The sequence below is a fragment of the Flagellimonas algicida genome (assembly GCF_049629585.1).
Classification (GTDB): Bacteria; Bacteroidota; Bacteroidia; order Flavobacteriales; family Flavobacteriaceae; genus Flagellimonas.
Genome location: NZ_JBMYIX010000001.1, coordinates 980,417 through 1,038,087, shown reverse-complemented (window position 1 = coordinate 1,038,087; position 57,671 = coordinate 980,417). Strand labels below are relative to the sequence as shown.

Sequence of the window (57,671 nt, the reverse complement as noted above, 5' to 3'; positions counted from 1 at the left end):
GTGATTTGGGCAGAGGTCTTTTGTTTTCCCAAGTCGCCAAAATCGATGATCATTTTATAGGCCGGGTTTCTGACTTCCTCAAATATTTCAGCACTAATGATGGTGCCGACCACCATCTGTACTTTTTGAAAATCTTCCCAGCTAAGGTTTCGGTCGGGTTCAATATCCACGGACATATGCTTTTTTATGCAAGGTACAATCTCCATTTCCAATGGGCCAAAACCCATAATGGGTTTAACTCCATATTATCACTTTCCCAATAGGTTTTTCAATATGGGGATTTCAAAGCGATGTTGCCAAGCCAAGAAACAGCAAATGGCAAAAGTGATCAGGGCCAAAATAAAAAGGGTACCTCCATCATTCTGGACTTCAATACCAAGCAGGGTAAGGTGAGAAAAAATGGCCCCTCCAAGGATTCCCATGCCCAATACCGCCCCAAGCCCAGTGGTTCTTGACACTAACAAAAGAATGGCCGTTACCAGTTCCAATACCCCGATTCCTATCCGCCCAACCGGTTCCAGACCCAAGGTCTCAAAAATATATACCGATTCTGGGGCGGCGGTGAACTTAAAGTATAGGGTCTGCAATAAAATTACCGAGGCAATGATTTTCAATAATAGATGGATGATGGATGTACGGGTCATGATGGTGCTGTTTTAATAATGGTACCATCTAGGTCGTAAAAGTGTGACGTAGTTAACGTTAAAAGTTGTATTGGCCATAATTTTATACAATGGGTTATTTTTGTATGAGAATCAGCATGGGACATTCCCATCGCAATCGAGAAATGATAGATGGAATTACTGGAGCATTTAAAGTGGCGTTATGCCACCAAAACATTCGATCCCACCCAAGAAGTATCCGAAGAGGATATGGAAAAGCTGAAAGAGGCGATACAGTTATCGGTCTCGTCCTATGGACTACAGTTGTATAAAGTATTGGTGATTTCAAACCAGAGGCTCAAGGAGGAATTGAAAGCGGCCTCATGGAACCAAGACCAGATTACGGATGCCTCCCATCTTTTTGTGTTCTGCAACTATACAGAGCGAAAGGATGAAGACGTGGACACCTATATCCAATCCATTTCACAAATACAGGGCACCCCCGTGGACAAATTGGAGGGATATGGGAACTTGATCAAACGTAGTTTGGTGGAAATGGATGAACCCACTTGGATTTCATGGTCCGAAAAACAGACCTATCTGGCCATGTCCACGCTTTTGATGGCCTGTGCCGAGTTGCGGATTGATGCTTGCCCCATGGAAGGCTATGAGGTGCAAAAGTACAATGCAATCCTAGGGCTGGACGAACAAGGGTTGAATGCAAGCGTGATAGTTCCCGTGGGCTATCGCTCCAAAGAAGACCATACCCAGTTTAGAAAAAAGGTGCGCAAGCCGCTTGAAGAGCTCTTTGAGATTTTGTGAAGGGTAAAGAGTTAAAAAAAGCCCCTATCTAAGGGGCTTTTCACGTCATTAAGCGGAGGAAGAGGGATTCGAACCCCCGGAGGTGTGACCCTCAACAGTTTTCAAGACTGCCGCATTCGACCACTCTGCCATTCCTCCTAAGCGGGTGCAAATATATAAAGCTTTTTTGGTTCTGTAAAAGTTTATAAACTTTAATTTTTTACACCAATGAATCCCATTTTAAGGGAGTACTTTTGTGTACATGATGGAATGGTACCACTATGTGCTTTTGGTTGCGGTTGGTTTTGCCGTGGGCTTCATCAATACCGTGGCGGGAGGTGGTTCCCTACTGTCCTTGCCCACCCTTATCTTTTTAGGGCTTCCCCCGGCCGTGGCAAACGGGACCAATAGGGTGGCCATCGTTATCCAAACGGCTTTGGCTACCGCGGGTTTCAAGAGTAAGGGGGTTTCTACCTTTCCATTCAATCTATATTTGGGTATTGCGGCCTTTTTAGGGGCTATTTTGGGAGCTTGGATTGCCATTGATATCAACGGCGAGACCTTTAACCGGATTTTGGCCATGGTCATGTTGGCCGTGGTGTTGATCATTGTTTTTAAGCCCAAAATGCGTTTGGAGGATATGGAAGAAAGGCTCACGGGCAAATACCTATGGTTGAGCCTCATTGTGTTCTTCTTTTTTGGGATCTATGGCGGATTCATCAATGCAGGTCTAGGTTTTTTAATGATATTTTTCATGCACTACGTAAACCGGATGAACCTCGTTCGGGTCAATGCCACCAAGGTGGCCGTGGTTTTTATATATATGCTGTCCGCCTTGGCCGTTTTTGCCCTTAATGATAAGGTGAATTGGAAATTGGGGCTTATTTTGGCCATTGGAAATGGCTCCGGGGCATGGGTGGCGAGCCGTTATTCTGTAAAAAAGGGAGACGGATTCATAAAGACTTTTTTAGTGGTTGTGGTCATTGCCATGGCCATTAAACTGTGGTTTGGTGATCAATTGATAGATTGGATTTGTTCCTCTGTCTTTGGGGATTTTTGTGATAAATAACTTATATAAAATAGTATGCCGGGTTTTGAACTTTTTGGAGATAAGGAACGGGAACAGGTACAGGATGTGCTGGATTCTGGGGTATTGATGCGTTATGGGTTCGATGGAATGCGTGACGGACATTGGAAGGCAAAGGAGTTGGAAACTGCCCTTTCCGCTAAAATGAAGTCCAAACACGTACACCTGTTGAGCAGTGGTACGGCCGCCCTTACGGTTGCGTTGGCCAGTGCCGGAATAGGGGCAGGGGATGAGGTAATTATGCCCACGTTCACCTTTGTGGCCAGTTTTGAATCTATTTTGGCGCTTGGCGCCATTCCTGTTTTGGTGGACATAGATGATACCTTGACGTTAGATTCTTCCGCAGTGGAAAAAGCCATAACGTCAAAAACCAAAGTGGTGATGCCCGTACATATGTGCGGCTCCATGGCCAATTTGGAAGCGTTACAACAGATTTGTGACCAACACGACCTTCTGCTTTTGGAAGATGCCTGCCAGGCCATTGGGGGAAGTTATAAAGGAAAACCTTTGGGCAGTATTGGGGATTTGGGCTGTTTTTCTTTTGATTACGTAAAAACCATCACCTGTGGTGAGGGAGGAGCCGTTATCACCAATAATGAAGCCTATTACCAAAATGCCCATAAATATTCCGACCACGGGCACGACCATATTGGAAATGATAGGGGGGCGGAAGCGCATCCTTTCTTGGGATACAACTTTCGGATTTCAGAATTGAACGCTGCCGTGGGACTGGCTCAACTGAATAGACTGGATGAATTTATCGCGCTACAGAAGAAAAATTATACCATTTTAAGGGAAGCGCTATCACAGGTTCCAGAGGTTACCTTTCGAACGGTGCCTGATGGGGGAGAGGAAAACTATTCATTCCTGAGTTTCTTTCTTCCTTCGGAAGCGATTGCCCAACAAGCCCACAAAACTTTGGGGGAAAACGGAGTTGATGCCTGCTTCTATTGGTACAACAACAACTGGCACTACTATAGAAAATGGGAACACCTCACCCAATTGGAATCATTGGGCAACCTGCCCCAAGAAGTCATTGAGGGCTTACCGGATTACTCCAAGGCCGATTTTTCCGCATCGGACCACTGGATAGGCAGGACCATTTCATGTCTGATTAAATTAAGTTGGACTGAAACTGAAGTCCGGGAAAGGGCTAAAAAAATGGTGGAAATCCTTGAAAAAGCCTGATAGGTCCAATTTTGTATTTGGGAAAAACCTAATACTTCACATACTCCACAATTTCCAAACCGTAACCTACCATTCCAACTCGGCGGGTCTGTGCGGAATTTGAAAGCAAGCGGATTTTGGAAATATTGAGGTCGTGTAATATTTGAGCACCAATCCCAAAATCTTTCGTGTCCATATCAATTTTGGGAGCTTTGAGGACACCCTCTGCCTGAAGTTTCTTCAATTCTGCCAAACGGCCCAATAAATTTTTGGATTGGTTCCCTTGATTGATGAAAATCATAGCGGCTTTGTCTTCAGCGTTCAAGGCATTGAACATTCGGTTCAAGGTCTCATCCGGATTGTTGGTCAAGGTGCCCAAAATATCATTGTTCACCAAAGTGGAATTGATACGGGTCAAGACCGGGTCACCGTGTTTCCAGCTCCCTCGGACCAAGGCAATATGTACTTGATCGTTGGTGGTCTGTTTGTAGGCGCGCAGACGGTATTCCCCAAATCGGGTTTGGATAGTGAAAGCTTCTTTGAGTTCAATCAGGCTATCATGCTCCATTCGGTAAGCGATCAAATCCTCGATGGAAACGATCTTAAGGTCAAATTTTTTCGCCACTTCCAAAAGTTGGGGCAAACGGGCCATGGTGCCATCCTCGTTCATGATTTCCACGATGACGCCAGCAGGCTCCAATCCCGCCAAGCGGGCAAAATCAATAGCGGCTTCGGTATGTCCTGTACGGCGTAGCACACCACCTTCCTTGGCAATGAGTGGAAAAATATGTCCCGGGCGGGCCAGTTCATGGGCCTTGGTGTTGGCATCGGTCAAGGCCAAGATGGTTTTGGCCCTATCCAAAGCGGAAATTCCCGTGGTGACCCCATTTCCCCTCAAATCCACAGAAACCGTAAAGGCAGTTTCCAAGGGGTCGGTATTGTGCGTCACCATTTTGTGGAGTCCCAAATCCTTGCACTTCCCTTCGGTAAGTGGGGCACAGATAAGCCCTCGGCCATGGGTGGCCATGAAATTCACTGTTTCAGGGGTAATCAGTTCGGCAGCGGCCACAAAATCGCCTTCATTCTCGCGGTTTTCATCATCCACCACAATAATGACCTTGCCTTGTCTGATGTCTTCAATGGCTTCCTCTATGGCGTGCAACTGTATTTTTTTCTCCTCGACCATTACTCTTCAGAATCTTTTCTTTTTCGTTTAAATATGCTTCTAATACGATCTATAATGTGTCCAAACCCAAACAGTCCTCTATCCGCAGTGGCCCTTTTGGTCAATGAAATACCCAAGGGCAGCATGATCAAGGTGGAAAGCCAGGCTCCGATCGCGGGGTGTATATTACCTTCCTTGGCGTAGTTTCCGGCGAATACCCCAATAAAATAATAGGTCAAAAATAAGACAATGGCAATCACCATGGGCAATCCCAGACCTCCTTTTCGGATAATGGCCCCTAAGGGTGCTCCTACAAAAAATAGAATAATGCACGAAAATGCCAAGGCGAACTTTTTATGCAAGGAAAGAATATGACTGTTGTAGAACTTGAACCGTTGCTGCAATTCATCTTTCTTGGAAACTACGGTGGTCAAGATACTGGTGACCGAATTTTTGGCATTGTTAACGATTTGTAACTGCTGCCAATCTTGGAACGATTCCAAAAGTTCGTCCACACTTTTGAGGGAATCTTTTGAAATTTTATTTACAGGAATCTGGGTCGCGGCTTGAATGGTGTCCCTAATAGCTGCTTTTGGAGGAAATGCCCCCATACGATTGACGATATTCTTGGAGAATGCCTCGACCTTTTCCAAATTGTTGGTTCCCAACGAGTCGATATCCTTGATCAAACGCCCCACATTCTTCATTTTGTCCGTGGTAATATTCCCGTCTTCCTCCAAATCTTGATTGTTCAGTTCCGATATATCTATGTTGATGGTATAGGTTTCAAAATGGGCCTTGGCGAAAGGTTGTTTTCTTTTTTCCTTGTTATCCTTTGGAACCAGCTCCTCGTAGTAATTGCCATCTTTCAGCACCAACTGGATAATGTCGGAATCCTCACTACTGATCAATTCCCCTCCTTTGGCCTTGATGACCGTGCTGTTTACATTTTGGTTGGTTTTTTTGTGGATGACCACATTGTCCAAAAACCGGTCTTGTTCCCCGTACTTGCGTTCCACTTTAATGTTCATGCCCTCACCGGTACCCTCAAAATCACTAAAAACCCCTTCGGTAATGGCTGCGGCTGGTTTTACCTTGGCAATGTTACGTCTAAGGTTGAATATTTTTTGTTCGGATTTTGGAATAACATTGTTGGCGAAGAAAAAGGTGACCACCCCTAGAAAAAGTACGAAAATGACCAAGCTTCGCATTCCTCGCTGTAGGGATATCCCTGAAGCTTTCATGGCAGCGAACTCATAGTTTTCCGCAAAGGTACCAAAGGTGAGGATGGACGACAGCAATACGGTTAAGGGCAATACCTTGTCCACCAAAGTGGGGATGAAATAAAAAATAAACTTCCCAATAATGACCATGCCTAGACCTTTTCCTGCCAAATCATCTATAAAAAGCCATATTCCCTGAAAGATGAATATGACGATCAAGATGACAAAGGAGCTAAAGAAGTTATAGAGAAACCTCGATAATATATACTGGTCTAGTATTTTCAATGGCTAGTTTCGTGTTATGTAATACCCTTTATCCTCGTATTTTTTCTCGTCAAAGGTAAATAGGGTACTTGAAAAAGGCTGGTTGGTTTTGAAAGAATTAACGGTTATAGTGGTTTTTGTGCCGTTGTTTCCCGTCTGGATAAGCTTGTAGATATGCTTGGTCTGTGTGTCAACGCCCAAGAGCACGGATTTGATCTCCGTATTGGAATCAATGGGGGTGAGCTTTACATATTGTATTTTCCTTCCGCCCACATTTTGCAATATGTCCCAAGCATAGTTGTGTCCGGTTTTGTAGAAGGTAAGCATTTTTGAAGGGCTCACATTGTCAGCATCTTGATCAACATCCTCAATGGTCACTTCCTCATTTTCGGGGACAATGGTGTATACCTTGTTGCCATCATATAATTGTTGGGCCCCAAAATAGTTCAGAAAGTATTTTTCGCCACTCAAGGAAACATTACCGTGTGTTTCCTGCTTTAAATTGGCCTCACTGTTCTCCAAGGTCGATGTAAAATCGATATAGATATTGTCATAGCTTTTCACCTTATTGTAGACTTCGTCCAAAAGTGCCTTGGCCTGTGATGAGCTCTGCCCATATGAGAATAGTGCAACGGTAAAAAGTCCGATAAAAAGAATGTGTTTTTTGATCATGGTATTATTTTGATTCGTTTTCTAAAAATTGTTCCAGGGAATACATGTCCGGAATCAAGACCTGACGGGCTTTGCTTCCTTCAAAAGGACCTACGATCCCGGCGGCTTCCAGTTGATCAATGATCCTACCGGCCCGGTTGTATCCCAATTTCAGTTTTCGCTGGATCAGGGAGGCGGAACCTTGTTGTGCCGTAACGATGACTTCGGCGGCTTCGCGGAACATGGCATCCCTTTCCGAAATATCATAATCAATACCCGTGCCAGAGTCTTCACCTACGTATTCTGGCAGTAAATGGGCCTCAGGGTAGGCGCGTTGCGAACCAATGTATTCGGTGATCTTGGACACTTCGGGCGTATCTACAAAGGCACATTGCAAACGGGTCACATCGTTCCCTTGGGTGTAGAGCATGTCCCCGCGGCCAATGAGTTGGTCGGCACCTTGGGCGTCCAGAATGGTCCGTGAATCTATCTTGGAGGTTACCCGGAACGCAATCCTTGCCGGGAAGTTGGCTTTTATAATGCCCGTGATCACGTTGACCGAAGGCCGTTGGGTGGCAATGATCAAATGAATTCCAATGGCACGGGCCAACTGTGCCAATCTGGCAATGGGGGTTTCCACTTCCTTGCCTGCGGTCATGATCAAATCTGCAAACTCATCGATCACCAAAATGATGTAGGGAAGGAATTTATGCCCATCGTTCGGATTTAATTTACGGGCCTTGAACTTGGCATTGTACTCTTTAATGTTCCGTACCATGGCTGCTTTTAACAGCTCATAGCGATTGTCCATCTCAATACAGAGCGAGTTCAGGGTATTGATCACCTTGGTGTTGTCCGTAATGATGGCTTCATCCGAATCCGGGAGCTTGGCCAAGAAATGCCTTTCAATTTTGTTGTAGAGGGTCAATTCCACCTTTTTGGGGTCGACCAAAATGAACTTGATTTCCGCCGGGTGTTTTTTATAGAGGAGCGAGGTGATCACCGCATTCAATCCTACGGATTTTCCTTGTCCGGTGGCACCCGCCATGAGCAGGTGGGGCATTTTGGCCAGATCCACAACAAAAGTCTCATTGCTAATGGTCTTTCCAAAGGCAATGGGAAGTTGCATTTCCGCTTTTTGAAACTTGTTGGACGCTATCACAGATCGCATGGAAACAATGGACGCGTTCTTGTTGGGCACCTCAATACCCACGGTTCCCTTGCCTGGAATGGGAGCAATGATCCGAATGCCCAATGCGGCGAGGGAAAGGGCGATATCGTCTTCCAGGTTTTTGATCTTGGAGATACGGATACCCGCTTCGGGGACAATCTCGTATAGGGTGACCGTAGGGCCTATGGTGGCCTTGATCTGTGCAATCCCGATTTTGTAATTCTTAAGGGTACTTACAATACGGTTTTTGTTTTCCTCCAGTTCCTCTTGGTTGATGGTAATGCCACCGGCTGCACCATGCGCCTCCAATAGTTCCAAAGGTGGGAACTTGTAGCTGCCGAGTTCCAGTTTAGGGTCGAATTCCCCAAAATCCTTGACCAATTTTTCGGCCTTGATGTCTTTTTCCTCTTTTTCTTCCTTGACTTTTTCAACCTCCAGACTGATGTCGGCCTCTTCCTCTTGGGGAAGGTTCACATCCAACCCGGCTTCATTCTGAAGGGGTGGGATATCTTTTTTATGGGTATAGGTGTCCACGGCAACGGGAACTTCCTCTTCCTCTTTCAGGTTCAGCTCAATAGGGAGCTCTTCCGTTTCTTGTTTTTTTGCAACAGGGGTTTCCGTTTGAAAATCGGACTTTATTTTTTGGCGTTGCGAACGGAAGAAATTGGCGACCCCTTCGGGCGTAAAATTGAAGAGTTGTACCAAGATGACCATCAGCATAAAAATCAAAATCAAGAACACCCCTATTTTTCCGGTGTAATCTTGGAGGAAATCGTTCATTTCAAAGCCAATAAGCCCACCCAACAAAGGTTGGCTGGAAGCAAAGAAGCCCAAGGCGATGGATACCCAGATAATACCGATAAAGCCCCAAATCCATTTGCCAATGAGGCCTTTTCCACTTAGTCCCAAAAACAGGTATAACCCAGTGACGGCCAGTAATAAGGGAAAGGCAAACGATGCAAGACCAAATCCTTGGTACATGAAAAAATGGCTCACACTGGCCCCGAACTTGTTCAGTAAGTTGCTGGCCTGGGCATTTCTGTGGGCAAATTCGGAGAGAATGCTCTGATCTTCCTGCCATGTAAAGTAATAGGACATGAACGAGAAGAAAAGTGCTATGCTGAGAACAATCAGCAAACTGCCCAAGATGATCTTGTTTTGCTTGGAAGGTCTAAAGGAGGCCTTCTTTTTGGCGGTTGTAGGTTTGGATTTTGATTTTGTCCTTTTCTTTGCCATTAATCCGTTTGCTATGGGGCTAATTTACAAATTTACGCTGCTATACCGGGTCTTGGATGTTCTTACATCAATTTGGGTATATAGATGATCAATCCAATAATACTGGCCATGATGGATACGATCATCACTGCACCCGCGGAAATATCTTTGATCAGACCAATTTTAGGGTCTTGATCAGGTTGTACATAGTCCGCCAGTTTTTCAATGGCCGTGTTCACTCCCTCTATGCCCATGACCAATCCAATGGCAAAGAGTTGAAGCATCCATTCCGTGGCCGATATTTCAAAATAGAATCCGGCTGCGGTCATTACCAAGGCAATAAAAAACTGTATTTTGATACTGGCCTCGGTACGCAAAAGCAAGAACATGCCTTTGAGCGCATAACCGATACTGCGAATTCTATTATTGAAAAAAGATTCCTTAGGCATCCATCAATGCTTCAAGCGCAGCTTTGTAATTGGGCTCTTCCACAGTTTCGGAAACTTGCTCGGAATAGATGACCTGTCCCTTTTCATTGAGCACCACCACGGAGCGTGACAAAAGCCCTTGCAATGGGCCATCGGTAAACTCTACTTTATAGGATTTTCCGAAGTTTCCATCCCTGAAATCGGATAGGGTCTCCACTTTGTCAATGCCTTCGGCACCGCAGAAACGGGTTTGGGCAAAGGGAAGGTCTTTGGAGATGCAAAGTATCTTGGTGTTGTCCAGTTCGGCCGCTTCTTGGTTGAATTGACGGACAGATTGGGCACAAGTGCCCGTATCTATACTTGGGAATATGTTCAAGACCACTTTCTGGCCTGCATAATCCGAAAGGGAAGCAGGGGAGAGGTCGTTCTTGGTCAGTTTGAATTCCGGGGCTTGGGAACCGTTCTCTGGAAGGTTTCCAAGGGTGTGTATTTCATTTCCTTTTAAGGTGACTGTAGCCATGTTTTTATATTTGGTTCAGCTCCAAAAGTACTTAAAAAAAACCTTCCCGTAATGCATTGCGGGAAGGTTCTTGACTATAAAATATAGTAAGGTTTATTTGTCGATGGAACTGAGCACCCGCGACATAAAGGCATTCATGGCCTCTTTCTTGGGAGTCCCCTTTTGTATCTCGTTGGACACTTCCAAGGCGCCATAGATATTGGAGATGATTTCTCCTATGGTGTCCAGTTCGTTGTCCTTTAACGTAGAGACCTCACAGATGCTTTCCAAGGTCTCTGCGGTTTCCAACAGATAATCCTCGTCATGCTCCTCAACAAAATTTACCAACTGTTTAATGATGGGCAACTTCATTGACCAAGGTTTTTAGTACATCATATTTGTTGGTCTGCACCTGATTTTTCAATGTCCCGTTGGAAAAAGCGGCAAAGGTGGGCAGGTTGTCCACATTGGCCATTTTCCGTGATTCCGGGAATTTTTCGGCATCAACCATCACAAAAGTGACATTTTGGTTAAGGGAAGCCTCTTTTTTAAACTTAGGCTTCATGATCCTGCAATTTCCACACCAGGATGCGGAGTATTGCACCACCACGGACTCGTTACTGGCAACAAGCTCGCTCAGGTTATCTTTTTCCAATTCTATGATCATGGCGCTTAGTTTACGTGGTTGGCCAAATATTCCGCTACTCCGTCACGGTTGGCGTTCATGGCTTCCTTGCCTTCTTCCCAGTTGGCAGGACATACCTCTCCTTTTTCCTGTACGTGGGCAAATGCATCCACCAAACGGATGAATTCCTTTACGTTTCTACCAAGAGGCATGTGGTTGATGCCTTCATGGAACACCGTACCTTCTTCGTCGATCAAATAGGTAGCCCTATAGGTTACATTGTCACCTTCCACAAGAACAGAGTCGGTCTCTTCGTTATAATCTTCATTTGTGATATCCAAAATGCCCAAAGCCTTGGCCAAGTTTCTGTTGCTATCGGCAACGATAGGATACGTTACCCCTTCAATCCCACCATTGTCCTTGGCAGTGTTCAACCAAGCAAAGTGTACTTCTGCAGTATCGCAAGATGCGCCAATCACCAAAGTGTTCCTTTTTTCAAATTCTGCCAAATGTTGTTGGAAAGCGTGTAGCTCCGTTGGACAAACAAAGGTGAAATCCTTTGGGTACCAGAAAAGCAAAATTTTCTTCCTTTCAGCCTTGGCTTTTTCTAAAATGTTGATTTTGAAAGTGTCACCCAATTCATCAATGGCATTTACTTCGATGTTTGGAAATTTTCTTCCGACTAATGTCATTCTTGTGTTTTTTATAAAGGTTATACTGCAAAATTAGCGCAGGGGAATGCCTTTCCCAAAGGAAAAAATCAGTATTTCCTATGGAAGGATAGCCGTGACTTATGGTGTAAAAAAAACGTTGGATTTTTGAAAAGCCAACAATTCCAAAGGGTGAAAAATCATAATTTGGCAAAGAAACGAAGCTCGTGAGGAAATGAGGCTGCAAATTTTTAAGCAGGGGTCTTTTCGGTCAACATTTTAATCTTGATTTTGAAGGCTGCGAACAACAAGGTCATGAACGGACTCAACCAATTAAATATGGCATAAACTCCATACTCCATAACACCAACGCCCAATACGCCGCTATGGTAGGCTCCGCAGGTGTTCCAAGGCACCAATACGGAGGTCACGGTTCCTGAATCTTCAAGGGACCTACTTAAGTTTTCCGGGGCCAGTCCCCGTTCTTCATAAGCTTTGGAAAACATTTTTCCGGGGACCACAATGGCCAGATATTGGTCCGATGCGGTTACATTGAGCGCCAAACAACTGCCCACGGTACTGGCAAAAAGCCCAAATGTGGTCTTGGCCATTTTCAATAAGGATTCGGTAATGCGCTCCAAGGCACCAATACCATCCATGATGCCGCCAAAGACCATGGCACAGACAATCAACCAAATGGTGTCCAGCATACCTGCCATTCCTCCCGAGGAGAATAGGTCGTTCAGTGCGGGGTCGTCCGTGGCAATGGAGGTGTCTACGGTGATCGCATTTAAAATGCCCTTGTATCCTGATTCAAAGGTGAGGTTTTCGCTACCGCTAATGGAGGTGACAATATCCGACTGAAAAATCAATGCGAAGGCGCCGCCCAATAAAGTTCCTATTAACAAGGCCAAAAGAGGAGGTGCTTTTTTAACAATCAAGAAAATCACCGCAACGGGGACCAAGAATAACCAACCATTGATATTAAAGGTACTTCCAATGGTCTCAAGAATAGCTCCTGTGTCAGCCACTCCTTCGGTTTCAACGGTAAAGCCCATAATAATGAACACCAATAAGGTTACGGTGATAGTGGGTACGGTGGTCAGTGCCATATACCGAATATGGGAGAACAATTCGCCGCCCGCCATGGCAGGGGCCAAGTTGGTAGTGTCACTCAAAGGGGACATTTTATCTCCGAAGTAAGCTCCTGAAAGTACCGCGCCAGCCGTCATTCCCAAAGAAATGCCCAAAGCTTCACCAATGCCCACCAAGGCAATACCCACCGTTGCGGCCGTGGTCCAGCTGCTTCCCGTGGCAATGGAAATAATGGCGCAAATAATTACGCAGGCTGCCAAAAATATGGTGGGATTCAATATTTGGAGGCCGTAATAGATCATGGCCGGAATAATACCACTGACCAACCAAGTCCCGGAAAGGGCGCCTACCATCAATAAAATGAGTAGGGCCCCGGTAGTGGAACGCACATTCTCGGCCACTTCGGCAATCATTTGTTTGTAGGATACTTTATTGAAAAACCCCACGATGGCCGCCATGGCACCACCCATAAGAAGGATAAACTGATTGGAACCGCTCAGGGCGTCATCACCAAAAACATAAACATTGTAGGCCAACATAGCTACCAGCGCAAAAACAGGAATCAAGGCTTCCCCAATGGTCAGCTGCTTATTTTCAACAATATGTTCATCCTGTCTGTACTTTGGCTTTTCCTCTTTGTTTGGCATGTGGTCTGAGTTTGTTAAGAGGTAATATTACGATTTTGAACCTTGTTCTCCAAACGGCTTTTTATCGTTTAATCCATAGCGGAATGGGACAGGGACAGAATCCCCAATTTTTCCATGCAGCTCTTCATGGCCAAATAGGTCTGGTGGATATTATTGTCCAATCCAATGGAAAAGCGGATAAGTCCTTGCGACAATCCCAGCGCTTCCTGCTCTTCCATGGGAATTTCCGAAGAGGTAGAACTGCCCGATGCGCTGAAAAGGGTCTTGTAGAAACCGAGGCTCACCGCCAAATAGCCCAATTTTTCGGTTTGCATGAGTTCCATCAAAGCATTGGCCCGATCTACGGAGCCTACGTCCAAGGTGAGCAGACCGCCAAAACCGTATTCCGGATTCATTTGGGATTTCATCAACTTGTGACCAGGGTGACTTTCCAATCCCGGATAGACCACTTTTAAACCATCCCTTTCAAATTCTTGTGCCAAGTAGAGGGCATTTTCACTGTGCTTTTTGATACGGATGTGCAGCGTACGCATATTTTTGAGGATGGATGCCGCCCGAAGACTGTCCAACGTGCTTCCCATGAGCATTCCCGCTCCGTTGTTCACATCTTTTAGGCTTAGGCAGAAATCACTTGACGCACAAACCGCCCCCGCTACGCAGTCACTGCTGCCATTGATGAACTTGGTAAGACTGTGGATGACAATGTCCGCACCCAATTGGGCCGCGTTAATGTTCAAAGGGGAGAAGGTATTGTCCACCACCAAAGGAATACCATGTTTCTTGGCCAATTTGGATAGGGCTGCGATGTCCGCTACTTCCAACAGGGGATTGCTGATGGCTTCGCAATAGATTATTTTGGTCTTTGGGGTGATGGATTGCTCCACCATGTCCAAGTCGGTGATATCTATAAAGGATGTGGAAATATTGAACTTCTTCACGAAGTTTTTCAAAAAGGCATAGGTGCCTCCGTAAATGGTCCTGCTGCAAACAATATGGTCATCCGTATCGCAAAGTTGAAAAACCACAGCGCTGATGGCGCCCATTCCACTAGCAAATACATTGGCCGATTCCGTGCCTTCCAGCTGGGCCATGGCCTCTCCCAAATACAGATTGGAAGGGGAGGAATGTCTGCTGTACAGATAGCAACCTTCAGTATTACCCTCAAAGGTGTCGAACATGGTCTTTGCGGAAAGAAAGGTATAGGTGGACGAGTCCGATATGGAGGGGTTCACCCCACCAAACTCACCAAAATATTGCAGGTCTTGAATGTGTTCCGATGCTTTGTAGTCCATTGTGTGATAATTTTAGGTGAAAGTATTCAACTAAAGACATAAAATCAATAATTTAATTTAAATTTAGATTTCCATTCTATATTTCATTTTTAATAAAGATTTATATTCTAATTTTGATGTAATATTTAATCAGATACAGAAAAAATATCAGCATGGAACTCGACCCAACAGATATAAAGCTGGTGTACTTGCTTCAGGAGGACTGCAAAAAAACCACAAAACAATACGCGGACAGCTTACAACTCTCCAAAACGGCGGTGTATGAGCGTATACGACGATTGGAGCGCAATGGGGTAATCACCCAATATGTGGCCTTGGTTGACAAGGAGAAAGTACGGCGCGATTTTATGGTGCTCTGCCAGATACGGTTGGTACAGCATACCAAGGAAAATGTATTGAAATTTGAACGGGAAATCCTTAAGTTGGAAGAAGTATCCGAATGCTTTCATGTAGGGGGCGACTATGACTATATTTTAAAGATCCATGTGGGGGATATGAAGAGTTATCGCGAATTCATGCTGACCAAGCTTACCACCATCAACAATATTGGGAATACGCAGAGTTCGTTCGTTATCAATGAGGTGAAAAACAGTCCGGCAGTCCATATTTAGCAAACTTTAACCTAAATCGGTGTTAAAAAAGTCCATTGGATAAAGGGGGATGCGTAATTTTTGGCGTATCAAAAAACGAACAACCATCAAAAGACTTCTTTTTCCGTCATGAAAACCCGTACCCGATTGTTTCTCACCGTGTTGGCCACGGTCATTGGAGGGCTGTGTTTAGTCCTGTACACCACACTTTCCCAAGATATTTTGTTTGAAGGCATGAGCTTTTGCTCGTCCTCCCCAATGGATTTGACACTGGGTACTTTGGCCATGTTCACCTCGGCCGTTCTCACAGGTTTCATTTCTTCATTGATAGTGGTCCGGGATAATTTTTGGCCCCATTTTTTCATCTCCCTCTTTATTGTTGGAAAATTATCCATGGTGGCGCTTTGTGGACAGTGGGGTGGACCTTTGTGGTTTGAGTCGGGCGTACACCTTTCTCTTTTGGGTGGACTTTGGTTGGGATGCTACGGCGCCGTTAAATTCCCATTGGCTCCAGTATAGTTGTTCCGCCAAGGGCGCACCCAACTTTTTTACTCGGATATGTTAAGGAAAAATGCATGGTCTATCGGAGAAACATTGTTATTTTTGTAGTTGATAATCGAACGAATAATTATCTCTAAGCATTTACTATGAATCAATATGATGTGGCCATTATTGGCTCTGGACCTGGAGGCTATGTAGCGGCAATCCGTTGTGCCCAATTGGGAATGAAAACTGCAATAATTGAAAAATATGCCACCCTGGGGGGAACCTGCCTAAATGTAGGTTGTATCCCATCCAAAGCCCTTTTGGATTCCTCGCATCATTACGAAGATGCCGTAAAACATTTTGAAGAGCACGGAATTGATATTCCTGGAGAGATAAAGGTAAACCTGGAGCAGATGATCGCCCGTAAACAGGGTGTTGTTGACCAGACCACCAAAGGAATCCAATTCTTGATGGATAAAAACAAGATTGATGTTTATGAAGGTTTGGGCAGTTTTAAGGATGCCACCCACATTAATATTGATAAAACCGATGGCAAAAAAGAGACCATCGAAGCAAAGCATACCATTATTGCCACAGGCTCCAAGCCATCTTCGCTGCCTTTCATCAAAATTGATAAAGAGCGAGTCATTACGTCAACAGAGGCATTGAAACTGAAAGAGGTGCCCAAGCATATGATCGTCATTGGAGGTGGGGTCATTGGACTGGAGCTGGGACAAGTGTACAAACGTCTTGGTGCCGAAGTGACCGTAGTGGAGTTCATGGACCGCATTATCCCCGGAATGGATGGGGCGCTTTCCAAAGAGTTGATGAAGGTGATGAAGAAGCAAAAGGTGAAGTTCAACTTATCCCACAAAGTAAAGTCGGTGGAGCGCAAAGGCGATGAGGTCATTGTGAAAGCCGATGATAAAAAAGGACAGGAGGTCACCTTCACGGGGGATTATTGCTTGGTCTGTGTGGGAAGAAGACCGTATACGGACGGATTGAATGTTGAAGCTGCTGGAGTGAAGTTGGATGACCGCGGTAGAGTGGAGGTGAACGACCACCTTCAGACCAATGTATCCAATATTTACGCTATTGGGGATGTGATTCGTGGTGCTATGTTGGCCCATAAGGCCGAAGAAGAAGGAACTTTGGTGGCGGAATTGTTGGCAGGTCAAAAACCACATATCGACTATAACCTGATTCCCGGAGTAGTATACACTTGGCCAGAAGTTGCCGCGGTGGGTAAAACCGAAGAACAGCTCAAGGAAGCTGGTGTGGAATATAAAGTGGGTCAATTCCCCATGCGTGCCTTGGGCCGTGCCCGTGCCAGTATGGATATTGATGGATTTGTAAAGATCTTGGCCGATAAAAAGACCGATGAGGTCCTTGGTGTGCACATGATCGGTGCCCGAAGTGCGGATTTGATCACTGAAGGGGTCACGGCCATGGAATTCAGGGCATCTGCCGAAGACATTGCCCGTATGAGCCATGCCCACCCAACCTTCGCAGAAGCCGTTAAGGAAGCTGCCTTGGCCGCCACGGACGACAGGGCCATACATGTTTAAAGTATAGTATTAGCCCTTGGCTGTATGAAATTTTGCCCAAAGGGTCATCGAGTTAAATCGCTGACGTTTTGGGCTTTTTTAGCCCCTAACGGTACGTAGAAATCTGCGCAATACCAATCGCGCACGGATGGAAAGTTCCCTCAACAGGGGAATTGAAGCTTCCTTTACCTCAATGGCTTGACGCTTTATGGAAGCCAAAGCCCAAGCAATCTGCGATTTTATCTCCGCTTCATGTCGGTTGTATTTCAAGGCCAAATAGGTACAGACCACCATAAAGAGAATGGCCCCGGGAATCACTATCTGTGGGGTTAGGGAGTGGTTAAAGAAGCGATAAAGCCCCAATCCGGTAAAACTACCGTAGAGAATAATAAAGTGGATTACATAAATGGACAATGTACTGGCGCCTATGTTCAAAATGGTACGGTTGGTCAAGAATTTCCGTAGGAGCATGAACACGGCAAAAACGATAAAGACATTCCCAAGCCTAATGAAGAGGTAGTTGTTCAAGGGAATCAATCCAAAAAACTCCCATCCCGTAAATGCATATAGGAATGCAAAGGCACTGGATGAATGATAGATCAACAAATACCCCACCACCGTTGCCAAAGGAATTCCCACCGTGTACAAGTGTTTAAAATTTTTGAATCGGGTGAAGAGTACCGAGATAAATCCACCCAAGGCGGTATAGCCCAACCAAGGGATTATCGTGAATACGGACCCATTGGCCTTGGTGAAATAGTTGGCCAAGGCATTGGGCAAAAAGGAAAACGACCACTGTTTGTATACCGGCTCAAAGAGGAACAACACCAGCGTGATGCCTAAGAGAAGTGTTGGGAAAAGATATGGTTTTCGCTTACTTGTGATGAGATAAATCCCTATCAAAACAAGAATGGAAAGGCCAATGCAGTGCAATACATCCACCAGATAGAAAGCGTTGTACACCTGTCCTTTGAAGAGCCCGAAAAGGTTCAAACGGAGTAAATAGCCAATCAATAAAAGCTGCAATCCACGACGAATACCTTTGGATACCCTAGGGTTTTCAAATCCTTTCTGCGGCACCCGAATCAGCAAATAGGTGAAAATAAATCCGGAAACCGTAAAGAAGACCGGCGCGGTGATGCCCCTAAAGTACAGCCAGATATTGAACGCAGCGTTTCCAGTATCCCTATAAATAGGGTCCATTAGCCCATCAATGAAATGCCCTTGGAGCATCATAAGGATGGCCCACGCCCGCATGGCATCAATAAAATACAATCTGTTGGTCTGTGCGTTCATTTGCTTTTGGCTACCCTATATACTTGTTTAGCAGCGGGTTTGGATGCTTTCCGGGGCAAAATTATACAAAATACTCGCATCTGTTCCCCAATTGGGGTATTTTAGCGAAACAATCAAACATTTCTTGTAATGGCTGAAATTTTGGCACTCGCCGGAAGCAATTCTTCAACTTCCATCAATTTTAAATTGGTTCAATATACCACTTCATTGGTACAAGACCATGATATTCAGGAACTCAACATGGCCCAGCATCCATTTCCCATGTTCAGTGAGGATCTTGAAAAACAAGAAGGATATCCCGATACCTTGGTAGACTTGAAAGATAAAATCCAAAAAGTGCAGGGGTTGGTCCTTTCCGTGAACGAGCATAATGGAAATCCTTCGGCCTATTTTAAGAATGTACTGGATTGGCTGTCCCGGATAGATCGTAAATTTTTGGAAGGCACAAAAGTTTTTCTCATGTCAACTTCGGGAGGTAAACGAGGGGGTATAGGTTCTTTGGGCATTACCGAAAATATGCTGCCTAGATTTGGTGCAGAGATTGTATCCACCTTCTCCCTGCCTTCGTTCCATGAGAATTTTAAGGATGGGAGTATTGCGGACAGCGATTTGAAAGAGAATCACCAAAAGGCTTTGCACACTTTTCTACAAACACTTCAATAGACATCCCTTGCGAAAGCGGCAAACCTATACCATCACCGATCCTTCCCTGGTCAAAGAAGCTTTGTTGGACTGGTCGGGCAATTATGAAAAGGTTGTTTGGCTGGACGATAATGGACATCGTAATGAATACCATTCCTATGATGCGGCGTTGGCCCTGTCGAGACAGACGGGTAAGTCAAAGATTATTGATTCACTCGGTGTATTGAAAAGTTCCATTGCGGAAATGCAGGATTGGCTGTTTGGATATTTTTCCTATGACCTTAAAAACGAACTAGAAGATCTACAATCCCATAATTATGATGGATTGGGTTTTCCTGACTTACATTTTTTTCAGCCTGAAAAGGTCATATTGCTCCAGGGGAAAGAGTTGACGTTTCTGTATTTGGAACATTGTGCCGAGGAGATGGAAAATGACGTTGGGGAACTCTTGTCCAATAAGGGATTGTCCGAACAAAGAAAGAGCCCTTCAATCCCCATTCGGATTAAAATGCGTATCCACAAGGATGCCTATTTTGAAAAGGCCAACCGTTTTTTGGAGCATATCCATCGTGGGGATATTTATGAGGCCAATTTCTGTCAAGAGTTTTATGCCGAAGACGGCGCTGTGGATCCTATGGAAACCTACAAGCGGCTGAATGCCATTTCCCAACCTCCTTTTGCATGTTTTATGCGATTGGATGAGAAATATCTACTGTGTGCCTCCCCGGAGCGCTATTTAAAAAAGATGGGGCAGACGGTTATTTCACAACCCATCAAAGGAACAGCTCCAAGAAGTCAAAACAAGGCGGAAGATGAAAGGTTGAAGCAACAACTTGCCCAAGATGAAAAGGAGCGGGCCGAGAACATCATGATCACGGATCTGGTACGCAATGACCTGTCTAAAAGCGCATTGAAGGGGAGTGTGGTGGTTCAGGAACTTTGCAAGGTATACCCTTACAAACAAGTGCACCAGATGATTTCCACGGTGATCGCTACCGTTCCAAAAGACAAAAACCCGGTAGAGCTTATTGAAGAGACCTTTCCCATGGGCAGCATGACAGGCGCTCCAAAGATTTCGGCCATGAAGATCATTGAGGAGTTGGAAGAGACCAAAAGAGGTCTGTACAGTGGTGCGGTAGGCTATTTTGATCCCAATGGGGATTTCGATTTTAACGTGGTGATCCGCAGTATCCTGTACAATGCCACAAACAAATATGTGTCCTATTCGGTAGGGAGTGCCATTACGGCAAAGTCGGACCCCGAAAAGGAATATCAGGAGTGTTTGCTAAAGGCCAAGGCCATGCGCAGCGTTTTGGAAACGGACTGATCTTTATTGCTATTTTTGTGGCATGCTGAAACAGTTCGCCGAACATATCAATTCCAATCTCCCTTTCCTAAAGGAAAAATCCCTTTTATTGGCTTGTAGTGGGGGAGTGGACAGTGTGGTATTGACCCACTTATGTGTCGCATCTGGGTTGAAGGTGACCTTGGCCCATTGCAACTTTCAATTAAGGGGGGATGAAAGCGATGGAGATGAGGCTTTTGTCCGGAATCTGGCCCAAAAATCAGGTGTTGGAGTGATGGTCAAATCTTTTGACACGGAGAAATATGCAGAAGCGCATAGAGGTTCCATTCAAATGGCGGCAAGGGAGTTGCGCTACCAATGGTTCAAGGAGCTTTTGGGCTCTACGGAATTTGATTTTGTACTGACAGCCCACCATGCCGACGACGATTTGGAGACTTTCTTGATCAATCTATCCCGTGGAACAGGTATTGAGGGGCTTTCAGGGATACCCATCCAGAATGAAAAAGTAATTCGACCCTTGTTGAATTTTTCAAGACAGGAAATTTTGTCCTATGCCAAGGACAATGCCTTGGAATGGCGGGAAGATAGTAGCAATTCGGAGAGCAAATACCTTCGCAATAAAATCCGGTTGGATATTGTACCCCAACTCAAAACATTGCATCCGACTTTTTTGGAAAACTTCAAGAGGACCCAATCCCATTTGGAGCAGACCCAAGCCTTGGTACGGCATCACGTGGAAGAAATCAGAAAAAAACTGTTTGAAAGTCAAGGGGATATCATTAAGATAAGCGTGGAGAAGTTGCAAGCACTGAAACCCACAGCCGGGTATCTATACGAACTCTTCCAAGGGTATGGCTTTACGGAATGGAATGATGTGGAAGGCTTGTTGCACGCCATGAGCGGCAAGCAAGTGTTGTCCAAAACCCATAGACTGGTAAAGGATCGTACCCATTTGATCTTGTCCCCAATCGAGACTGGATTGGAGGAAGTGTTTTGGGTTTCGGATGATGTCAAGGAACTGGAAATCCCCATCAACCTTAGTTTGCAAAACGTTAAAACGGTTGAAAATACGGGGCGAAATGTCATCTATTTGGATAAGGAAAAGTTAAACTTCCCGTTACAATTAAGGAATTGGGAAAAAGGCGACTATTTTTATCCCTACGGAATGAAAGGGAAGAAAAAGCTGTCCAAGTTCTTCAAGGATGAAAAAGTGGATGTCATTTCCAAGGAAAGGCAATGGTTGTTGTGTTCAGATGATGCCATTGTTTGGGTAGTGGGACGAAGGGCGGATGAACGGTTTAAGGTTGAGGATTCAACCCAAGAAATTTTAAAGATCACACTGGTTTCATGAAGTATTTTTTACTCGTATTTGGATTTCTATTCGCCAACCTACACATTGCTGCACAAACTGATGCTGACCCGGCTCTTTGGAGCTATGAAGTGAACAAACTATCGGATACGGAGTACGAGTTGGTCTTTAAGGGTGTCATCATGGACGGGTGGCACGTTTATTCCCAATACACCGCCGAAGGGGGATCACTACCCAGTGAATTTACCTTTGAGAAGGTCGGGGAGGACTATGAATTGATTGGCGAGACCACGGAAAGTGAGACCATCCAGGAATACAGTGATATTTTTGAAGTGGAGGAGACCTTTTTCAAGGAAGAGGCCATTTTCACACAAAAAATCAAACTGCTCAATCCAGAGGTACGGCAAATCACCGTGAATCTCTTTTACCAAATCTGCAAGGAAGTCTGCATCCCCAAAGATGCTTTTTTTCAGATTTCCTTGGACGGCAATGCGTTTGCCGAAACCCAAAAGGAGTTGGATGAACGCAGCTTGGCCTTGGGAGAATCCCTGCGATTGGATTTGAAGAACAAAGCACTGTTGAACCAAGGTGGTCTTGGGGGCTCCGAAGGGAAATCCAATCTATGGATGATTTTTGGTCTGGGCTTTTTGGGAGGGCTTATTGCCTTGCTTACGCCCTGTGTTTTTCCCATGATTCCATTGACGGTATCATTCTTCACCAAACAATCGCAGCAAAAGTCCAAAGGAGTGGCCAATGCGATTTTGTACGGATTTTTTATTGTCCTGATTTATTTCTTGTTGAGTTTGCCTTTCCATCTGTTCAGTTCGGTAGATTCACAAATACTGAACACCATTGCCACTAATATTTGGCTTAATGTAGCCTTCTTTGTCATTTTTGTGGTCTTTGCCTTTTCGTTCTTTGGATATTACGAACTCACCTTGCCCAGTTCTTGGGCCAACAAGATGGATTCCGCCTCATCTAAAGTAGGAGGGGGCTTGGGTATATTTTTTATGGCCTTGACCTTGGCCATTGTCTCCTTTTCATGTACCGGGCCTATTTTGGGCGGACTCTTGGGAAGTACCACCTTGGCCGAAGGCGATGTGGCCACCAATCTGACCATGGGTATGGTGGGATTTGGTCTGGCACTGGCGTTGCCCTTTGCCTTCTTTGCCCTTTTTCCCGCCTGGTTGAACTCCTTGCCCAAATCAGGCGGATGGATGACCACCGTAAAAGTGGTTTTGGGCTTCTTGGAACTGGCCTTGGCCTTTAAGTTCCTGTCCAATGCCGATTTGGTGGGGAACTGGGGTATCTTCAAAAGGGAAATCTTCTTGGGGATTTGGATTGTACTGTTTGTGCTGATGACGCTTTACCTTTTCGGACTGCTTCGCTTTCCGCATGACGGCCCCAAACAAAAGCTCTCCCCGACCCGAAAGTTTTTTGGCGTGATAGGATTGGTGTTTTCGGTGTATTTGGTATTGGGAATACTCAATGTGACCCCTTTGAAACTGTTGAGCGGATTCCCGCCCCCCGATTTTTATAGTGTGGTGGAAACCGAGAGCGATTGCCCATTGGGATTGGATTGCTTCAAGGATTTTGACGAAGGTGTTGCCTATGCCAAAGAGGTGAACAAACCTATTTTGCTCGATTTTACCGGTTGGGCCTGTGTCAATTGCAGGAAAATGGAAGAAAATGTCTGGAGTGACGCCAGCATTTATCCTTTGTTAAAGGAAGAATACGTACTCATATCCCTTTACGTGGATGACAGAAAGGAACTTCCAGATTCGGAAAAGTTTGATTTTCAGTATGATAGTGGTCGAATAAAGGCCATAGAGACCGTGGGGCAAAAGTGGGGCACGTTCCAGACCATCAACTTCAATGCGGCATCACAACCCTATTATGTACTGCTTTCCCCCAATTTGGAAATACTCAATGATGCAGTCCAATATGTTGATGTGGAGACTTATGAAAAATGGCTCAGGTCCGGTCTGGAAAAGCATCAACTTTCCATCAATAAATAACATTTATTTTCTGTTGATTTTTAATGCATTCAAGAAAATAAACTTACCTTAGAAAGCTAATCAACGTAACCAAAATTCCATGAAAAGGATAAAAAAGGTACTCTGGGCATTGGCAGCTTTGCTATTGCTCATTATGGTAGGAGCACTGATTTTTGTCAACACCCTTAAACCGGATTATTCAGGTGAAAAGACCTTGCCAGGATTGGAGAATAAGGTCAATGTCTTTTATGACACCTATGGGATTCCCCATATCTATGCCGAGAATGAAGTGGATGCAATCAAAGCCTTGGGATACGTACATGCCCAGGACCGGCTTTGGCAGATGGAATTGTTGCGTAGGGTGGCCAAAGGAAGACTTTCCGAGGTTTTTGGACCTGATTTGGTAAAGACGGACAAGTTCTTTCTCTCTTTGGGAATTGATGAGTATTCGGCCCAAACGGTAGCCAATCTCAACATGAAGAGTGACATGGTGGTACTTTCAAGAGCCTATCTGGATGGAATCAATGAGTTCATAAAAAAGGGACCGACGCCTGTAGAGTTTTACCTCACCGGATTGGAAAAGGAGCCTTTTGTTTTGGAAGATATTTATGATGCCGTGGGGTATATGGCCTTTAGTTTTGCCATGGCCCATAAAACGGATCCGTTGTTGAGTAGTTTACGCGATAAGTTGGGGGAGGAATATATGCGTGACTTGGCTATAGATTCCGATACTTCCACCGTATGGATTAAAAACTATCCCAAAATGTCCATGGATTCCTTGGGTACGGATATCACCAATAGTGTCACCCAAGCTTTGGAAAAGCTGCCCATACCCCAGTTTATTGGAAGTAACAGTTGGGTAATATCGCCCGAAAAAACAAAAAACGGCAAGGTTATCTTTGCCAATGACCCCCATATTGGCTTTGCACAGCCTTCGGTATGGTACGAGGCCCATGTGAGTACACCCAACTACGAAAAATATGGCTACCATTTGGCTGGTGTGCCATTCCCATTGTTGGCCCATGATCGAAACCTGGCCTATGGAATGACCATGTTTGAAAATGATGATATTGATTTCTATTACGAGGAAATGCATCCGTCCGATAGTACAAAATATAAAGTGGCATCAGGGTATAAGGACTTTGAATATGTAACCAAGACCATCAAAGTAAAAGATGGGGAAGATATATCCTTCACCTATAAAAAGACACACCACGGTCCGGTATTGAATGGTATTGCCGATCAAATTTCCCAAGAAACTCCAGTTTCTATGTCCTGGATCTACACTAAACCAAAAAATGAGGTCATGGATGCCTTACATGGCATTAGCCATGCGACCAATATGGAGGAATTTAAAAGTGCCCTTCCCAAAATACACGCCCCCGGACTCAATATTATGTATGGGGATGCCCAGGGCAATGTGGCTTGGTGGGCCACGGCCAGACTATACCAAATGCCGGATAGCCTGTCCACCAAATTTATTCTCAACGGAGCTTCGGGAAAAGAAGAGCCTTTGCGCTATTTGGATTTTGAAGAAAACCCAAGTGCCGTGAATCCACCTTGGCATTATGTGTATTCGGCCAACAATCAACCAGATTCCATTGCTGGGATGGTCTATCCGGGGTATTATTTGCCCGAGAATAGGGGCAAACGTATTGTGGAGCTCTTGGAGCCCAAAGATGATTGGGACAAGGAGTCCGCATCGGAAATGATTTTGGACGTAACCTCATCGGTCAATCCGTCTTTGATCACGGAACTCATTAAGATGTTCGATGTGACCACACTCACCAATGAACAGCTGGTACAGGTAGATTCGCTAAAAAATTGGAACGGACGTTATTCCTTGAACAGTACAAGTCCAACTTTATATCACCGATGTGAGTATTACACGGTAAAGAACACCATGGAGGATGAGATGGGAACTGAGTTGTTCAACAAGTTTTTGGCCACACACCTTTTTAAACGACAGATTGCGTGGGGGGCCAATATGGCCGAAGGCAAATGGTGGGACAATGTACATACCAAGGATGTGGTGGAAACCCGAAGGGACATTGTATTAAAATCTTTTGCTGATGCCTGGACCTCTTTGGTGGTGGATTTTGGCCCCGACCCTAGTCAATGGACGTGGGATAAGGTACATACCTTGGAACATCCGCACCCCATTGGACAGGTAGAATCGTTACGGAAATACTTCAATGTAGGGCCATTCCCTGTAGAGGGCAGCCGTGAGGTCATCAACAATATGGGATTCCCCTATGACAGTACAGGGCTTTATAAGGTCAACTCAGGACCTTCGACCCGACGCATCATAGACTTTTCAGATGTGGAGAACAGCATCAGTATATTGCCAACGGGACAATCTGGGAATCCGTTCAGCAAACATTACAAGGACCAAGCGGAGATGTATGTGAAAGGAAAGTTCCGTAAAATGATGATGAACCAACAAGAAATTGAAAATACGGCAGAATCCGTGCTTATTTTCAACAAGGAATAACCCAGAAAACCAATGCCCTTTCTCCCATCCGTTGGTTCTGGATGGGGTTACGTCAACTCAAAACCCGGTATCCGTCAAACGGGAGCATATGGTTGGTTAAAATCATTTACTTTTTGGGCTCATTTAAGAATAGTCCCAAATGCTCATAAAAGTTTACGGAAGTGCCGTTTTTGGTATAGAAGCCACCACCATCACAGTTGAAGTAAATATAGATAAAGGAGTGGGGTACCATCTCGTGGGCCTTCCAGACAATGCCATCAAGGAGAGTAATTACCGTATAGCCGCGGCACTGCAAAACATTGGCTATAAAATCCCCGGGAAGAAGATCACCATCAATATGGCTCCTGCCGATATGCGAAAAGAAGGGTCTGCCTATGACCTTACCTTGGCCTTGGGGATACTGGCGGCTTCCGATCAGATCAAGTCAAACGGAATTGAGCAGTACTTGATCATGGGCGAACTTTCATTGGATGGTGGCCTTCAACCGATCAAAGGGGCCCTTCCCATTGCCATAAAGGCTCAAGAGGAAGGGTATACAGGATTTATCCTTCCCAAAGAGAATGCCGCTGAAGCGGCCGTGGTAAGTGGATTGAAGGTATATGGAGTTGGGAACATCAAGGAGGTCATTGATCATTTTGATTCAGGAATTCCATTACAACCGACCCATGTGGATACCCAAAAGGAGTTTTATGAACGTCTGGACCAGCCTGAGTTCGATTTTTCGGATGTAAAGGGACAGGAAAGTATAAAACGATGCATGGAAATCGCTGCAGCAGGTGGGCACAATATCATTTTGATCGGACCACCAGGGGCAGGAAAGACCATGTTGGCCAAGCGGCTTCCTTCCATATTGCCACCCATGACCTTGAACGAAGCTTTGGAAACCACAAAGATCCACAGTGTAGTGGGTAAAGTGAGAAACCAAGGACTCATGGGCCGGAGACCGTTTAGAAGTCCGCACCATACCATTAGCAGTGCGGCCTTGGTGGGTGGTGGGAGTTACCCACAGCCCGGTGAAATTTCATTGGCACACAACGGAGTCCTGTTTTTGGATGAACTCCCTGAGTTTGAACGTAGGGTGTTGGAAGTAATGCGGCAACCCATGGAGGATAGGGAAGTGACTATTGCCAGGGCCCAATATACCGTGACCTACCCCAGTAGTTTTATGTTGGTGGCCAGTATGAACCCCAGTCCCGGAGGGTACTTTAACGACCCAGATGCCCCTGTGACCTCATCCCCAGCGGAGATGCAGCGGTATTTGGGTAGAATTTCCGGTCCTCTGTTGGATAGGATAGATATCCATATTGAAGTGACCCCGGTTCCTTTTGAGAAGTTGTCGGAAAATAGAAAAGGGGAAGATAGCATTACCGTTAGAAAACGGGTGATGGAAGCTAGAAAAATACAGAATGGGCGGTTTTTGGAAATAGGAAATCTGCATTATAATGCCCAAATGGGAACCAAGCAGATCGCAAAATTCTGTGTACTTGGGGACGCATCAAAAGAATTGCTAAAAAACGCCATGAAACGGTTGAACCTTTCAGCACGTGCCTACGATAGGATTTTAAAAGTGGCCCGGACCATTGCGGATTTGGACAATGCTGAAAGCATCCGGGAATCCCACATATCCGAAGCCATTCAATACAGAAGCTTGGACCGGGAAGGTTGGCTGGGTTGATTTATTTGATGAATAGATAGGGCCATAAGAACTTCATAATCAAAATGATAAAAAAAATAGAAAAAAGCGGTAAAAGTGTAAAAAATACGTTAAACCTTGTGCGTCAGTCGATTATTGAAAAAATTATACGATAATTTTGCGGCCGTTTTTAATTTAGTGTATTAGAATGCAATGTGTTGAATTGAATCCTGCAGGGAATTTTGACCCGTGGGAACAGGAGAAGATAGATGAGTTGCTGCATCAAGAAATAACACAATCGCTGAGTGATCGATTGGTGTTTGAAAATGAAAGTGTAAAACTATGGGAATTACGTCTCGCCCCAAGGGAACGTATTCCGTTTAGAAAACACAATACCAACTATGGTTGGGTATGTACCACAGGGGGATTGGCCTTGACCCGTTACGGGAACGGAAAGATAGACATGATAAAACTGGATGCCGGGGATACCGAATATTTTGAATACAGGGGAAAAAACTATGTGAACGATCTGGAAAACATAGGAGAGGACCCCATTGTAATCAATATTCTGGAATACAAAGAGACCAAACTGGACAACAAGTTGCAGTTCTGCAACTAAATGGCCCTGATATTTGCCTTCAATCCGGAGATGATTCCCAGGATATTATCTACGGTATCCGTTAGGTAGTATTTTACCGCCAAATGTGGAATTCTTACGGTGGTGAACCCATTTTTGAACGAATGCATGGCGTCCTCTAGATCATTGATGGCCTGTTCATGGGTGATCATGTTGTAGTCCTTGTCAATTTCAATATTGAGTTTTACCCGGGAGATGGCAATGTCCACGGATCGTTTGCCGTCCCACCATTCCAGCATGGGGTTGGCCCCAGCTTCTTTTAGTGCGTAAAAAAGTTGTATGGCTTCAAGGGGGGTGTCGTTGTTTAAAATAACCCTTTTAATGAGTTTGGTATGTCTTTCGCAGAGTTCAACACCTAGTGAATCAAAAGATTCCCTGTATTGTTCGTGTCCGATACTTCTGGCGCAATCCTTACATGTCATAAGTATTTGTTCGGTTTAGGTCTATGTATGATTTGGGATTATTATAACTTTCGCTTTTTCATTATCGTATAAATTGTCGATGTAAAACACCCCACTTTTAGACGAAATGCATTTTTTTGGATGAAATGCAACATTTCTCCAGATATCCTCTTATTTTGAAGACCAAGAAACCAATACGATCATGTTTAAAAAAATAGGTCCGGGCGTTTTGGTCGCGGCCGCATTTGTGGGACCAGGAACCATAGCCATGTGTACCTTGGCAGGGGTTCGGTTTGGCTATGCCCTTATCTGGGCTTTATTGGTCTCCATTCTGGCTACGATCGCACTTCAGGGAATGGCAGGAAGGATAGGAGTGGTGACGCAGTCCGGACTTGTGGATGTGGTAAAGGGGGAACTTAAAAACCCTTGGGCAAGAAAACTGGTTATTGTTGTGGTCTTGGGAGCTATTCTCATTGGCAACGCTGCCTATGAGGCAGGAAACATTGGTGGGGCTACCCTGGGATTGGAACAACTTTTTCCCCAACAACAGCTAATGCCATTTTATCCTTTATTGGTGGGTCTGTTCATTTTTGTGTTGCTCTGGTTCAGTAATTATAAGATTTTGGAGCGGATTTTTGTAGGCTTGGTCGCTCTCATGGGGGTATGTTTCGTAATCTGTGCCCTGTTGACCCAACCTTCTATTTCGGATATTTTGCAAGGTATGTTCGTTCCTAGCCTGCCCGAAGGCAGTTTGCTGACCGTTATTGCCTTGGTGGGGACCACTGTGGTGCCCTACAATCTTTTCCTCCATGCCTCTTTGGTAAAGGAAAAATGGAAATCCGATAAAGACTTGAAAGCAGTGAAGTGGGATACGGCCATCTCCATTGGGTTGGGTGGGCTGGTATCCTTGGCCATCTTGGTCACGGCTTCCGCAGCTCCTATAGATGATGTAAGCAACGTCTTGGATATGGCCAAGGGCTTGGAGCCCTTGTTCGGTAAGATGGCCGTACACCTTATGGGTGTTGGGCTTCTGGCAGCCGGGATTACTTCGGCCATAACCGCATCACTCGCTGCAGCATTTGTGGCCAGCAGTTGTTTTGGTTGGAGTGGGGGAATGCAGGATAAAAGGTTCAAAATGGTATGGGGCTTTGTACTCTTTTGTGGGGTATTCTTTTTGTCGTTCGATATACAGCTCATCCAGGTGATACAATTTGCACAAATGGCTAATGGGGTATTGCTTCCCATCATGGCAATTTTGCTGTTGTGGATCGTGAATCACAAATCGATTATGGGACCATACAAAAACACATGGATTCAAAATGCCATTGGAATTGCCATAGTGGCGTTCAGTATATTTTTAGGGGCAAAAAGTATTTTTAAAGTAATCGGATGGATGTGATGGGGCAGTGGGTTATAGATATCAATTGCGATGTGGGCGAGGGAGTGGGCAATGAAGCCTCACTTTTTCCGTATATAAGCTCCTGCAACATTGCCTGCGGAGGACATGCCGGAGATGTGGATACTATACGACGAATTGTAAAGTTGGCCAAACAGCATCATATTAAGGTAGGGGCGCATCCTTCCTACCCGGACAGGGCAAATTTTGGCAGGCAGGTCATGGATATTTCACCCCAAGAACTACAGGATAGTATCAAGGATCAGTTAAAAACCTTTATGAAGGTTTTGCAGGAAGAGCAGGTCAGCCTTCACCATATTAAGGCCCATGGGGCTTTGTACAATCAAACTGCCAAGGATGAAGCATTGGCGGAAATCTATTTGGATGCCCTTGTTCCATATGTAACGGAGACCTTGCTATATGTTCCATTTGGCTCTGAAATATCTAAAAAAGTCCAGCAAAGAGGTTTTGATGTTTGGTACGAGGCTTTTGCGGATAGAAACTATAACAATGATTTAAGTTTGGTCTCACGAAAACTGCCCAATGCCCTTATCCAGAACCCCGGGAAGGTCTTGCAACATGTAGTTTCCATAATAACCGAAGGAAAAGTTTTGGCCGTGACAGGGGAAAAGATTGGAATAGAGGCACAAACTTTATGCATACATGGCGATACGGCCTCCGCATTGGAAATATTGATGTATCTTTCGGAAGAATTGCCTAACCATCAGGTACGAGTACAGTAGTGAAAAGTTACCCCATCACCATTAAGCCCTTTGGAGAACGCGCTATTCTAGTGGAATGGCCCAACCAAGTGGAAGAGTCTATTTTAGCGGACATCCTTGATTTTATGGATGCTTTCAAGGAATTGGGGCTCCCTGGATGGGAAATGTCCGTCGCTTACAACTCCTTGACCATGGTTTGCAACCAAGAGCATTTGGACTTTGAGGCCATTAAAAAGCTTGTGTTGGACTGTCATTCAAGGCAAGCGACTACCAAAACCAAAAGAATCCAACATTTATGGCAAATACCGGTCTGTTATGATTTGGAATTCGGCATTGATTTGGAAGAAGCCTCGAAGACTTTGAATTTATCCCCTGACGAATTGATACAGGAGCATACGGCACATCAATATGTGGTGTATGGCATTGGGTTTTTACCAGGTTTTATGTATTTGGGAGGATTGCCTACGGGCTTGGAAATCCCAAGAAGGGCGGAACCCCGTCTACAAGTCGCTAAAGGCTCAGTAGGATTGGCGGGAAAACAAACCGGGGTGTATCCCCAAGATTCGCCGGGTGGCTGGAACATCATAGGGAATTGCCCTGTGGAACTGTTCAATCCAAAAGCAAAGGAACCCTGTTTTGTGAAGGTGGGCGATAAAATCCAGTTTCAAAAAATATCCAGGGCCGAGTATGACTTGCACAAGATCGAGGGAGAAGTGGGAATTTACAAACCAGAGAAAACCGTATTGAATGCTTAAAGTGTTGAAATCCGGTTTTTTTATGACCATACAGGACCTAGGTAGGTTCGGGCATAGGGATATAGGAGTGCCCATTTCCGGCGCCATGGATGTGGATTCGGTAAAAAAGGCCAATCTGTTGTTGGAAAATGACCCTAATGCAGCCGTTCTTGAGATTACCATGCAAGGGCCAACACTCCAATTTGAAGAGCCTACGGCCATTTGTCTTTCAGGGGCCCACATTTCCGCTACCTTGAACAATGTGCCCATTGAAAACTATCAGGTTGTGCAGATTTCCAAAGGGGACATTCTCTCTTATGGTAGGTTGGAAAATGGATTTAGAGGCTATTTGGCCATTAAGGATGGGTTCCAGACCCCTAAAGTTTTGGGCAGTCGGTCCCAATTTATTCCGGTCACCAAAAAGAAACATGTCAAGGATGGGGAGGAGATTCCATACAAAAAGACCGATTCTTATGCCCCAATTATTTCGGAGGTCAAGATAGAGGACCATTTTCTGGGTGAGGAACTGGAAGTGTTCAAGGGACCTGAATTTTCTCTTTTGTCCGACCAACAATTGGCCGCCATTTTTTCAAAACAGTTCATGGTCTCCAAAGAAAATAATCGAATGGCCTATCAGCTTAAGGAATTGATTCCGGGGCACGGACATTCCATGCTCACTTCGGGAACTTTGCCCGGGACCATACAATTTACGCCGGCCGGGCGTTTGATCATTTTAATGAAAGATGGACAGACCACAGGAGGATATCCGCGCATACTGCAACTATCGGAAGCTGCTATAAATACACTTGCCCAAAAGAAGTTGGGGGATACTTTGTCCTTTAAGCTCCTATAGTGGGATATACTATTTTGGATTTTTTTCTCGGATAGGTATTACCATAAAAGTATTTTTTTGTAACATTGGGGCATGAAAAGAAATATTCTAGTCAACGGTGTCGTCATTATTATTCCAAACATGGAATGATACAGACTTGCTGTTGATGAAAAGGGCCTGTATCAAGATTGATGCAGGCCCTTTTTCTTTTGCATTATAAAAATAAATGAATATTGGATTTTTTTAAGTATAAATAATTGATTTTTAGAGAGTTGTATTGATAATATTTCAAATGGACCTAGATAGCCCGAAACTGTTAAAAATATGGGGTTTTTTAAACATCTATCTTTGGATAACATAAAGAAATTCAACAAAATTCTCGATTCGAACGAAATTTGACAATGGAACTGAACAAGTTTAGTAAAAATGTGACCCAAGACCCAACCCTTCCTGCTGCACAAGCCATGTTGCACGCCATAGGGTTGACCGACGAAGATTTACAAAAACCACTTATAGGCATCGCAAGTACAGGCTACGAGGGAAACCCTTGTAACATGCACTTGAACGATTTGGCACTGGAAGTGAAAAAAGGGGTGCAGTCTACCAATATGGTCGGACTTATCTTCAATACCATAGGGGTCAGTGACGGTATCTCCAACGGAACCCCAGGGATGCGGTACTCCTTGCCTTCGCGGGACATTATTGCGGACTCTATGGAAACTGTGGTACAAGCCATGAGTTATGATGGTTTGGTGACCGTTGTGGGCTGTGACAAAAATATGCCCGGTGCCTTGATGGCGCAATTGCGTTTGAACAGACCTTCCATTTTGGTGTATGGGGGAACCATTGCCCCGGGATGTCACAACAATAGGAAATTGGACATCATTTCCGCATTTGAGGCCTATGGACAAAAAGTGGCAGGAACCATTGATGAAACCGAATATAAGGAAGTAATCCACAAAGCATGTCCGGGAGCCGGCGCGTGTGGAGGGATGTACACAGCCAACACCATGGCATCGGCCATTGAGGCCATGGGGATGTCCATGCCGTTCAACTCTTCAATCCCTGCGGTGAACCAAAGCAAAGGAGCCGACTGCGAAGCTGCGGGAGCCGCTTTGCTCAACCTGTTGCAAAATGACCTTAAGCCTAAGGATATCGTTACCAAAAAATCCTTGGAGAATGCGTTCCGATTGGTAACCGTTTTGGGTGGTTCTACCAATGCTGTATTGCATTTTATGGCCATTGCGCACGCTGCTGAGGTGGACTTTACTTTGGAAGACATTACAAGAATTAGCGAGACCACCCCGCTACTGGCGGATTTAAAGCCAAGTGGAAAATATCTTATGGAGGACCTTCATAAGGTTGGAGGTGTTCCAGCGGTACTAAAATATATGTTGAAGAAAGGAATGCTTCATGGCGATTGTGTCACCGTGACCGGAAAAACATTGGCCGAAAACCTTTTGGATGCGCCCGATTTGGAAGAAGGACAGGATATTATCAGGCCTCTGGACCAACCCATCAAAGAGACGGGGCATATCCGTATCCTTTATGGAAATTTGGCCTCGGAAGGTGCTGTGGCCAAGATTACAGGTAAAGAAGGATTGGAATTTACCGGAACAGCCCGAGTTTTCGATAGCGAAACTGCCGTTAACGAAGGAATTCACACCGGTAAGGTCCAAAAAGGAGATGTGGTGGTCATTCGATATGAAGGACCTAAGGGAGCTCCGGGTATGCCTGAAATGCTGAAGCCTACCTCGGCCATTATGGGCGCAGGCTTGGGCAAGGATGTTGCCTTGATCACCGATGGAAGGTTTTCCGGAGGGTCACATGGTTTTGTGGTAGGACACGTTTCCCCCGAAGCCCAAGTAGGTGGAGGTATCGCTTTGGTGAAAGATGGGGACGAAATCACCATCGATGCCGTGAACAATACCATCAACATCAATATTTCCGATGAAGAATTGGAGCAACGAAGAAAAGCATGGAAGCAACCTGAACTGAAAATAAAATCAGGTAGCCTGTACAAATACGCAAAAACGGTTTCATCTGCCTCGAAAGGATGTGTTACCGACTTATTTTAAAAAAACAAACACTAAATGCCCATAGAGGGAAGGATATGTATTTCCAAAATAAAGGCTTATGGAAACATTGAAAGCACAAAAAAAAGAGAATAAAAAGAGCGCCTCAATACGTATTACGGGTGCTGAGGCTATTATACATTGCTTGTTGGCCGAAGGAGTGGACCTTATTTACGGGTACCCTGGAGGAGCCATCATGCCTGTGTATGATGAATTGTATAAATTCCAGGATAAGCTTACCCACATCCTAACAAGGCATGAGCAAGGGGCTACCCACGCCGCGCAAGGGTATGCACGGGTAAGTGGAAAGGTTGGGGTGGCCATGGCAACATCGGGTCCTGGTGCCACCAATTTGGTGACCGGTATAGCCGATGCCCAAATAGATTCCACACCCATGGTGTGTATCACGGGACAGGTGGCAAGACATCTCTTAGGGTCCGATGCCTTCCAGGAAACGGACATTGTTGGGATTTCAACACCTGTGACCAAATGGAACTACCAGATTACCCGGGCCGAAGAAATCCCTGAGATTATGGCAAAGGCATTCTACATTGCAAAATCAGGTAGGCCAGGCCCCGTTTTGGTGGACATCACCAAGAATGCCCAGTTTGATGAATTGGATTTTGTGTATGAGAAATGTACGGGTGTACGAAGCTATAAACCTGCTCCTGACATCGAAGTAAGTGCTATTGAAAAGGCAGCGGAATTGATCAACAATGCCAAAAAGCCCTATATCGTTTTTGGACAAGGGGTGATTTTGGGTGAGGCAGAGGAACAGCTCAAGGCTTTGGTTGAAAAAGCGGGAATTCCAGCCGCTTGGACCATTTTGGGACTTTCGGCCATGGATACGGACCATCCGTTGAATGTGGGTATGGTGGGTATGCATGGAAATTATGGCCCCAATGTCCTTACCAATGAGTGCGATTTGCTCATTGCCATAGGCATGCGCTTTGATGACAGGGTGACCGGAAATTTGGAAACCTATGCCAAGCAGGCCAAGATCATTCATTTTGAGATAGATCCTGCGGAAGTCAACAAAAATGTGAAGGTGGATGTTGCTGTTTTGGGCAATGCCAAACAGACTCTGGAATTGCTACTTCCCTTGGTAAATAAAAATGAACATAAGGAATGGTTGGGCGAGTTTGAAAAAAAGCGTCAAATCGAATTTGATACCGTAATACAAAAGGACATACATCCCACCAAGCCGGGACTTACCATGGGTGAAGTCATGGAGCAGATCAATGTGGCTTCCGGTCACAAGGCGGTCATTGTTTCCGATGTGGGACAGCACCAAATGATGGCTTGTCGTTATGCTAAATTCAAGCAGTCCAAAAGTAATATCACCTCGGGTGGTTTGGGAACCATGGGATTTGCCCTTCCGGCGGCCATTGGTGCCAAGATGGGAGCTATGGACCGCGAGGTCGTTGCTATCATTGGTGATGGCGGGTACCAGATGACCATTCAGGAACTTGGGGTTATCTTTCAGCATAATCTACCCGTAAAAATAGTGGTATTGAACAATGATCACTTGGGAATGGTGCGTCAATGGCAGGAACTTTTCTTTGAAAGACGATATGCCTCAACCGTTATGACCAATCCTGATTTTGTGAAAATCGCGGAAGGCTACCACATCAAATCCAGAAGGGTAGTGGAGCGTTCGGAATTGAAGGATGCCGTGGAAGAAATGATGGCTTCCAAAGACCCTTATTTCTTGGAGGTTCGGGTAGAGAAGGAAGACAATGTGTTCCCAATGGTTCCAACAGGGGCTTCCATTTCAGACATCAGATTAAAATAAGATGAATCAGGCCAATAGTTTGGATATGCCGGTCAACTATCCCGCTTTGCTTGCCAAATCCAAGGAAATGGGCTTTTCCATGTCTTCGGATATGGGAGTAGGTTCCTTATTAAGGACGTTGGTAGCTTCCAAATCCAATGGAAATTTCTTGGAATTGGGTACTGGAGTAGGTCTGTCATTGGCTTGGATGGTACAGGGAATGGACAAAAAATCCCATGTCATCAGCGTGGACAATGACACTGAGCTTATCCAGATTGCCAAAGCCTTTTTTCAAGACGAACCCCGTTTGGAGCTTGTTTGTGCAGACGGCGGGGAATGGTTGGAATCCTATGAAGGCGATTCATTCGATTTGATTTTTGCGGATGCTTGGCCCGGAAAATACAGTCATTTGGAGAATGCTTTGGCCTTACTTAATATAGGCGGCTTTTATGTCATAGACGACATGAGCAGACAACCCAATTGGCCGGTAGGGCATGAGGATAAGGCGAACCAGCTGATAGAATTATTGGAAAAAAGAAAAGATATAACAATTACAAAAATGGACTGGTCCACAGGACTCATAGTTGCGGTTAAAATAAAATAAGCATGGAAAATCAATGGTATACCATATCGGTGTATTCCGAAAACAATGTGGGTTTGCTCAATAGAATATCTGGGATATTCTTAAAGAGACACATTAATATTGAGAGTTTAAATGTTTCAAAATCAGAGATTGAGAACGTATCAAAGTTCACAATCGTGATTTTTTCCACCGAAGATTGGGCGCGAAAAATCGTCAACCAAATAGAAAAACAGATTGAGGTCATCAAGGCCTACTATCATACGGATGATGAAACCATTTACCAAGAATCGGCCCTTTTTAAGATTGCGTCCCACTTGTTGTTTGATGAAAGACAGATTCAGAACATCATCAAAGAAAGCAATTCACAGATTGTTACCGTGAGCAGGGATTTCTTTGTTTTGGCCAAGACCGGGCGTCGTCATGAAATCGATGAGATGCACGATGCGTTGGAACCTTACGGGATCATGCAGTTTGTTCGCTCCGGCAGGATAGCCGTGAGTAAGGCGGCCATGCCGATCACCAATATTTTAGCAGAATTTCAAAATCAATAAATAGCAAAATCAAATAGTTAAAATGGCAAATTACTTCAACACACTATCACTTCGTGAACAATTGACCCAATTGGGAAAGTGTAGGTTTATGGACCCAAGTGAGTTCGCTGATGGTGTTACCGCTCTAAAGGGCAAGAAAATTGTAATAGTGGGCTGTGGTGCCCAAGGGTTGAACCAAGGATTGAACATGCGTGACTCTGGACTGGATATTTCCTATACGCTTCGTGAAGCGGCCATTAAGGAACAAAGACAGTCATACAAGAACGCCACTGAGAACAATTTCACCGTGGGGACCTATGAGGAATTGATCCCTACCGCTGATTTGGTCATCAACCTAACTCCGGACAAGCAACACTCCAAAGTTGTAGGTGCGGTAATGCCCTTGATGAAAAAAGGAGCCACCCTATCGTATTCACACGGATTCAACATTGTTGAGGAAGGAATGCAGGTGCGTGAGGACATCACTGTGATCATGGTTGCTCCCAAGAGTCCAGGTTCTGAAGTACGCGAAGAATATAAGAGAGGTTTTGGGGTACCTACCCTAATTGCAGTCCACCCAGAGAACGATCCCGAAGGAAAGGGATTGGAGCAGGCCAAGGCCTATGCCGCTGGTACAGGTGGTGACAGGGCCGGTGTTTTGGAATCTTCCTTCGTGGCCGAGGTAAAATCGGATTTGATGGGAGAGCAGACCATCCTTTGTGGATTGTTGCAGACTGGATCCATCCTTTCATTCAATAAAATGATCGAGAAAGGTGTTGATGCCGGATACGCTTCCAAATTGATACAATACGGTTGGGAAACCATTACCGAAGGATTGAAACAGGGAGGGATCACCAATATGATGGACCGTTTGTCCAACCCAGCCAAAATCAAGGCTTTTGATTTGGCCGAGGAGTTGAAAGTGATTATGCGTCCCTTGTTCCAAAAGCATATGGACGACATCATGAGCGGTCATTTCTCCAAAACCATGATGGAAGATTGGGACAATGGCGATAAAAATCTATTGGATTGGCGTGCCGCTACCGGAGAAACTGCTTTTGAGAAGACTCCGGCTGGTGATGTTTCCATTTCTGAGCAAGCATACTATGATAATGGCGTATTGATGGTCGCTTTTGTAAAATCAGGGGTTGAATTGGCCTATGAGACCATGACCGAGTCTGGAATCATTGGGGAATCCGCGTACTACGAGTCGCTTCACGAGACCCCATTGATCGCGAACACCATCGCAAGAAAGAAATTGTTCGAAATGAACCGAGTAATTTCCGATACCGCGGAGTACGGTTGCTATTTGTTCGACCATGCTTGTAAGCCGTTGTTGACCGACTTCATGAAAACTGTGGAAACCGATGTTATTGGAAAACACTTTGGTGAAGGAAAAGACAGTGGGGTGGACAACATCAAGTTGATTGCAGTGAACAAAGCCATCCGCGAGCATGATGTGGAGGTGGTTGGAGCGCGTTTGCGTGCTTCCATGACCGCTATGAAACCTATTGGATAAATATAGATATTGGCCTCATGAAGAAGACTGTGGATGCCTATTTTCCACAAATAGCGGATATATACCAAGCAGCGAAGACCATTGCCCAAGTGGCCCAAGTGACCCCTTTGCAGCAGAGTATCCGGTATTCCAAAAATTATGGGGCCAATATTTTACTCAAAAGGGAAGACCTGCACCGTGTTCGGAGCTATAAAATTCGCGGTGCCTACAATAAGATCAGTTCGCTTTCCAAGGAAGAACTGGAAAAAGGTGTGGTCTGTGCCAGTGCTGGCAACCATGCCCAAGGTGTGGCATTTGCCTGTAGTCATTTACAGGTAAAGGGTACGATTTTTATGCCCGTGGTCACCCCAAAACAAAAAATAGACCAGACCAAAATGTTTGGCGGCGATTGGGTAAAAGTAGTGTTGGAGGGGGATACCTTTGACGACTCCAATAAAGCGGCCCAATTGTTCTGTGCCGAAGAGGGTAAGACCTTTGTGCACCCTTTTGATGATGAAAAAATCATTGAAGGGCAGGCTACGGTAGGACTGGAAATACTTCAACAGACGGATACTCCGATTGATTATGTCTTTGCGGCCGTTGGTGGCGGCGGATTGGCCTCCGGGCTTTGTGCCACCTTCCATGCGTTATCGCCCAAGACCAAAATCATTGGAGTGGAGCCCGAAGGGGCGCCTTCCATGAAAAAGTCCATTGAAAATGGAGGGCTTGTGGAATTGCAACAGATAGATAAGTTTATAGACGGGGCAGCTGTCCAGAAAGTGGGACAATTGACCTTTCCTATTTGTAGGGACTATCTACACCAAATGATGACCGTTCCCGAAGGGAAAGTCTGCCAGACCATATTGGACCTGTACAATCGGGATGCCATTGTGGTGGAGCCTGCAGGGGCTTTGACCATAGCTGCCTTGGATGATTTTGCGGAAGAGATCAAGGGCAAGAATGTGGTTTGCATCATCAGTGGAAGCAACAACGATATTACCCGTACCGCAGAGATCAAGGAGCGAGCCTTGTTGTATGCCAATTTAAAGCACTATTTTATAGTGAGGTTTCCACAGCGTCCAGGTGCATTGAAAGAATTTGTGGTGGATATCTTGGGACCCAATGATGATATTACCCATTTTGAATACTCCAAGAAATCGAGCAGGGAAAATGCCCCGGCCGTGGTGGGCATTGAATTGAAATCATCTGAAGATTTGGAGCCTTTGATCCAGCGTATGAAGGCCAATAACTTTTTTGGGGACTACCTCAACGATAAGCCTGACCTTTTTCGGTATTTAGTGTGATTCCACACACATAGCCCCCAGCTTATTTACTCCATCGTTTTCGATAGGAAACCTTTGAAAACAAGGCAACTCAAAGCCTTTTTTGTGTTAGTTTTGTTAGGAAAACACGACTGTTTTATAGAACTTTAATAGCATAAAAGAACAACATATGCCAGCAATAAAAAGTACCATACCTGAAGCATTTCAAATCACGCAAGAGATTCACCAAAAGACCTATTTGGTCAATGGAGAATTACGAAAATGGGAGGGAAGTACCACTCCTGTGGTCTCCACAATATCTTCCACTAAAGAATATGCCCCGACAACCTTGGGTAGTATCCCCGATATGGGGGAGCCCGAAGCTATGGAGGCTTTGGATGCGGCCTTGGCAGCTTATGATAAGGGACAGGGGGTTTGGCCCACGATGAAGGTGAAGGACCGTATTGAATGTATGGAATCCTTTGTGAAGAAGATGGAGCAGAAGCGTGATGAGGTTGTAAAACTGTTGATGTGGGAAATTGGTAAGTCACAACCGGATTCCTACAAGGAGTTTGACCGTACCGTTGAGTATATCTATGATACCATTGAGGAATACAAGCAGTTGGATCGGGATAGTGCCAAGTTTGAAAAAAACAATGGTGTCTATGCCCATATCCGAAGGGGGCCACTAGGTGTGGTGCTCTGCTTGGGACCCTACAACTATCCCTTGAATGAGACCTTTGCGTTGTTGATCCCCGCTATTATTATGGGAAACACCACCATATTTAAACCCGCAAAACATGGGGTTTTGTTAATTACACCACTTTTGGAAGCTTTTAAGAGCAGTTTTCCAAAAGGTGTGGTGAACATTCTTTTCGGTAGGGGTAGGGCCGTGGCCGCTCCCATCATGAAAACCGGAAAGGTGGATGTGTTGGCCCTTATCGGAAACAGTAAATCGGCCAATGCCTTACAAGAACAGCACCCCAAAAGCAACAGATTGCGATTGGTATTGGGCTTGGAGGCCAAAAACCCGGCCATTGTATTGCCCGATGCGGATTTGGACCTCACCATCAACGAATGTATTGCGGGGACATTGTCCTTTAACGGGCAACGCTGTACCGCACTCAAAGTGGTTTATGTGCATGAGGATATCAAGGACGAATTCCTAAAACGCTTTTCCGAGAAAGTGGATGCCCTTAAGTTTGGCAATCCATGGGATGACGGGGTGAGCCTTACGCCACTGCCAGAACCTGGAAAGCCAGCTTATATCCAAGAATTATTGGATGATGCTAAAACCAAAGGGGCCAAGGTCCTTAACAAAAAGGGAGGAAAGCATTTTGATAATTACATCTGGCCAGCAGTATTGTATCCGGTTTCCAAAGATATGCGGGTGTATGAAGAAGAGCAGTTTGGGCCCATCATTCCTGTGCTGTCCTTCAAGGATATTGAAGAGCCTTTGGACGATATGGCGGAAAGCAACTACGGACAGCAGGTGAGTCTGTTCGGAAAAGATGTGTACACCCTTTCGCCACTTATTGATTCCTTGGCGAACCTCGTTTGCCGAGTAAACCTGAACAGTTCTTGCCAACGTGGCCCGGATGTATACCCGTTTACAGGACGAAAGGATTCTGCACAGTCCACCTTGAGTGTGCACGATGCCCTGCGTTCGTTCTCCATACGGACGTTTGTGGCCTTTAAGGACAACGACCTGAACAATGAGACCATTGAACAGCTGTTGGAAGCCAAAGTGAGCAACTTTTTAAGTACGGACTATATCTTGTAACAACAGATCTCTCACATTCTCCTTCGACTGCCCTCAGGAAAGGGTTCTAAATGACTGTAAATTGTTGTATGTCATTTCGAGTGAGTCCCGGTTTTCGGGACGACGAGAAATCTCTTTTTCAGTCTTGGTTGGATTAATGTTGTGAGTAAGGTGTTTAGATTTCTCACATTTTCCTTCGACTTCGCTCAGGATGACAGTTCGAAATGACTGGAAATGGGTGTATGTCATTTCGAGTGAGTCCCGATAGGCATCGGGACGACGAGAAATCTCTTTTCAGTCTTGGTTGGTTTAATGTTGTGAGTAAGGTGTTTAGATTTCTCACATTTTCCTTCGACTTCGCTCAGGACAGGATTTGAAATGACTGTAAATGGGTGTATGTCATTTCGAGTGAGTCCCGATAGGCATCGGGACGATGAGAAATCTCCAATGAAGTTTAACAGTAAAAAAGCCTTGGAATTTTTCCAAGGCTTTTCGGGTTAAGTCGGTTTGGATTGTTTATAGATCTGGTGTTGAGCGGGTATAGGAAATAGGCCCACCTGGATTTTGATTGCCGTTTCCCCATTCGGTAAAGGTAAGGGTAAGGTATATATCTTCTTCTACCAACCAGACGCCTAAATGTTTTCCCGTGATATAATTGAAAAAAGCATCTTCATCATTATCAATGGTAAAATCATCCAAAACATTATTCACTGGCTGTCCAGTTTCCAGAGACTCTATAATCGCTGCCAAATTATTGAAGCTGTAAAAATGGGTGGGATCACCAAGTTGTCCATAAAGTGAGAAATTTTCCCAAGCAGTATTTGGGTTCTCGGCCCCAGTGTCATCCAACAGGGCCCAGCGCACCCCTTTGGTTCCCCCCGAGGGATCTATGGCGGCAATATCTTTGATTGCCGCGTCATCATTATCCCAAAAATCGGCCACTAAGTCTGAACTAGATGCGTTGTTATGTGTTGCATCTTCGCCAAAAACATCCTGCCACCACTGGTAGTTGTACATAGGACCGCTGTTTTGCCTTGTGAAGACAACCTTTGTGGTAATTTGATCCTGGTTTTCGGGTAGTGTCCAATCAGCGAAAGCTGTCTTGGTGTAAACCTTTTCCTCTCCTGTCCAGATTGTTGCCTCCCATTGTTCCCCGTCACAATCATTGTCAACACCATCATTGACTATCTCTTCAGCATCTGGATTGATATTAGCGTTGGAATCATCACAATCGGTATTATCAGTTACATACTTTTCAGGTACTGCAACGCCATCACATAGGGCCAAAGGTTCGTCAGGATCACCATAAGTGTCCCCGTCATCGTCTAGATAGTAAGTTACGGTTTCACAACCCGGGAAATCATTGGCATCCGAATCATTGGGATCGGTATTGTCGGTTACATACTTGTCCGGAGCCGCCACCCCATCACAGAGTTCCAAGGATTGGTTGGGATCCCCGAAGGTGTCGCCGTCATTGTCCAGATAATAGGTCACCATGGTGCAATTGGAAAAAATATCGGCATTGGTGTCATCGGGGTCATTGGCATTGGCCACATAACCGTCCGGTTTGTCACAGGCCTTTTTCGTGTCACCGGAATCGCCTTCGCCATCAGTATCTCCGTCATGGTACCAGGTTTTCTCCTCACAGGCCTCATCCTTTTTACAGGACTGGTTTACAAAGAGGGTCAGGGCCATGAACATGAGCCCCAAGAGTTTTGGATGTTTCATCGTGAATTTTTTATTGTTTTTCCAAAGGAAAGCAAAGACATACCGGAATCATGGGAGGAATTGACGGATGCCCTGTTTGGGTTGATGTGTGCTTGGTTTGGGTTGATGCAATGTTCCAGTCTTAAAATTACAGAACAGTCGTTGGGCGTCAAGGTGGCAACTTTTAGGTTATGGTAACAGATTTCTCACAGCTCCTTCGACCACCCCTTCGACTTCGCTCAGGGCAGGGCTCAGGACAGGGTTCGAAATGACTGGAAATGGGTGTATGTCATTTCGAGTGAGTCCCGAGGGTAATCGGGACGACGAGAAATCCCAATGCTGTTTATGGTTTATTTTAAAATAAACCCAAAGGATTTTGTTTGGGGGAGGTGAAATTTATCGATGCCCTGTTTGGATTGATGAGATATGATAAGAGAAGTGGGAAGTCGTTCGTTTATCGCAATATATTTTCCTCATCTAGGACAGAGGTTCGTCGTTTCAGGAATGTCAATACCAGAAAAGCAATACTGGAAATGATGAAGCCTACCAGAAAAGTCAGGTTGAAATTAGTGGTTCCATTGATGAGTTCCCCGGCCATATCAAAAACAAAAAATATAGTGAAGAGATTGAAAAAACCATTCTTTTCCTGTTTCAAGACCTTTTTCCAACTAAAAGTCATAACGGGCTGTCTATACCTTCTAAAATTTGGAATAAAGGCTGGGACCCTTTCGGACCAAAACAGATAGGTCATCCCAAACTTTTTACGCAAAAACTGCTCTTCCGCGAACATGATACGTTCATAGTACACCCAAAACAGGAAGCAGAAAGCCGTTACAAACCAAAAGTTGCCGGTCAATAAGGCCGGGCCCAACCACATAAAGAAGTTTCCCAAGTAAAGAGGGTGTCTTACAATGGAATAGATGCCTGTGGTGTTGAGCGTATCTGCTACCTGACCCTTGACATTTCTGCCTGAGGTGTTCTTTGGGGCATGGCCAATGGTGAAGATTCGGATAAACTGCCCCAACAGCCCTACGAACAAACAGAATAGTTCATAATGAAATTCATATGGGGTGTCCTTGATGAAAAAGGTTTCGGGGTTGATCTCGGTGTTGATGTACAGGCCAATTCCGATCGCGATGATGATCAAAGGCAAAAAGCTTCGATATCGGAACAGCCAAATTCCTTGTTGTTCAAATTCTTCCTGTAGTGCCATCTTAAGTTCCTTTTGAGATTACTATTGGAACCAAAACTATTATGGTCCAAATCAAAAAGGAGGGCACAATTGACGGATGCCCCTTATGGATTGACGTAGGCTGGGTTTGAATTGAAGGGGAATTGGGAAGAGGTGTGTTTTTGATATAAAAAAAGCCCCATAAAGGGGCTCTTGGAATTTTATTTTCGAAATGGGTTAGATATTGGCGGCCAACCAATCACCCACCTCACTGGTGCCGTACGATTTGCCACCTTCGGCCAAATCCTCAGTGACTACCCCTTCGGCCAAAGACTTGTTGACCACGGCACGAATGGCTTCCGCTTCATCGGCAAGGTTCAAATCCTCGAACAACATGGCGGCAGAGAGTACGGTTGCCAATGGATTGGCGATGTTCTTTCCAGCGGCTTGCGGATACGAACCGTGAATGGGCTCATAAAGCGACACCTTGCTTCCTACGGAAGAAGAGGGCATCAACCCCATGGAGCCAGAAATAACGGAGGCTTCATCAGTAAGGATGTCCCCAAATAGGTTGGCGGTAATGATCACATCGTAGGCTTTGGGCCATTGTACCAAACGCATGGCTACGGCATCCACAAATTCATAGGACACTTCCACTTCTGGGTATTCCTTTTCCAAATTTTGGACGGTTTCCCTCCACAAACGGGAAGATTCCAATACGTTGGCCTTGTCCACACAGCAAAGCTTTTTAGAGCGTTTAAGGGCCATTTCAAAGCCTTTGCGGGCCAATCGTTCTATTTCAAAGCGTTGGTAGGTCATGGTGTCAAAGGCGGTGTTTCCGTCGTCCTTTCTTCCTCTTTCCCCAAAATACACCCCTCCGGTAAGCTCACGAAGGATGATAAGGTCCGTACCTTCAATGCGTTCTTTCTTCAAAGGGGATTTATCAATCAATGAAGGAAAAGTGAATGTGGGTCGAACATTGGCGAAAAGTCCCAATTTTTGACGCATTTTCAACAACCCTTGCTCAGGACGTACCTTGGCGGATGGGTCATTGTCAAAACGTGGATGTCCTATGGCTCCAAAAAGTACGGCATCGGCATTGGCACATACCTCATGGGTTTCGTCGGGATAGGGTTCGCCCACGGCATCAATGGCAGCAGCGCCGGTAAGTGCTGGCGTCCAATTGATCTCATGTCCGAATTTTTTTGCTACGGCATCGGATACCTTTACGGCTTGGTCTATTACTTCGGGGCCGATTCCATCCCCGGCCAATAGGGCTATGTTCAATTTCATTTCTTTAATTATCAGTTTTCAACAATTATCTATACTAGGTTGAGCATTTTTTCTGTGGCCTTAATGGCCGATACGGTCTGGTCGGAGTCCAATCCACGCGTAGTGAACTCATTTTCCTTGGTCTGCCAAGTGATAATGGTCTCGCAAAGTGCATCCGAATTACTCCCAGGAGGGATTCTAACGGCATAGTCCACCAGCTTGGGCAGTTCCCTTCCTTCTTTTTTGTACACTTTTTTCAAGGCATTGATAAAAGCATCGAATTGTCCATCTCCCTGTGCGTTTTCCTCATAGCTCTTTCCTTCTATTTCAATGGAAAGGGTAGTGGAGGGCTTTAATCCTTTGGAATGGGTAAGTACGTAGGATTTCACAAACACCTTTTGTTGATGGAGGTCGCTGTCCAGAACATCGGAAATGATGTAGGGGAGGTCATCCTTGGTGACCCTTTCTTTTTTATCGCCCAACTCTATGATGCGCTCGGTAACTTTTTTGAGCTCTTCATCGTTCAAGGTCAATCCGAGTTCCTGAAGGTTCTTTTGGATGTTGGCCTTGCCCGATGTTTTGCCTAGGGCATATTTCCGCTTTCTGCCGAAACGCTCTGGCAATAGGTCATTAAAGTAAAGATTCTTTTTGCTGTCTCCATCTGCATGTATACCAGCAGTTTGGGTAAATACATTATCTCCAACAATGGGTTTGTTGTCCGGGATGCCAAATCCGGTAAAAGCCGATACCAACTTGCTCACTTTGTACAGCGAGGATTCCTTGACCCCGATGGAAATCTCGGGCATAAAATCATTGATTACTGCCACTACACTGGCCAACGGAGCATTACCTGCCCGTTCCCCCATACCGTTTACGGTAAGGTGCAGGCCATGGGCACCCGCTTTGAGAGCTTCCATGACATTGGCTACGCTCAGGTCATAATCGTTATGCCCGTGAAAATCGAAATGCGTGTTCGGATATTTCTCAAGAATCTCTTTAAAAAATTGTCCGGTCTCGCCATGGGTCAATACCCCTAAGGTATCGGGCAATAAAATGCGTTTAACGGGTTGGGCGGTAAGAAAATCCAAAAATTGGTACACGTATTCTTTGGAATTTCGCATACCATTGCTCCAATCTTCAAGGTACACATTGGTTTCAATGCCCAATTCTTGAGCGTTTTGGATCACCGCGGCAATATCTGAAAAATGCTGCTCGGGCGTTTTCTTGAGTTGATGGGTGAGGTGGTTCAGCGACCCTTTGGTCAACAAGTTTTGCACCTTGGCACCGGCTTCCACCATCCAATCCAAGGAAACCCCATTGTCCACAAAGGTGAGTACCTCAACTTTGGAAATATACCCTTCACTTTGGGCCCACTCGGTGATACTTTTGACCGCTTTGAGCTCTCCTTCTGAAACACGGGCCGAAGCCACCTCAATACGGTCCACTTTGAGTTCTTCCAAAAGAAGTTTGGCCAAAGTGAGTTTTTCCGAAGCGGAAAAGGAAACCCCAGAGGTCTGTTCACCATCCCTTAGGGTGGTGTCCATGATTTCAACGGTGCGTGCTTTCATTTTCAGTGTAGGGTTGGGTCTATAAGGGAGTGTTCCCGGCAAATTGCTCAATATCGTTCTTGATGTTCAACAAATAGTCGATGTCATCAAAACCGTTGAGCATATTTTGTTTTTTGTACCCGTTGATGTCAAAGCTTTCGCTTTCCCCAGTTCCCAAAATGGTGATTTTTTGCTCAGGAAGGTTCACTTCCAACTCCGCTTTGGGGTCGGCCTCAATGGCGGTGAAAATTTTATCCAAAAACTCGGGACTTACCTGAACGGGCAATACCCCGATGTTCAGACAGTTGTTTCGGAAAATATCCGCAAAGAAGCTGGATACCACACAGCGGAATCCGTAATCGTATACGGCCCATGCGGCGTGCTCCCGAGAAGAACCGGAACCGAAATTTTTTCCACCTACCAATATTTTTCCACTGTAGATGGGATTGTTCAGTACAAAATGCTCTTTTGGGGTATCATCTGAATTGTATCTCCAGTCGCGGAACAAATTGTCCCCAAAACCTTTACGCTCCGTGGCTTTAAGGAATCGGGCTGGGATGATTTGGTCAGTATCCACATTTTCAATGGGCATGGGTACCGCCGAACTTTTTAATATGTTGAATTTATCGTATGCCATGTTTTTTCAATTTTCAGTTGACAAATACCAATTAACAGTAGATTGTTCCGCTGTGTATTGATAATTGTTCATTGTTTATTGCCAATTGTATAGTGTTATGCGAATGCTTCTTCCATGAGTTCCCGTGGGTCGGTGACCTTACCGGTAACAGCCGCTGCAGCAGCAACCAGAGGACTGGCCAATAGGGTACGTGCTCCAGGGCCTTGTCTTCCTTCAAAGTTTCGGTTGGAGGTGCTCACGGCATATTTTCCAGCGGGAATCTTATCATCGTTCATGGCCAAACAGGCTGAACATCCGGGTTCACGTAGCTCAAAACCAGCTTCCTGAAGAATGTCCAAAATACCTTCTTCCCTAATAGCTGCTTCCACTTGGTGGGAACCGGGGACCAACCATGCTGTTACGTGGTCTGCTTTCTTTTTTCCTTTGATGATGGAGGCAAAGGCTCTAAAGTCCTCTATCCTACCATTGGTGCAGCTTCCCAAGAAAACAAAATCAATGGGTTTTCCGATCATGGCCTCACCTTCGTTGAAATCCATATATTCCAAGGATTTCTTATACGTGGCCACACCGCCTTCAACGGCTTCCGCAAGCGGAATGTATTTTTGGATGCCCATACCCATACCAGGGTTGGTTCCATAGGTAATCATGGGTTCTATATCACTGGCATTGAAGGAAAGTTCCTTGTCAAAAACAGCATCATCATCAGAATACAAGGTTTTCCAATATTCCATTGCGGTATCCCAGTCCTGACCTTTGGGAGTGTACTCACGTCCCTTGATGTAGTCAAATGTTTTTTCATCGGGGGCGATCATACCACCACGGGCGCCCATTTCAATACTGAGGTTGCAAACGGTCATTCTACCTTCCATGGACATGTTCCTGAACACCTCCCCGGCATATTCCACAAAATATCCGGTGGCCCCGGAAGTGGTCAATTGGGAGATGATGTACAAGGCCACATCTTTGGGGGTAACCGCTTTGCTGAGGGCTCCATCCACATTGATGCGCATTCTTTTGGGTTTGGGCTGCATGATGCATTGGGTAGAAAGTACCATTTCCACTTCACTGGTCCCAATTCCGAAAGCGATGGCGCCAAACGCACCATGGGTGGAAGTATGGGAATCCCCACAAACTATGGTTGCACCGGGAACGGTAATTCCGTTTTCCGGACCGATGACGTGAACAATTCCATTTTTCTTATGCCCAAGCCCCCAATAAGGGATATTATGGGCTTTGGAGTTTTCCTCAAGGGCCTTTAGTTGATTGGCCGATAGTTTGTCCTTAACAGGTAAATGCTGGTTTCGGGTAGGGGTATTGTGGTCTGCCGTGGCAAACGTACGCTCCGGGTACAATACCTTGATACCTCTATTCTTCAATCCCAAAAAAGCTACGGGACTCGTTACTTCATGCACCAAATGCCTGTCAATAAAAAGGACATCCGGACCATTTTCAATATGTTGGACCACATGGGAATCCCAAACTTTATCAAATAGTGTTTTGCTCATCGTTACATTCAATAATTTGTAAGCCTACAAAGTTAAAATATCAATAAAAACCTGCTCTTGGTTTGCATGTAAAATTACGATGTTCAACCACCATTTTCATAGAATAGATGGAATGTTAACAAAAGTTGCCGTGGTATTTTCAAATATCACTGGTGGATTCCCTTGATTTTGAGTTGAATAAGTTAACTCATTGAAATTTAACATGTTCCAATTTTATTTAACATTGTTGTAACGCTATCCAAACCCTAAGCAACATACTTTAGGACATCAACTTAAAAGTTTATTCATTAACTACATCAAAAAAACGAACCATGAGAAAATTTTACCCGGCCTTTTCGGCCACAATTCTAATGACCGTATTTCTTATGTCCAATACTGTTTTTGCACAGTTGGACTTTCTACCGAGGGGCAGTCAAATGGCAAAAGTGTCCCAAAGGATAGGAACTACGGATGTCACCATCGTCTATTCCCGTCCCAGTGTCAACGACAGGGAAGTTTGGGGTGCATTGGTCCCTTATGGGATGAACAACCTTGGATTTGGAACGGCACCCGAATCCCCCTGGAGGGCAGGAGCCAATGAGAACACCGTATTCAAGACCACCCACGACTTGACCATTGGGAGCAAAACACTCCCAGCAGGAAAATACGGACTGCACATGATCGTCAATGAGAATAATACGGCCACCGTTATTTTTTCCAATAACCATGGGGCTTGGGGGAGCTATTTTTATGATCCTGCTGAAGATGCCCTTCGCGTGGATGTCGAAACCGAGGAAGTGCCCCATGTGGAGCAGTTGACCTTTGGTTTTGACCAGGTGGATGCCAATTCGGCCGTAGCGTTTTTGAGCTGGGAGAAAAAGAAGATACCTTTTACGGTTGAAACGGATGTTACCCAAAATGTTTTGGCCGAAATCCGTCAGCAATTACAGACCACTCCGGGGTTCAATAGGCAAAGTTGGGAACAGGCGGCCAACTACGCGTTGAACAATGGGGGTGATTTGGATGAGGCCCTTGGATGGATTAACGCGGCCATTGAAGGACAGTTCTTCAGCCAGAAGAACTTCAACAACCTTAGCATAAAATCCCAGATTTTGGGGCAACAAGGAAAGACTGCCGAGGCCAAAGCGGTTATGGACGAGGCCATGCCCCTAGGTACTGTTCTTGAAATCCATGGTTATGGACGGCGACTGATTGCCCAAGGGAAAAAAGAAGAAGCCTTGGAAGTATTCAAATGGAACGCCAAAAACCATAAAGGAACCTGGCCAGTGGATTACGGATTGGCCAGAGGCTATTCTGCCGTTGGAGACTATAAAAATGCATTGAAGCACATCAAAGTTGCAGAAGGTAGGGCTCCGGACCAAGGTAACAAGGATGCCATAGCCGCGAATATAACCAGATTACAGGAAGGCACGGATATCAATTAATAATCAGCCGATAAAAAGATAAAGCCCGACATTGATCGGGCTTTTTTTAGCTGATATAATTCCAAATGGTCTTGTTTTGCATCATTCGGGAGTAAGCCTTTCGGATGGGGATGTTTTCTTCTTTTTCCAACCTTGGGTCCTCCTTGAGCAATTGAATGGCATGGTATCGTGCCGTTTTCAAGATTTGGTTGTCCTTGACAATATCGGCAATCTTAAGATTGAGCATGCCACTTTGCTGGGTGCCCATTAAATCCCCCGGGCCACGGAGTTTGAGGTCCACTTCGGCAATTTCAAACCCATCGTTGGTACGTACCATGGTCTGTAAACGGGTCTTGGCCTCTTCAGATAGTTTGTGGCCCGTCATCAGGATACAGAAACTTTGCTCTGCACCGCGACCCACACGCCCACGGAGCTGGTGCAGTTGGGAAAGCCCAAAACGTTCCGCACTCTCAATGATCATGACCGAGGCATTGGGCACGTTCACCCCAACCTCAATCACTGTGGTGGCTACCATGATTTGGGTTTCGCCTTTTACAAAACGCTCCATTTCATAATCCTTGTCGGCAGGCTTCATTTTTCCATGTACAATGGATATCTGGTATTCTGGTTGCGGAAAATCCCGGACAATACTTTCATATCCATCCATTAAGTCTTTATAGTCCAAGGCCTCGGATTCTTGGATAAGGGGATACACGACATAGATTTGCCGCCCTTTGGTAATCTCATCTTTGATAAAGCGAAACACCTTTAGTCGGTTACTATCAAAACGGTGTACAGTTTTAATGGCTTTTCGGCCCGGGGGAAGCTCATCGATCACGGAAACATCCAAATCCCCATATAGGCTCATGGCCAAGGTTCGGGGAATGGGAGTGGCCGTCATCACCAAAACATGGGGCGGAATCTCATTCTTGTGCCAAAGCTTGGAGCGTTGCGCTACGCCAAACCTATGTTGTTCGTCCACAATGGCCAAGCCCAGGTTTTTAAACTGCACTTTGTCCTCCAAAACCGCATGGGTGCCCACCAAAATATTCAGGTTTCCATTCTCCAATTGATTGTGCAACAAGGTCCGTTCCGACTTTTTCGTGGAACCGGTCAATAGGGCCATTTTTACATCCATGCTGCCCAATAATTCCTTTAAACCCGTATAGTGCTGACTAGCCAGAATCTCTGTGGGTGCCATTAAACAGGCCTGAAACCCATTGTCTATGGCCAGCAACATGCACATGAGGGCCACAATGGTCTTTCCCGAACCCACATCACCCTGCAACAGTCGATTCATTTGGGCATTGCTCCCCAAATCGTTTCGAATTTCCTTGATGACCCTTTTCTGGGCCTTGGTCAGTTGAAAGGGAAGGTGGTTTTCAAAGAAACCGGTGAATTTTTCGCCAACCGCTTCAAAGGGCATGCCCTTGATCTTTTGTTTGCGAAGCAGTTTTTTGGAGATGAGTTGTAGTTGTACATAGAAAAGCTCCTCAAACTTGAGGCGGAACTGTGCCTTCGCCAGCAAATCCTGGTTTTTGGGAAAGTGGATGTTGAAAAGTGCTTCACTTTTGGAGATTAACCGTAGTTCCTCCAAGATGCTGTTGGAAAGCGATTCGGGAAATTGCCCCTTGGATTCGATGAACAACTGCTGCATCATTTTGCCCACAACCCGATTGGTAATGCCTTTGGCCACAAGTTTTTCCGTAGAGGGGTAAATGGGCTGCATGGCAATTTTCACCCCTTGTTGGTGCTCGGATAGGAGTTCCATCTCTGGGTGGGGCATGGAAAAAGTGCTCCCGTACTTGGAAATCCGTCCAAAGATCACATAAGGCTCATTGATTTTCAAATTCTCCCTTATCCATTTGTGGCCGCGGAACCAGACCAGTTCCATTTGCCCGGTTTCATCCACAAAAGTGGCCACCAAGCGTTTTCCCCGTTTCTGTTCCACCGTTTTAAGGTGGATGATCTTCCCAACGATCTGGACATCGGCACCGCTAGGCTGCAACTGGGCGATTTTGTAATACTGGGTCCGATCCAAATACCGATTGGGGAACAGATGGAGCAGGTCCCGATAGGTTTCTATGCCCAGTTCTGCCTTGAAGGTGTCTGCCCGATTGGGACCGACACCTTTTAAATATGGGATGGGAGTTTGCAGAAAATTGGGATTCATCGAACTAAAATATGTAATTTGGAAGGACTTTTGATAGGATGATGGTATGAAGCTTACCCCGGCACTTATTTTTTTTCTCTTTACACAGTTGCTTTCCGCCCAGGTTCAGGATAAGGTGGATTTTATCCGAGCCGAGGTTTTGATTGAACCCACTCCGTCCGAAGGTCGCATTGATGGTCGTGTAGCCTATCAGTATAATGTGATTGAAGATGTGGATTCCATTTATCTTGACGCCGTAAATCTTGATTTTTCCAAAGTGTATTTGGATGGGGACAAGACAGACTACCGATACAATGGGAGAAAGATCACCATCAAAAAAAAGATGAAGAAGGGCGATTCCCATATTGTATCCTTGGATTATGTGGCGAAGCCCAAACAAACCGTTTATTTTTTGGGTTGGGACGATGCCATTGAAGGGGATGAACAGGTTTGGACGCAGGGCCAGGGGAAGTATACCAGCCATTGGCTGCCCAGTTTTGATGATATGACCGAAAAGGTGGAGTTTGACCTTGATATCATCCTAAAGCGGAACTACACTGTGATTGCCAACGGAGAAATGGTCAAAAAGGAAACCTTGCCCGATGCAAATGGATATTTATGGCAGTTTGATATGCAAAAACCCATGAGCAGCTATTTGGTGGCCTTTGCGATAGGTGATTTTAAAAAAGAGACCATTCATTCCACATCTGGAGTACCCGTAGAACTGTATTACGAACCCAAAGACAGTTTAAAGGCTGAACCGACCTACAGATATACCCAACATATTTTTGACTTTTTAGAGCAGGAAATTGGAGTGCCCTATCCTTGGCAGAACTACAAACAGGTTCCCGTACAGGATTTTTTATATGCAGGGATGGAAAATACCGGGGCAACCATTTTCTCCAACACCTTTGTGGTGGATTCGGTGGCTTTTGCGGATAAAAACTACGTAAATGTGAATGCCCATGAACTAGCCCATCAATGGTTCGGAAATTTGGTGACAGAGCAGAGTGGAAACCACCATTGGTTGCACGAGGGATTTGCCACCTATTATGCCTACTTGACGGAAAAGGACATTTTTGGGGAGGAATATCTTTACTGGCACTTATTGGAAACCGCCGAAGCCTTGAATCGGTTTTCCCAAGATGGCAGTGGAGAGGCGCTTACCAACTCCGGGGCAGGGAGCCTTACCTTTTATGAAAAAGGAGCCTGGGCATTGGTTATGCTCCAAGACAGGGTAGGGGATGCCAGTTTTAAACAAGGGATAGAAAATTATTTGGCCAAGTACGCCTTTCAAAATGTGACTATTCCAGATTTTATGGCGGAAATGGAAAAAGCCTCTGGAACCAATCTCTCCGATTTTGAAAATTTGTGGCTGCAAGAGTCTGATTTTCCATTTGAACAGGTCAAAGCTTTTTTGGTTGAAAATAGCCCATCCATCAAAACCTATTTTGAGATTAAGGAAACCATAGGGGAGTCCAATGATGGTGCTCCTATCATATTGGAGAACAACTGGTCCACGTTTCGTTCCGGTCAGCTGAAACATCGCTTATTGTTGGATTATGGGGGTGTACTGCCTATAAGTTTTCTTTCAAAAGTCCTAAAAACAGAGGATAAAAAGGTTCGTCAGGCAGTGGCCCTTACCTTGCCCAAGGTACCACAAGGCCTACAAACGGATTTTGAGACGTTGCTCCAGGACAAGAGTTACGTAACCTTGGAACCGGCATTGTACCGACTTTGGACGGATTTTCCCGAAAAACGGGCAGCATATCTGGACAAAACAGACGGCATCATTGGGTTTCCCAACAAAAATATTCGCCTGCTATGGTTGACATTGGCCTTGGTGACTCCCGATTACCGAATGGATTCAAAACCAGCGCTTTTTAAGGAATTGAGTTCGTATACCAGCTCCAACCATCATTTTGAAGTTCGGTTGTTGGCGTTTCAATATCTGAAGAACATCGGAGGTTTCAATGATGAAACCTTGCGTAACTTGATTGAGTCCTGTAGCCATCACGTGTGGCATTTCAAAAAAACATCCCGGAACATGTTAAAAGAGTTTTTGAAAAGTGAAGGCAGTACGGCTCGATTAAAAGCGATTTATCCTTTGTTAAACCAAGAAGAACAGCAATATTTGGACAAAACTTTGGGCAAATGAGGGCATTGGTCATTTCGGGAGGAGGAAGCAAGGGAGCTTTTGCAGGAGGTGTTGCGCAGTTTCTGATCCAGGAGGCCCAACACAAATACGACATTTTTGTGGGCACATCCACAGGAAGTCTATTGATCTCCCATTTGGCGCTCAACAAGCTGGACAAGATCAAAGAAATTTATTCTTCGGTTGACCAAGACAGTATCTTCAACAATTGCCCTTTTCTCATTAAAAAAAAGCATGGCGTAGAGATCATTGCCATCAACCACTGGAATGTGGTAAAAAACTTTATCAAGGGTAAAAAAACATTCGGGGAAAGTGAGAACCTTCGAAAATTGATCAGGGAATCCATTACCGTTGAGGAGTTTGAAGAATTGAAGGAAAGCCATATGGATGTGGTGGTCACGGTATCCAACCTCTCCTTGAACCAAGTGGAGTACAAGTCCATCAACGATTGCACCTATGATGAGTTTTGCGATTGGATTTGGATTTCATCCAACTACACCCCATTTATGAGCTTGGTCAAAAAAGAAGGCTGTGAGTATGCCGATGGAGGACTGGGGACCCTCGTACCCATCGAGGAGGCCCTAAACCGAGGCGCCACCGAAGTAGATGTAGTGGTTTTGCACACCGAAGTGAACTACCTCAACCGGATGTCCTCCAAAAACCCGTTCGACTTGATTACGACGATCTTCAGTTTTATGTTGGATAGGATAGAGAACCAGAATGTTAGGATTGGAAAACTGGTGGCCAGCCAAAAGGATGCCATCATTAACTTTTACTATACCCCCACGGTGTTGACCACCAATTCACTGGTGTTCAATAAAGAGCGTATGACACTGTGGTGGAAGCGGGGATATCTCTATGCCAAGAACAAAAATGAGGAAACCAGCCCCATTGATCCCGAACATCAGGAATAGATCAATCCCAAAGTTCGCTTACCTCTTTTTTCACGAAGGCCAACGCCGTATTGGATGGCGATTGCTTTTCCATGGTTTGGTTCAGGATGTCTTCCCGTAGCTTGTCCGGGGAATCGGTTTCGCTCATGCCTGCGGATCGGATAATCTGTATGGTGGCATTTTTGGCCGCTTTGATGATGTTCCAGCATTCATCGCTCATGTATATCTGTTGGGAAAGATTGTGCTCAAATTCGGTTTCAATCTGTTTGATGAGCAAATTCTCATAATCACTCTTGCTTTTTCCCTTGGGCGCCACACGGACCACTAGGCTATTGATGGCAATCCGCTCCAAGAAGAGCACCATTCGTTCATAGGCCTGCAAACGGACAGGTAAGGTGTCTTTTTGGGAGTCTTTATGTAAAAGGAATCGTCTTCTGCCATCTTCGTTCCGGGTATGCAGTCTAAAAAAATAAAAAGCAACAGCCCCGGTCACAACAGCGGGTAATAAAAAAGCGAAAAGTTGAAGGATATTGTCTCCAGTCATGGGATAGTTTGGTTTTTTATTGATTTTACACAACAAGAACGAACCAAACTTTTAAAAAGTATTTATCCAATAATATTATTGGACAGCTTTGGCACTTTCCTTGGCCTTGGCATAAAATGCTTTAAAATCCGGTTGTAACTTAATGTTTATACCTTCCTTGAAATTGCCATCCTTGGCCGAGATGGACACACTGCCACTGGGCACCCCCAGAACAGTCACCAATTCTTTGGAAACCGCAGCGGCTTGATCATAGGTAGGGCCAAACTCTCCGGTAATATTAAGACCTTCCACTTCAGTAGTGAAGGATGGATTGGCCAAAATGACCTTGGATACGTTGGCCAGCCATTCCTTTCCGGCATCGGTTAGGGTGGTGGAGGTGTCAGAGCCAAAAAGACTGCTTAAGCCATTGGAGATAACGATGACTCCATCACCAACGGCTACTTTGGCGTTCTCGCCCAAGGATTGTTTGATATGGGTCAGGGAGACAATGGCCGTGGAATCGTTTGCCGATATCATATCGTTGATGCCACTGAGCTGTTTCTCTTTTCTGGCCAATGCGGCCATCGCCCGGTTCACATTCTCCGAGTTTTGCTTGGA

At 45.2% G+C, this 57,671-nt stretch carries 51 protein-coding genes and 1 tRNA gene (2 of these 52 running past the window's edge); 27 read left to right on the top strand and 25 right to left on the bottom strand.

Annotated elements, in window-relative coordinates:
* Both ACPD8L_RS04620 and ACPD8L_RS04615 read right to left on the bottom strand, forming a co-directional pair.
* Nucleotides 1-176, bottom strand: the beginning of a protein-coding gene (locus ACPD8L_RS04620; protein WP_423942254.1) for a tRNA-binding protein. Its footprint begins 181 nt before the window's first position; 176 of the gene's 357 nt are visible here — the first part of the coding sequence; it begins with the start codon at nucleotides 174-176; its stop codon lies beyond the left edge, outside the window.
* 72 nt (nucleotides 177-248) lie between these two features.
* Complete coding sequence (locus ACPD8L_RS04615) at nucleotides 249-644, bottom strand: DoxX family protein (RefSeq protein ID WP_116217839.1); 396 nt, start codon at nucleotides 642-644, stop codon at nucleotides 249-251.
* 150 nt (nucleotides 645-794) lie between these two features.
* On the opposite strand from ACPD8L_RS04615, the gene ACPD8L_RS04610 reads away from it, so the two are divergent.
* Entirely contained in the window at nucleotides 795-1,424 is a 630-nt protein-coding gene (locus tag ACPD8L_RS04610) for an NAD(P)H-dependent oxidoreductase (protein WP_116217838.1), read from the top strand.
* A gap of 53 nt (nucleotides 1,425-1,477) precedes the next feature.
* Here the strand turns inward: ACPD8L_RS04610 and ACPD8L_RS04605 are convergent.
* Nucleotides 1,478-1,562, bottom strand: a tRNA-Ser gene (locus ACPD8L_RS04605).
* Nucleotides 1,563-1,665: 103 nt separating this feature from the next.
* Here ACPD8L_RS04605 and ACPD8L_RS04600 point away from each other — a divergent pair.
* Nucleotides 1,666-2,472: a sulfite exporter TauE/SafE family protein gene (locus ACPD8L_RS04600; RefSeq protein WP_423942253.1), complete on the top strand. Its 807-nt coding sequence runs from the start codon at nucleotides 1,666-1,668 to the stop codon at nucleotides 2,470-2,472.
* A 15-nt stretch (nucleotides 2,473-2,487) separates the two neighbouring features.
* Nucleotides 2,488-3,678 carry a DegT/DnrJ/EryC1/StrS family aminotransferase gene (locus tag ACPD8L_RS04595; protein ID WP_423942252.1) on the top strand — a complete coding sequence of 397 codons (1,191 nt, stop codon included), beginning with the start codon at nucleotides 2,488-2,490 and terminating at the stop codon, nucleotides 3,676-3,678.
* Between the two features lie 28 nt (nucleotides 3,679-3,706).
* Here the strand turns inward: ACPD8L_RS04595 and ribB are convergent, their stop codons facing one another.
* The 11 genes from ribB to ACPD8L_RS04540 all read right to left on the bottom strand — a co-directional run bounded on the left by ribB (nucleotide 3,707) and on the right by ACPD8L_RS04540 (nucleotide 14,582).
* A complete protein-coding gene (gene ribB / locus ACPD8L_RS04590; RefSeq protein WP_116217835.1) occupies nucleotides 3,707-4,843 on the bottom strand; it encodes a 3,4-dihydroxy-2-butanone-4-phosphate synthase in 1,137 nt (378 codons plus the stop codon).
* Nucleotides 4,843-6,330 carry an LptF/LptG family permease gene (locus tag ACPD8L_RS04585; RefSeq protein ID WP_116217834.1) on the bottom strand — a complete coding sequence of 496 codons (1,488 nt, stop codon included), beginning with the start codon at nucleotides 6,328-6,330 and terminating at the stop codon, nucleotides 4,843-4,845. Before ACPD8L_RS04585 ends, ribB begins: the two co-directional genes overlap by 1 nt.
* A gap of 3 nt (nucleotides 6,331-6,333) precedes the next feature.
* Nucleotides 6,334-6,981 carry an outer membrane lipoprotein periplasmic chaperone LolA1 gene (lolA1, locus tag ACPD8L_RS04580; RefSeq protein ID WP_423942250.1) on the bottom strand — a complete coding sequence of 216 codons (648 nt, stop codon included), beginning with the start codon at nucleotides 6,979-6,981 and terminating at the stop codon, nucleotides 6,334-6,336.
* 4 nt (nucleotides 6,982-6,985) lie between these two features.
* On the bottom strand, nucleotides 6,986-9,367 hold the full coding sequence (locus tag ACPD8L_RS04575) for a DNA translocase FtsK (protein WP_423942249.1): 2,382 nt from the start codon (nucleotides 9,365-9,367) through the stop codon (nucleotides 6,986-6,988).
* A gap of 62 nt (nucleotides 9,368-9,429) precedes the next feature.
* Nucleotides 9,430-9,795, bottom strand: coding sequence for a diacylglycerol kinase family protein (locus tag ACPD8L_RS04570; protein WP_116217831.1), 366 nt, complete (start codon nucleotides 9,793-9,795; stop codon nucleotides 9,430-9,432).
* Nucleotides 9,788-10,294 (bottom strand): thiol peroxidase, encoded by a 507-nt coding sequence (gene tpx / locus ACPD8L_RS04565; RefSeq protein WP_423942247.1) that lies wholly within the window; start codon nucleotides 10,292-10,294, stop codon nucleotides 9,788-9,790. The genes ACPD8L_RS04570 and tpx overlap by 8 nt, the downstream gene beginning before the upstream one ends.
* Before the next feature lie 93 nt (nucleotides 10,295-10,387).
* Nucleotides 10,388-10,645 carry a DUF6952 family protein gene (locus tag ACPD8L_RS04560; RefSeq protein ID WP_293300909.1) on the bottom strand — a complete coding sequence of 86 codons (258 nt, stop codon included), beginning with the start codon at nucleotides 10,643-10,645 and terminating at the stop codon, nucleotides 10,388-10,390.
* A complete protein-coding gene (locus ACPD8L_RS04555) occupies nucleotides 10,626-10,940 on the bottom strand; it encodes a thioredoxin family protein (protein WP_293300907.1) in 315 nt (104 codons plus the stop codon). Before ACPD8L_RS04555 ends, ACPD8L_RS04560 begins: the two co-directional genes overlap by 20 nt.
* Before the next feature lie 5 nt (nucleotides 10,941-10,945).
* Nucleotides 10,946-11,590 carry a peroxiredoxin gene (locus ACPD8L_RS04550; RefSeq protein ID WP_293300905.1) on the bottom strand — a complete coding sequence of 215 codons (645 nt, stop codon included), beginning with the start codon at nucleotides 11,588-11,590 and terminating at the stop codon, nucleotides 10,946-10,948.
* Between the two features lie 209 nt (nucleotides 11,591-11,799).
* On the bottom strand, nucleotides 11,800-13,290 hold the full coding sequence (gene nhaC, locus ACPD8L_RS04545; protein WP_423942244.1) for a Na+/H+ antiporter NhaC: 1,491 nt from the start codon (nucleotides 13,288-13,290) through the stop codon (nucleotides 11,800-11,802).
* Between the two features lie 68 nt (nucleotides 13,291-13,358).
* Complete coding sequence (locus ACPD8L_RS04540) at nucleotides 13,359-14,582, bottom strand: aminotransferase class I/II-fold pyridoxal phosphate-dependent enzyme (protein ID WP_423942241.1); 1,224 nt, start codon at nucleotides 14,580-14,582, stop codon at nucleotides 13,359-13,361.
* Nucleotides 14,583-14,734: 152 nt separating this feature from the next.
* Here ACPD8L_RS04540 and ACPD8L_RS04535 point away from each other — a divergent pair, with 152 nt between their 5' ends.
* The 3 genes from ACPD8L_RS04535 to lpdA all read left to right on the top strand — a co-directional run bounded on the left by ACPD8L_RS04535 (nucleotide 14,735) and on the right by lpdA (nucleotide 17,226).
* Entirely contained in the window at nucleotides 14,735-15,193 is a 459-nt protein-coding gene (locus ACPD8L_RS04535) for an Lrp/AsnC family transcriptional regulator (RefSeq protein WP_293300900.1), read from the top strand.
* A gap of 108 nt (nucleotides 15,194-15,301) precedes the next feature.
* Nucleotides 15,302-15,691 (top strand): hypothetical protein, encoded by a 390-nt coding sequence (locus tag ACPD8L_RS04530; protein WP_147300836.1) that lies wholly within the window; start codon nucleotides 15,302-15,304, stop codon nucleotides 15,689-15,691.
* A gap of 128 nt (nucleotides 15,692-15,819) precedes the next feature.
* Nucleotides 15,820-17,226 carry a dihydrolipoyl dehydrogenase gene (gene lpdA, locus ACPD8L_RS04525; RefSeq protein WP_423942237.1) on the top strand — a complete coding sequence of 469 codons (1,407 nt, stop codon included), beginning with the start codon at nucleotides 15,820-15,822 and terminating at the stop codon, nucleotides 17,224-17,226.
* A gap of 78 nt (nucleotides 17,227-17,304) precedes the next feature.
* Here lpdA and ACPD8L_RS04520 read toward each other — a convergent pair whose 3' ends face one another.
* Nucleotides 17,305-18,501, bottom strand: coding sequence for an acyltransferase family protein (locus ACPD8L_RS04520; RefSeq protein ID WP_423942234.1), 1,197 nt, complete (start codon nucleotides 18,499-18,501; stop codon nucleotides 17,305-17,307).
* A 129-nt stretch (nucleotides 18,502-18,630) separates the two neighbouring features.
* On the opposite strand from ACPD8L_RS04520, the gene ACPD8L_RS04515 reads away from it, so the two are divergent.
* The 7 genes from ACPD8L_RS04515 (at nucleotide 18,631) to ACPD8L_RS04485 (ending at nucleotide 28,501) form a co-directional block, all read left to right on the top strand.
* Nucleotides 18,631-19,164: an NADPH-dependent FMN reductase gene (locus ACPD8L_RS04515; RefSeq protein ID WP_423942232.1), complete on the top strand. Its 534-nt coding sequence runs from the start codon at nucleotides 18,631-18,633 to the stop codon at nucleotides 19,162-19,164.
* A 7-nt stretch (nucleotides 19,165-19,171) separates the two neighbouring features.
* Nucleotides 19,172-20,470: an anthranilate synthase component I family protein gene (locus ACPD8L_RS04510; RefSeq protein ID WP_423942230.1), complete on the top strand. Its 1,299-nt coding sequence runs from the start codon at nucleotides 19,172-19,174 to the stop codon at nucleotides 20,468-20,470.
* A 22-nt stretch (nucleotides 20,471-20,492) separates the two neighbouring features.
* Nucleotides 20,493-21,800 carry a tRNA lysidine(34) synthetase TilS gene (tilS, locus tag ACPD8L_RS04505; protein ID WP_423942228.1) on the top strand — a complete coding sequence of 436 codons (1,308 nt, stop codon included), beginning with the start codon at nucleotides 20,493-20,495 and terminating at the stop codon, nucleotides 21,798-21,800.
* Nucleotides 21,797-23,776, top strand: a complete 1,980-nt coding sequence (locus tag ACPD8L_RS04500; protein ID WP_423942225.1) for a protein-disulfide reductase DsbD family protein — start codon at nucleotides 21,797-21,799, stop codon at nucleotides 23,774-23,776. Before tilS ends, ACPD8L_RS04500 begins: the two co-directional genes overlap by 4 nt.
* A 79-nt stretch (nucleotides 23,777-23,855) precedes the next feature.
* The gene (locus ACPD8L_RS04495) at nucleotides 23,856-26,249 is read left to right on the top strand and encodes a penicillin acylase family protein (RefSeq protein WP_423942222.1); all 2,394 of its coding nucleotides are present in this window, start codon (nucleotides 23,856-23,858) and stop codon (nucleotides 26,247-26,249) included.
* 139 nt (nucleotides 26,250-26,388) lie between these two features.
* Complete coding sequence (locus tag ACPD8L_RS04490; RefSeq protein ID WP_423942219.1) at nucleotides 26,389-27,924, top strand: YifB family Mg chelatase-like AAA ATPase; 1,536 nt, start codon at nucleotides 26,389-26,391, stop codon at nucleotides 27,922-27,924.
* Nucleotides 27,925-28,090: 166 nt separating this feature from the next.
* Complete coding sequence (locus ACPD8L_RS04485; RefSeq protein ID WP_116217813.1) at nucleotides 28,091-28,501, top strand: hypothetical protein; 411 nt, start codon at nucleotides 28,091-28,093, stop codon at nucleotides 28,499-28,501.
* Here ACPD8L_RS04485 and ACPD8L_RS04480 read toward each other — a convergent pair.
* Nucleotides 28,498-28,941, bottom strand: a complete 444-nt coding sequence (locus ACPD8L_RS04480) for a hypothetical protein (protein WP_116217812.1) — start codon at nucleotides 28,939-28,941, stop codon at nucleotides 28,498-28,500. The genes ACPD8L_RS04485 and ACPD8L_RS04480 overlap by 4 nt on opposite strands.
* A 181-nt stretch (nucleotides 28,942-29,122) precedes the next feature.
* Between ACPD8L_RS04480 and ACPD8L_RS04475 the strand changes: the two genes are divergently transcribed.
* From ACPD8L_RS04475 to ACPD8L_RS04425, 11 genes are all read left to right on the top strand, one after another.
* Nucleotides 29,123-30,319, top strand: a complete 1,197-nt coding sequence (locus tag ACPD8L_RS04475) for an Nramp family divalent metal transporter (protein WP_423942214.1) — start codon at nucleotides 29,123-29,125, stop codon at nucleotides 30,317-30,319.
* Nucleotides 30,319-31,059, top strand: a complete 741-nt coding sequence (gene pxpA / locus ACPD8L_RS04470) for a 5-oxoprolinase subunit PxpA (RefSeq protein WP_423942211.1) — start codon at nucleotides 30,319-30,321, stop codon at nucleotides 31,057-31,059. Before ACPD8L_RS04475 ends, pxpA begins: the two co-directional genes overlap by 1 nt.
* Entirely contained in the window at nucleotides 31,059-31,793 is a 735-nt protein-coding gene (pxpB, locus tag ACPD8L_RS04465) for a 5-oxoprolinase subunit PxpB (protein ID WP_421809521.1), read from the top strand. Before pxpA ends, pxpB begins: the two co-directional genes overlap by 1 nt.
* Nucleotides 31,786-32,625, top strand: coding sequence for a 5-oxoprolinase subunit C family protein (locus ACPD8L_RS04460; RefSeq protein WP_421809520.1), 840 nt, complete (start codon nucleotides 31,786-31,788; stop codon nucleotides 32,623-32,625). Before pxpB ends, ACPD8L_RS04460 begins: the two co-directional genes overlap by 8 nt.
* Before the next feature lie 380 nt (nucleotides 32,626-33,005).
* Nucleotides 33,006-34,682, top strand: coding sequence for a dihydroxy-acid dehydratase (ilvD, locus tag ACPD8L_RS04455; RefSeq protein WP_116217808.1), 1,677 nt, complete (start codon nucleotides 33,006-33,008; stop codon nucleotides 34,680-34,682).
* A gap of 58 nt (nucleotides 34,683-34,740) precedes the next feature.
* The gene (ilvB, locus tag ACPD8L_RS04450; RefSeq protein ID WP_293300871.1) at nucleotides 34,741-36,474 is read left to right on the top strand and encodes a biosynthetic-type acetolactate synthase large subunit; all 1,734 of its coding nucleotides are present in this window, start codon (nucleotides 34,741-34,743) and stop codon (nucleotides 36,472-36,474) included.
* 1 nt (nucleotide 36,475) lies between these two features.
* Nucleotides 36,476-37,057, top strand: a complete 582-nt coding sequence (locus ACPD8L_RS04445; RefSeq protein ID WP_423942207.1) for an O-methyltransferase — start codon at nucleotides 36,476-36,478, stop codon at nucleotides 37,055-37,057.
* A gap of 2 nt (nucleotides 37,058-37,059) precedes the next feature.
* Nucleotides 37,060-37,587 (top strand): acetolactate synthase small subunit, encoded by a 528-nt coding sequence (gene ilvN / locus ACPD8L_RS04440; RefSeq protein ID WP_116217805.1) that lies wholly within the window; start codon nucleotides 37,060-37,062, stop codon nucleotides 37,585-37,587.
* Between the two features lie 22 nt (nucleotides 37,588-37,609).
* Nucleotides 37,610-39,085 carry a ketol-acid reductoisomerase gene (gene ilvC / locus ACPD8L_RS04435; RefSeq protein ID WP_293300866.1) on the top strand — a complete coding sequence of 492 codons (1,476 nt, stop codon included), beginning with the start codon at nucleotides 37,610-37,612 and terminating at the stop codon, nucleotides 39,083-39,085.
* A gap of 17 nt (nucleotides 39,086-39,102) precedes the next feature.
* Complete coding sequence (gene ilvA / locus ACPD8L_RS04430; protein WP_423942203.1) at nucleotides 39,103-40,368, top strand: threonine ammonia-lyase IlvA; 1,266 nt, start codon at nucleotides 39,103-39,105, stop codon at nucleotides 40,366-40,368.
* 148 nt (nucleotides 40,369-40,516) lie between these two features.
* Nucleotides 40,517-42,109 carry an NADP-dependent glyceraldehyde-3-phosphate dehydrogenase gene (locus ACPD8L_RS04425; RefSeq protein WP_423942201.1) on the top strand — a complete coding sequence of 531 codons (1,593 nt, stop codon included), beginning with the start codon at nucleotides 40,517-40,519 and terminating at the stop codon, nucleotides 42,107-42,109.
* Between the two features lie 495 nt (nucleotides 42,110-42,604).
* Here ACPD8L_RS04425 and ACPD8L_RS04420 read toward each other — a convergent pair whose 3' ends face one another.
* The 6 genes from ACPD8L_RS04420 to leuC all read right to left on the bottom strand — a co-directional run bounded on the left by ACPD8L_RS04420 (nucleotide 42,605) and on the right by leuC (nucleotide 49,927).
* A complete protein-coding gene (locus ACPD8L_RS04420) occupies nucleotides 42,605-43,816 on the bottom strand; it encodes a putative metal-binding motif-containing protein (RefSeq protein ID WP_423942198.1) in 1,212 nt (403 codons plus the stop codon).
* Between the two features lie 433 nt (nucleotides 43,817-44,249).
* Nucleotides 44,250-45,008 carry a methyltransferase family protein gene (locus ACPD8L_RS04415; RefSeq protein ID WP_421809515.1) on the bottom strand — a complete coding sequence of 253 codons (759 nt, stop codon included), beginning with the start codon at nucleotides 45,006-45,008 and terminating at the stop codon, nucleotides 44,250-44,252.
* A 195-nt stretch (nucleotides 45,009-45,203) separates the two neighbouring features.
* Entirely contained in the window at nucleotides 45,204-46,259 is a 1,056-nt protein-coding gene (gene leuB / locus ACPD8L_RS04410) for a 3-isopropylmalate dehydrogenase (RefSeq protein WP_423942194.1), read from the bottom strand.
* Nucleotides 46,260-46,288: 29 nt separating this feature from the next.
* Nucleotides 46,289-47,806, bottom strand: a complete 1,518-nt coding sequence (locus ACPD8L_RS04405) for an alpha-isopropylmalate synthase regulatory domain-containing protein (RefSeq protein ID WP_421809513.1) — start codon at nucleotides 47,804-47,806, stop codon at nucleotides 46,289-46,291.
* A gap of 19 nt (nucleotides 47,807-47,825) precedes the next feature.
* Entirely contained in the window at nucleotides 47,826-48,422 is a 597-nt protein-coding gene (gene leuD / locus ACPD8L_RS04400) for a 3-isopropylmalate dehydratase small subunit (RefSeq protein ID WP_116217796.1), read from the bottom strand.
* A gap of 95 nt (nucleotides 48,423-48,517) precedes the next feature.
* Nucleotides 48,518-49,927, bottom strand: coding sequence for a 3-isopropylmalate dehydratase large subunit (gene leuC / locus ACPD8L_RS04395; RefSeq protein WP_116217795.1), 1,410 nt, complete (start codon nucleotides 49,925-49,927; stop codon nucleotides 48,518-48,520).
* Between the two features lie 311 nt (nucleotides 49,928-50,238).
* Here leuC and ACPD8L_RS04390 point away from each other — a divergent pair, with 311 nt between their 5' ends.
* Entirely contained in the window at nucleotides 50,239-51,351 is a 1,113-nt protein-coding gene (locus ACPD8L_RS04390) for a DUF2911 domain-containing protein (RefSeq protein ID WP_423942190.1), read from the top strand.
* A 46-nt stretch (nucleotides 51,352-51,397) separates the two neighbouring features.
* Here ACPD8L_RS04390 and recG read toward each other — a convergent pair whose 3' ends face one another.
* Entirely contained in the window at nucleotides 51,398-53,503 is a 2,106-nt protein-coding gene (recG, locus tag ACPD8L_RS04385) for an ATP-dependent DNA helicase RecG (protein WP_423942187.1), read from the bottom strand.
* Between the two features lie 46 nt (nucleotides 53,504-53,549).
* Here recG and ACPD8L_RS04380 point away from each other — a divergent pair, with 46 nt between their 5' ends.
* Together ACPD8L_RS04380 and ACPD8L_RS04375 are read left to right on the top strand one after the other, a co-directional pair.
* Nucleotides 53,550-55,640: a M1 family metallopeptidase gene (locus tag ACPD8L_RS04380; RefSeq protein WP_423942184.1), complete on the top strand. Its 2,091-nt coding sequence runs from the start codon at nucleotides 53,550-53,552 to the stop codon at nucleotides 55,638-55,640.
* The gene (locus tag ACPD8L_RS04375) at nucleotides 55,637-56,551 is read left to right on the top strand and encodes a patatin-like phospholipase family protein (RefSeq protein WP_116217791.1); all 915 of its coding nucleotides are present in this window, start codon (nucleotides 55,637-55,639) and stop codon (nucleotides 56,549-56,551) included. The genes ACPD8L_RS04380 and ACPD8L_RS04375 overlap by 4 nt, the downstream gene beginning before the upstream one ends.
* A 1-nt stretch (nucleotide 56,552) precedes the next feature.
* Here the strand turns inward: ACPD8L_RS04375 and ACPD8L_RS04370 are convergent, their stop codons facing one another.
* Nucleotides 56,553-57,074, bottom strand: a complete 522-nt coding sequence (locus tag ACPD8L_RS04370) for a DUF7935 family protein (protein WP_116217790.1) — start codon at nucleotides 57,072-57,074, stop codon at nucleotides 56,553-56,555.
* A gap of 75 nt (nucleotides 57,075-57,149) precedes the next feature.
* Nucleotides 57,150-57,671: the 3' portion of a hypothetical protein gene (locus ACPD8L_RS04365; protein WP_423942181.1), read on the bottom strand. Its footprint extends 252 nt past the window's final position; the window shows 522 of its 774 coding nt (coding positions 253-774); the start codon falls outside the window, past its right edge — the gene reads right to left on this strand; the stop codon is at nucleotides 57,150-57,152.

What these genes read in the sequence shown, in the direction of transcription:
- ACPD8L_RS04615 (WP_116217839.1), bottom strand. Translation starts at nt 644, where the DNA reads ATGACCCGTACATCCATCATCCATCTATTATTGAAAATCATTGCCTCG.
- ACPD8L_RS04610 (WP_116217838.1), top strand. Translation starts at nt 795, where the DNA reads ATGGAATTACTGGAGCATTTAAAGTGGCGTTATGCCACCAAAACATTC.
- ACPD8L_RS04600 (WP_423942253.1), top strand. Translation starts at nt 1,666, where the DNA reads ATGATGGAATGGTACCACTATGTGCTTTTGGTTGCGGTTGGTTTTGCC.
- ACPD8L_RS04595 (WP_423942252.1), top strand. Translation starts at nt 2,488, where the DNA reads ATGCCGGGTTTTGAACTTTTTGGAGATAAGGAACGGGAACAGGTACAG.
- ribB (WP_116217835.1), bottom strand. Translation starts at nt 4,843, where the DNA reads ATGGTCGAGGAGAAAAAAATACAGTTGCACGCCATAGAGGAAGCCATT.
- lolA1 (WP_423942250.1), bottom strand. Translation starts at nt 6,981, where the DNA reads ATGATCAAAAAACACATTCTTTTTATCGGACTTTTTACCGTTGCACTA.
- ACPD8L_RS04575 (WP_423942249.1), bottom strand. Translation starts at nt 9,367, where the DNA reads ATGGCAAAGAAAAGGACAAAATCAAAATCCAAACCTACAACCGCCAAA.
- ACPD8L_RS04570 (WP_116217831.1), bottom strand. Translation starts at nt 9,795, where the DNA reads ATGCCTAAGGAATCTTTTTTCAATAATAGAATTCGCAGTATCGGTTAT.
- tpx (WP_423942247.1), bottom strand. Translation starts at nt 10,294, where the DNA reads ATGGCTACAGTCACCTTAAAAGGAAATGAAATACACACCCTTGGAAAC.
- ACPD8L_RS04560 (WP_293300909.1), bottom strand. Translation starts at nt 10,645, where the DNA reads ATGAAGTTGCCCATCATTAAACAGTTGGTAAATTTTGTTGAGGAGCAT.
- ACPD8L_RS04555 (WP_293300907.1), bottom strand. Translation starts at nt 10,940, where the DNA reads ATGATCATAGAATTGGAAAAAGATAACCTGAGCGAGCTTGTTGCCAGT.
- ACPD8L_RS04550 (WP_293300905.1), bottom strand. Translation starts at nt 11,590, where the DNA reads ATGACATTAGTCGGAAGAAAATTTCCAAACATCGAAGTAAATGCCATT.
- nhaC (WP_423942244.1), bottom strand. Translation starts at nt 13,290, where the DNA reads ATGCCAAACAAAGAGGAAAAGCCAAAGTACAGACAGGATGAACATATT.
- ACPD8L_RS04540 (WP_423942241.1), bottom strand. Translation starts at nt 14,582, where the DNA reads ATGGACTACAAAGCATCGGAACACATTCAAGACCTGCAATATTTTGGT.
- ACPD8L_RS04535 (WP_293300900.1), top strand. Translation starts at nt 14,735, where the DNA reads ATGGAACTCGACCCAACAGATATAAAGCTGGTGTACTTGCTTCAGGAG.
- ACPD8L_RS04530 (WP_147300836.1), top strand. Translation starts at nt 15,302, where the DNA reads ATGAAAACCCGTACCCGATTGTTTCTCACCGTGTTGGCCACGGTCATT.
- lpdA (WP_423942237.1), top strand. Translation starts at nt 15,820, where the DNA reads ATGAATCAATATGATGTGGCCATTATTGGCTCTGGACCTGGAGGCTAT.
- ACPD8L_RS04520 (WP_423942234.1), bottom strand. Translation starts at nt 18,501, where the DNA reads ATGAACGCACAGACCAACAGATTGTATTTTATTGATGCCATGCGGGCG.
- ACPD8L_RS04515 (WP_423942232.1), top strand. Translation starts at nt 18,631, where the DNA reads ATGGCTGAAATTTTGGCACTCGCCGGAAGCAATTCTTCAACTTCCATC.
- tilS (WP_423942228.1), top strand. Translation starts at nt 20,493, where the DNA reads ATGCTGAAACAGTTCGCCGAACATATCAATTCCAATCTCCCTTTCCTA.
- ACPD8L_RS04500 (WP_423942225.1), top strand. Translation starts at nt 21,797, where the DNA reads ATGAAGTATTTTTTACTCGTATTTGGATTTCTATTCGCCAACCTACAC.
- ACPD8L_RS04495 (WP_423942222.1), top strand. Translation starts at nt 23,856, where the DNA reads ATGAAAAGGATAAAAAAGGTACTCTGGGCATTGGCAGCTTTGCTATTG.
- ACPD8L_RS04490 (WP_423942219.1), top strand. Translation starts at nt 26,389, where the DNA reads ATGCTCATAAAAGTTTACGGAAGTGCCGTTTTTGGTATAGAAGCCACC.
- ACPD8L_RS04485 (WP_116217813.1), top strand. Translation starts at nt 28,091, where the DNA reads ATGCAATGTGTTGAATTGAATCCTGCAGGGAATTTTGACCCGTGGGAA.
- ACPD8L_RS04480 (WP_116217812.1), bottom strand. Translation starts at nt 28,941, where the DNA reads ATGACATGTAAGGATTGCGCCAGAAGTATCGGACACGAACAATACAGG.
- ACPD8L_RS04475 (WP_423942214.1), top strand. Translation starts at nt 29,123, where the DNA reads ATGTTTAAAAAAATAGGTCCGGGCGTTTTGGTCGCGGCCGCATTTGTG.
- pxpA (WP_423942211.1), top strand. Translation starts at nt 30,319, where the DNA reads ATGGGGCAGTGGGTTATAGATATCAATTGCGATGTGGGCGAGGGAGTG.
- ACPD8L_RS04460 (WP_421809520.1), top strand. Translation starts at nt 31,786, where the DNA reads ATGCTTAAAGTGTTGAAATCCGGTTTTTTTATGACCATACAGGACCTA.
- ilvD (WP_116217808.1), top strand. Translation starts at nt 33,006, where the DNA reads ATGGAACTGAACAAGTTTAGTAAAAATGTGACCCAAGACCCAACCCTT.
- ilvB (WP_293300871.1), top strand. Translation starts at nt 34,741, where the DNA reads ATGGAAACATTGAAAGCACAAAAAAAAGAGAATAAAAAGAGCGCCTCA.
- ACPD8L_RS04445 (WP_423942207.1), top strand. Translation starts at nt 36,476, where the DNA reads ATGAATCAGGCCAATAGTTTGGATATGCCGGTCAACTATCCCGCTTTG.
- ilvN (WP_116217805.1), top strand. Translation starts at nt 37,060, where the DNA reads ATGGAAAATCAATGGTATACCATATCGGTGTATTCCGAAAACAATGTG.
- ilvC (WP_293300866.1), top strand. Translation starts at nt 37,610, where the DNA reads ATGGCAAATTACTTCAACACACTATCACTTCGTGAACAATTGACCCAA.
- ilvA (WP_423942203.1), top strand. Translation starts at nt 39,103, where the DNA reads ATGAAGAAGACTGTGGATGCCTATTTTCCACAAATAGCGGATATATAC.
- ACPD8L_RS04425 (WP_423942201.1), top strand. Translation starts at nt 40,517, where the DNA reads ATGCCAGCAATAAAAAGTACCATACCTGAAGCATTTCAAATCACGCAA.
- ACPD8L_RS04420 (WP_423942198.1), bottom strand. Translation starts at nt 43,816, where the DNA reads ATGAAACATCCAAAACTCTTGGGGCTCATGTTCATGGCCCTGACCCTC.
- ACPD8L_RS04415 (WP_421809515.1), bottom strand. Translation starts at nt 45,008, where the DNA reads ATGGCACTACAGGAAGAATTTGAACAACAAGGAATTTGGCTGTTCCGA.
- leuB (WP_423942194.1), bottom strand. Translation starts at nt 46,259, where the DNA reads ATGAAATTGAACATAGCCCTATTGGCCGGGGATGGAATCGGCCCCGAA.
- ACPD8L_RS04405 (WP_421809513.1), bottom strand. Translation starts at nt 47,806, where the DNA reads ATGAAAGCACGCACCGTTGAAATCATGGACACCACCCTAAGGGATGGT.
- leuD (WP_116217796.1), bottom strand. Translation starts at nt 48,422, where the DNA reads ATGGCATACGATAAATTCAACATATTAAAAAGTTCGGCGGTACCCATG.
- leuC (WP_116217795.1), bottom strand. Translation starts at nt 49,927, where the DNA reads ATGAGCAAAACACTATTTGATAAAGTTTGGGATTCCCATGTGGTCCAA.
- ACPD8L_RS04390 (WP_423942190.1), top strand. Translation starts at nt 50,239, where the DNA reads ATGAGAAAATTTTACCCGGCCTTTTCGGCCACAATTCTAATGACCGTA.
- recG (WP_423942187.1), bottom strand. Translation starts at nt 53,503, where the DNA reads ATGAATCCCAATTTTCTGCAAACTCCCATCCCATATTTAAAAGGTGTC.
- ACPD8L_RS04380 (WP_423942184.1), top strand. Translation starts at nt 53,550, where the DNA reads ATGAAGCTTACCCCGGCACTTATTTTTTTTCTCTTTACACAGTTGCTT.
- ACPD8L_RS04375 (WP_116217791.1), top strand. Translation starts at nt 55,637, where the DNA reads ATGAGGGCATTGGTCATTTCGGGAGGAGGAAGCAAGGGAGCTTTTGCA.
- ACPD8L_RS04370 (WP_116217790.1), bottom strand. Translation starts at nt 57,074, where the DNA reads ATGACTGGAGACAATATCCTTCAACTTTTCGCTTTTTTATTACCCGCT.